This window comes from Streptomyces sp. NPDC016851 (assembly GCF_055562795.1).
The window spans coordinates 168,755-212,523 of the sequence record NZ_JBVHEP010000017.1 but is presented as its reverse complement, the minus strand read 5'-3'; the positions used below and the strand labels follow the sequence as shown (position 1 = coordinate 212,523).

Below are 43,769 nucleotides of genomic sequence, written 5' to 3'. Positions count from 1 at the left end.
CCGCACTTCATCAGCGCCCTGGTGCGCACCTACGGCTGGATCATCCTGCTGGGCGACAAGGGCCTGGTCAACGAAACCCTCACCGGACTGTCGGTCCCCGGAGCGCCGTTCCAGCTGCTCTACAACGAACTGGGTGTGGTCATCGGCACCACCTCCATGATGCTGCCCTACACCGTGCTGCTGCTGTACGGCGTGATGCGCGGTGTGGACCGCCGCCTGCTGGCGGCGGCGTCCAGCATGGGCGCCGGGCGTGTGACGATCTTCCGCCGGATCTACCTGCCCCTGGTCGCCCCCGGACTGGCCAGTGCCGGACTGCTCAGCTTCATCCTCTCGCTGGGCTACTACATCACCCCCGCCCTGATGGGCGGCCCCAACCAGACGATGATCGCCACCCTCATCAACCAGCAGGTCACCAAGGAAAACCAGTGGAACGGGGCAGCCGCCCAGGGCGTCATCCTGCTGCTGCTCACCTTCGCCGGGCTGCTGCTGGTCAAACTCGTCACCTCCCTGGGCGCCAGCGCCAAGAAGAGGAGCGCGTCATGATGGAGCTGCGCAAGACCCTCGCCGGACGGATCGCCCTGACCGCCGTCGCCACCGTCATCCTGCTGTTCCTGGCCCTGCCCATCGTCGTCATCCTGGTCACCTCCTTCAGCAACAACGCCTTCGCCTCCTTCCCCCCGGACGCCTGGACGCTGAACTGGTACAAGGCACTGTTCGCCGACGGCAGCAAATGGCCCGCCGCCCTGACACTCAGCGCCCTGGTCGCCTGCCTGAGCACCGTCTTCTCACTGATCATCGGCGTGACCGCGGCGACCGCACTGACCCGCAGCGAACTCCCCCTGCGCTCCGCGGTCTACGCCCTGGTCCTCGGACCCCTGGTCATCCCCCAGATCGTCACCGCACTCGGTCTGTTCCTGCTCTTCGAACCCGCCGCGATGCTCGGCAGCCCCATCGCCATCGCCCTCGGCCACACCGTGCTGGCCTCACCCATCGCGGTACTCATCCTGATCGCCACCCTGCGCGGCATCGACGAACGCCTCGAGGACGCCGCCGCCAGCATGGGCGCCGGCCGCCTGACCATCGCCCGGCGCATCACCTTCCCCCTCGCCGCCCCCGGCATGATCGCCGCGGCGATCTTCTCCTTCATCACCAGCTTCGACGAGTTCTACATCTCCCAGTTCCTCTCCTCCGTCGACACCGTCACCCTGCCGGTGCAGGTCTACAACTCCCTCACCTTCGACATCGACCCCAGCGTCACCGCCGTCAGCGCCATCCTCATCGCCTTCGCGATCCTCGCCCTCGCCCTGGTGGCCCTCGTGCGCTGGCTCGGCACCGGACGGCAGAACTCCCTGCTGTCGGTCGAGAACACGGCAGGCATCGCCACCCCCGCAGGCGAGGCCGTATGAGGGTCTGAGTCCACCCTTGCGTTCGGCACGGTCGGGTACCCGGGAGCGGCAGGCGGAGAGCTGTCCCGGCGCGGCCGGACGTCGCGCGCGGTCGACGGCTCGGGGAGGTGGTTCACCCGATGGCGCGCACCCCTTTCGACGGCTCCGGGGCCGATGCGGCCGGGCTGGCGGCGGCGTTGAGTGAGGAGGTGGACGCCGAGGTCAGGTTCGACGCGGGCAGCCGGGGCGCCTACTCGACCGACGGCTCCAACTACCGGCAGCTTCCGATCGGCGTGGTGGTGCCCCGTACGGTGGAGGCCGGGGCTCAGGCCGTGCGGATGTGCGCCCGCTTCGGCGCCCCGGTCCTGTCGCGGGGCGGCGGCACCAGCCTCGCGGGCCAGTCGACGAACACGGCCGTGGTGATCGACTGGAGCAAGTACTGCACCGGGCTGGTCTCCGTCGATCCCGGCGCACGGACCTGCGTGGTCGAGCCGGGGATCGTCCTGGACGAGCTCAACCAGCAGCTGGCCGGTCACGGGCTGCAGTTCGGGCCGAAGCCCTCGACGCACAGCCACTGCGCCCTGGGCGGGATGATCGGCAACAACTCGTGCGGCGCGTCCGCGCAGGCCTACGGCAAGACCGTCGACAACGTGCGCCGGCTGGAGGTGCTCACCTACGACGGTGCCCGGATGTGGGTCGGGCCGACCTCGCGGGACGAGCGGACGCGGATCGCCGCGGAGGGCGGCCGGCGCGCCGAGCTGTACGCCGGTCTGGACCGCATCGTCACCGGGCACCTCGGCGACATCCGGCGCCGCTACCCGGAGATCCCGCGCCGTGTCTCCGGCTACAACCTCGACTCGCTCCTGCCCGAGAACGGCTTCGACGTGGCCAAGGCCCTCGTCGGCAGCGAGGGCACCCTGGTGACCGTGCTGCGCGCGGAACTCGACCTGGTGCCGGTGCCCGCGTACCAGTCGCTGCTGGTCCTCGGCTACGACGACATCTGCACGGCCGCCGACGACGTCCCCCGCCTGCTGGAGCACTGCTCCCCCGGCCAGTTGGAGGCCCTGGACGGGCGCATGGCCCAGCTGATGTGCGAGGAGGGCGCCTACCTGGAGTCCCTGGACACCCTGCCGGAGGGTGACAGCTGGCTGATGCTGCAGTTCTTCGGCGACAGCCAGGACGCCGTCGACGAACAGGCGCATGCCCTGCTGGGGGCGATCGGCCGGTCCGAGAAGGACCGCACCGTCGCCTTCTCCGACGACCCGAAGCGCGAGCAGCGGATGCTCAAGGCCCGTGAGGCCGGGCTCGGCGTCACCGCCCGGCCGCCCCACGACCGGGAGACGTGGGAGGGCTGGGAGGACTCGGCCGTCCCGCCCGAGCGGCTCGGCGACTATCTGCGGGACCTGAGGAAGCTGTTCGAGGAGTTCGACTACGACCACCCGTCCCTGTACGGGCACTTCGGGCAGGGCTGTGTCCACACCCGCATCCCGTTCGAACTCAGGACCGCCGAGGGCGTGGCAGGCTTCCGGCGCTTCGTGGAGCGGGCCGCCGACCTCGTCTCCTCCTACGGCGGCTCCCTGTCGGGCGAGCACGGCGACGGCCAGTCCCGGGGCGAGTTGCTCACCCGTATGTTCGGCGAGCGGCTCGTGGCCGCGTTCGGCGAGCTGAAGGCGCTGTTCGACCCGGACAACCGGATGAACCCGGGCAAGGTCGTCGACCCCAACCCGGTCGACGGGCAGCTGCGCCTGGGCGCCTCCTGGCACCCGGCCGCACCCGCGACGCACTTCGCCTTCCCGGAGGACGACCACTCCTTCGACCGGGCCGTGCTGCGCTGTGTCGGCATCGGCAACTGCCGCAGCCACTCCGGCGGCGTCATGTGCCCCTCCTACCGGGCCACGCGGGAGGAGGAGCACTCCACACGAGGCCGCGCCCGGCTGCTGTTCGAGATGCTCGGCGGCCACGCCGACTCCGCCGTCACGGACGGCTGGCGCTCCACCGAGGTGCGCGATGCCCTCGACCTGTGCCTGGCCTGCAAGGGCTGCAAGTCGGACTGCCCGACCGGCGTCGACATGGCCACCCTCAAGGCGGAGTTCCTCTCGCACCACTACGAGGGGCGGATGCGCCCCGCGGCCCATTACTCCATGGGCTGGCTGCCCGTGTGGGCGCGCCTGTCCCGGATCGCCCCCGGACTGGTCAACAGCGCCCTGCACGCGCCCGGTCTGGCCCGGGCGGGCAAGCGGCTGGCCGGCGTGGACGAGGCCCGTCGGGCACCCGTGTTCGCCCGGCAGTCCTTCCTCGAGTGGTGGCAGCGCCGCGGCACCGAGGAGCCCGACCCGGCCGATCCGCGCACCGTGGTGCTGTGGCCGGACACCTTCAGCACCTACTTCCACCCCTCGGTCGCCATCTCGGCCGTGCGTGTTCTGGAGGACGCCGGTTTCCGCGTCGCCGTGCCCGCCGAGCCGGTGTGCTGCGGCCTGACCTGGATCTCCACCGGCCAACTGCCCCGCGCGCGGAAGGTGCTGCGCCGCACCCTCGACACGCTGCGGCCGCATCTGGACGCGGGCACCCCGGTCATCGCCCTCGAACCGTCCTGCACCGCCGTCTTCCGCGGCGACGCCCCCGAGCTGATGCCCGCCGACCCGGACGTGCAGCGGCTGGCCGGGCAGGTCCGCACCTTCGCCGAACAGCTCGTCCGCCACGCGCCCGACGGCTGGCGACCCCCTCGGCTGGCCCGGCGGGCGACGGTGCAGACCCACTGCCACCAGCACGCGGTCATGAAGTTCGACGCCGACCGCGAGCTGATGCGCCGCGCCCGTCTCGACGCCGACGTCCTCGACGAGGGCTGCTGCGGCCTCGCCGGCAACTTCGGTTTCGAACGCGGACATCACGAGGTCTCCATGGCCGTCGCGGAACAGGGCGTCCTGCCCGCCGTCCGCGAGGCGGCCCCCGGCAGCCTGCTGCTCGCCGACGGCTTCAGCTGCCGCACCCAGATCGAACAGGGCGACACCGGGCGGCGTGCCCTGCACCTGGCCGAAGTACTGGCCCTCGGTCTGGAGGGCATCCTCCCGTCCGAGCAGCCGGAACGCCTGGCCGCGCGCCCCGGCCGGCCCTCCCGCACGGCCCGGTGGACGACCACCGCCTGCGCCACCGCCCTCACGGCGACCGCCGCGGCGGCGGCCGGCCGGGCCGCCCTGCGGTCGCTGCGGCGCGTGTAGTCACTCCCTGCCGAAGCCGGGATTCCTCGCAAGGGTCTCGACACTGTCCGTACCGGCACTCTTACGCTTGGTTATGACCCGGGTCGCCCCGGTGCCGAGTCGCGGCAGTCGCTGCACGGATTTACCTTGGCGACACGGCATGAAGCGAAAGCAGGCCACAACGGCACGGGCAGCCGCGTTCCGGCGCGGGTCGAGTGTCTGGGAGGATCATCATGGCCGTCGAGATCCAGCCCCTGTTGAAGCCCTCTCGGCTCAGGCGCCGCGGAGGCTTGTGGGGCGAATGCCTTTCGGAGTTCCTGGGGACCTTCGTCCTCATCTCCTTCGGTTGCGGCGTGGTCGCGATGGCGGTCGCGGCGCTGCCCGGCTCAGGGCGTACCGAGGGACCCACCACGTTCTTCCTCGGTGCCGGGGACTGGTTGCTGATCACCTGGGGATGGGCCATGGCCGTGATCCTCGGTATCTACGTGGCCGGCGGGGTGAGCGGTGCGCACATCAATCCGGCGGTGACGCTGGCCTTCGCCGTGCGCCGCAAGTTCCCGTGGGTCAAGGTCGTCCCCTACTGGGTGGCACAGGTGCTCGGCGCCCTGGCCGGCGCGGCACTGGTCTACGCCGTGTACCACGACGCCATCAACACCTTCGACGACGCCATGAAAGGGCCGAAGACGGGCGGGCACACCCTCGCGTCGTTCTCGATCTTCGCCACCTTCCCGGCGCCGTACTTCAACGGCGGCATCTGGGGTCCGCTGATCGACCAGGTCGTCGGCACGGCCTTCCTGGCCATGCTGGTGGTGGCGATCATCGACCTGCGGAACACGGCCGTGAAGGCGAACCTCGGACCGCTCGTGATCGGGTTCGTGGTGGCGGCCATCGGCATGTCCTTCGGGGCGAACGCGGGCTACGCGATCAACCCGGCCCGCGACTTCGGACCGCGCCTGTTCACCTGGATGGCGGGCTGGGAGGATCTGGCCTTCCCCGGCAGCTTGGCAGGCGCGTTCAGCGGCTACTGGTGGATCCCGATCGTCGGACCGCTCGTCGGCGGCGTGATCGGGGTGCTGGTGTACGACCTGTTCATCGGCGACGTGCTCCACATCCGGGCGCAGCAGGGCGAGCTCCCGGAGCCCGGCCGGACCCGCCCCACCACATCCGACGAGGAGTGAACCGGGGCCCGGGAGGCACGGTCACCCGTCGCCCTCCAGGTCCCCCTCCGTCTCCAGATACGCCTGCCGCAGACCCTCCAGCACGGCCGGGTCGGGCTTCTCCCACATCCCGCGGCTCTCGGCCTCCAGCAGGCGTTCGGCGATGCCGTGCAGGGCCCAGGGGTTGGCCTGCTGGAGGAACTCGCGGTTGACCGGGTCCAGGACGTAGGTCTCGGTGAGCTTGTCGTACATCCAGTCGGCTACGACGCCGGTGGTGGCGTCGTAGCCGAAGAGGTAGTCCACGGTGGCGGCGAGTTCGAAGGCGCCCTTGTAGCCGTGGCGGCGCATGGCCTCGATCCACTTGGGGTTGACCACGCGGGCGCGGAAGACGCGGGAGGTCTCCTCGACGAGGGTGCGGGTGCGGACCGTCTCGGGGCGGGTGGAGTCGCCGATGTACGCCTCGGGGGCGGTGCCGCGCAGGGCCCGGACGGTCGCCACCATGCCGCCGTGGTACTGGAAGTAGTCGTCGGAGTCGGCGATGTCGTGCTCGCGCGTGTCCGTGTTCTTCGCGGCGACCTCGATGCGCTTGTAGGCGGTCTCCATCTCCTCGCGGGCCGGGCGGCCGTCGAGTTCGCGGCCGTAGGCGTAGCCGCCCCAGACGGTGTAGACCTCGGCGAGGTCGGCGTCGGTGCGCCAGTCGCGGGAGTCGATGAGCTGGAGCAGGCCCGCGCCGTACGTGCCGGGGCGGGAGCCGAAGATGCGGGTGGTGGCGCGACGTTCGTCGCCGTGGGACGCCACGTCCGCCTGGACGTGGGCCCGTACGTGGTTGGCCTCGGCCGGCTCGTCCAGGGAGGCGGCCAGGCGTACGGCGTCGTCCAGCAGGCCGATGGTGTGCGGGAAGGCGTCCCGGAAGAAGCCGGAGATGCGGAGGGTGACGTCGATACGGGGGCGGCCCAGCTCCTCGTACGGCACGGGCTCCAGGCCCGTCACCCGGCGGGAGGCGTCGTCCCAGACGGGGCGGATGCCGAGCAGGGCGAGGGCCTCGGCCACGTCGTCGCCCGCCGTGCGCATGGCGCTGGTGCCCCACAGGGAGAGGCCGACGGAGGTGGGCCAGTCGCCGTTGTCGGTGCGGTAGCGCTCCAGGAGGGACTCGGCGAGGGCCTGGCCGGTCTCCCAGGCGAGGCGGGAGGGGACCGCCTTGGGGTCGACGGAGTAGAAGTTGCGGCCCGTCGGGAGGACGTTGACCAGGCCCCGCAGGGGTGATCCCGAGGGGCCGGCCGGGACGAAGCCGCCCGCCAGCGCGTGCACGGTGTGGTCGACCTCGGCGGTGGTCGCGGCGAGGCGCGGCACGACCTCGCGGGCCGCGAACCGAAGGATGGCGGCGATCTGTTCGCCGTGCTCGGCGGGGACCGCGGCCGGGTCCCAGCCCGCGTCCTCCATGGCCTGGACCAGGGCGCGGGCCTGCTCCTCGGCCTCGTCGGCACTCGTGCGGGTCGCGGCGGACTCGTCCAGGCCGAGGGCCTCGCGCAGACCGGGCAGGGCCGTGGCGCCGCCCCAGATCTGGCGGGCGCGGAGGATGGCGAGGACGAGGTTGACGCGGTCCGCGCCCTGCGGCGGGTTGCCGAGGACGTGCAGGCCGTCTCGGATCTGCGCGTCCTTGACCTCGCAGAGCCAGCCGTCGACGTGCAGGAGGAAGTCGTCGAAGCCGTCGTCGTCCGGGCGGTCCTCCAGGCCGAGGTCGTGGTCGAGCCGGGCGGCCTGGATGAGCGTCCAGATCTGGGCGCGGATCGCCGGGAGCTTGGCGGGGTCCATGGAGGAGATCTGGGCGTACTCGTCGAGGAGTTGCTCCAGGCGCGCGATGTCGCCGTAGGAGTCGGCGCGGGCCATGGGCGGGACGAGGTGGTCGACGAGCGTGGCGTGGACGCGGCGCTTGGCCTGGGTGCCCTCTCCGGGGTCGTTGACCAGGAACGGGTAGATCAGCGGGAGGTCGCCGAGGGCGGCGTCGGGGCCGCAGGCGGCGGACAGGCCGGCGTTCTTGCCGGGCAGCCACTCCAGGTTGCCGTGCTTGCCGAGGTGGATCATCGCGTCGGCGCCGAAGCCGCCGTCCTCGGTCCGGGCGGCGATCCAGCGGTAGGCGGCCAGGTAGTGGTGGGAGGGCGGCAGGTCCGGGTCGTGGTAGATCGCGATCGGATTCTCGCCGAAGCCGCGCGGGGGCTGGATGAGGATCAGCAGGTTCCCGAAGCGCAGGGCCGCGAGGACGATGTCGCCCTCCGGGTTGCGGCTGCGGTCGACGAACATCTCGCCGGGGGCCGGGCCCCAGTGCTCCTCCACCGCCGTGCGCAGTTCCTCGGGGAGCGTGGCGAACCAGCGGCGATAGTCGGCCGCCGGGATCCGCACCGGGTTGCGGGTCAGTTGCTCCTCGGTGAGCCAGTCCTGGTCGTGCCCGCCCGCCTCGATCAGCGCGCGGATCAGCTCGTCCCCGTCACCGGACGCCAGTCCGGGCACCTCCGCGTCCGCGCCGAAGTCGTAGCCCTCCTCCCGGAGCCGGCGCAGCAGGGCGATCGCGCTGGCGGGGGTGTCCAGGCCGACCGCGTTGCCGATGCGGGAGTGCTTGGTCGGGTAGGCGGACAGGACCAGAGCGAGGCGCTTGTCGGCGGGCCGGATGTGGCGGAGCCGGGCGTGGCGTACGGCGATTCCGGCGACGCGGGCGGCGCGCTCGGGGTCGGCGACGTAGGCCGGGAGGCCGTCGGCGTCGATCTCCTTGAAGGAGAACGGGACGGTGATGAGGCGGCCGTCGAACTCGGGGACGGCGATCTGGCTGGCCGCGTCGAGCGGGGAGACGCCCTCGTCGTTGTCCGCCCAGTCGGTCCGTGAGCCGGTGAGGCACAGGGCCTGGAGGATCGGTACGTCGAGGGCGGTGAGCGCGCCCGCGTCCCAGGACTCGTCGTCGCCGCCGGCCGATGCCTCGGCGGGCTTGGTGCCGCCGGCGGCGAGGACGGTGGTGACGATGGCGTCGGCGGCGCGCAGTTCCTCGATCAGCTCGGGCTCGGGGGCCCGCAGGGAGGCCACGTACAGGGGCAGCGGGCGACCGCCCGCGTCTTCGATCGCGTCGCACAGGGCGCCGACGAAGGCGGTGTTGCCGCTCATGTGGTGGGCCCGGTAGTAGAGCACGGCGACGGTCGGACCGTCGGTGTCCCGGCCCTCCCGGGGCAGCGGGCCCCAGGTGGGGGCGGCCGCCGGTGCCTCGAAGCCGTGGCCGGTGAGCAGGACGGTGTCGGAGAGGAAGCGGGCGAGCTGCTCCAGGTTGGCCGGGCCGCCGTGCGCGAGGTAGGCGTGGGCCTCGGCGGCGATGCCGATGGGGACCGTGGAGGACGCCATCAGCTGGGCGTCGGGGGCCTGTTCGCCGGTGAGGACGACGACCGGGCGGCCGTCGGCGAGGAGCAGGTCGAGGCCGTCCTGCCAGGCCCGGATGCCGCCGAGGAGGCGCACGACGACCAGGCCGACGCCGTCGAGGAGGGCGGGGAGGTCGTCGAGGGCGAGGCGGGAGGGGTTGGCGAAGCGGTACGGGACCGGGCCGGCGGCCGCGCGGGCGCTGAGCAGGTCGGTGTCGGAGGTCGACAGGAGCAGGATGCGGGGGTTCGGGAGTCGTTCCCCGGCTGAGTGCAGCATGCGGCGGCTGGCCTTCCTCGGGGTGTCCGCGCCCCGGGCGGGTGGTGGGACGGCGGGAGTTCCTGACTCGCCCGGCCCGCGGGGGCCGGGCTCACAGTGGCGGGACCGCGCCGGATTCGCACCGGGCTTCCTCCCCTGTCGCCGTCGTGGCGTCGGCGGACCGGATGATCCACCGAGGAGCATAGTAAGGGTCGGGGGAAAAGGGCGGGGCATACACCGGGTGTGATGGTAGGTATGCTCGCCGCCATGTCCACGCCTGCCCTCCGTTCATCGCCCCAGGCCACAGCGGTCTCCCGGGACCGCGGTGACGCCTGCCCGGGGACGCTGCGGCTGCACGCGGCGGACGACGGCGCGTTGGCCCGAGTCCGGGTCCCCGGCGGGGTCCTGACCGTGCGGCAGGCGGAGGCGCTCGCCGACGTGGCGGAGCGGCTGGGCGACGGGGATCTGCATCTGACCTCGCGCGGCAACGTGCAGTTGCGGGGCCTGGACGACGGCTGCGGCGGGGAGTTGGCCGGGCTGCTGGACGCCGCCGGGCTGCTGCCCTCGCGCGGGCACGAGCGGGTGCGCAACATCGTGGCCTCGCCGCTGTCCGGTCTCGACGGGCGGGGCGCGCTGGACGTACGGCCCTGGCTGACGGCCCTCGACGCGGCGCTGTGCGCGAGCGAGGCGGCCCAGGCCCTGTCGGGGCGTTTCCTGTTCGCGCTCGACGACGGGCGCGGGGACGTGGCCGGTCTCGGTGCCGATGTGACGGTACGGGCGACGGCGGACGACGGTGCGCAACTCGCCCTCGGAGCGGCCGGAGAGGCGCTGGCTGTCCCCGTCGAGGAGGCGGCGCGGGCCGCTCTGCTGGCCGCGGAGACCTTCCTGGAGGCGGCGCGGGCGAGCGGGGCACAGGTCTGGCGCGTGGAGGAACTCGCCCTCCCTCAAGGCGAGTTGATCGCCGCGGTCGGCCGGCGTCTGACCGCCGAGGGCATCCGCCACGAGCGGCGGGGCCGGGAGACCGGCCGCACGGACGGACCGCCCCCGGGAGTCGTCGGTGACGGCCTCTCCGTGCACGTACCGCTGGGGCGGCTCTCGGCGCGCCAATGGCGGGAACTGACGCAGGTCGCCGCCGGTGAGCTGCGTCTGACGCCGTGGCGCGGTGTGGTTCTTCCCACACCGGGGATCCACGCGGACGAGTCCCTCGCCCGCCTCGCCGCCACCGGCCTCGTCACCGACCCCCACTCCCCCTGGCTGCGCGTCGGCGCCTGCATCGGCAGGCCCGGATGCGCCAAGTCGCAGGCCGACGTGCGGACCGACGCGGCCGCATCCCTCGACGCGCTCGGCCCGCACGGCCTGCCCCTGTACTGGTCCGGCTGCGAACGCCGGTGCGGCCACCCCAGGGGCGACCGCGTGGACGTGGTCGCCGAACCCGGAGGTGGCTACCGGCTCTCCACCGCCGTACGCGGCGAGGAACCCCGGACCAGCACGATGAACGACCCCGCCCGACTCGCCGCCGCCCTGGCGGAGATCACCTCATGACCACCCCTACGACGACCGAGAGCAGCGAGAAGACCACCGTGACCACGTACGACTACGAGAAGGACGGCGCGGCCATCTACCGCCAGTCCTTCGCCACCATCCGCGCGGAGGCGGACCTCGCGGCCCTGCCCGCCGACGTCAGCCAGGTCGCGGTCCGGATGATCCACGCCTGCGGGATGGTCGACCTCGTACGGGACCTGGCCTACACGCCCGCCGTGGTCGCCCGGGCCCGTGCGGCCCTGCGCGCGGGCGCGCCCATCTTCACCGACGTGCAGATGGTGGCCAGCGGGGTGACGCGCAAGCGGCTGCCCGCCGGCAACGACGTGCTCTGCACGCTCTCCGACCCGTCCGTGCCGGAGCTGGCCGCGAAGCTGGGCACCACGCGCAGCGCCGCCGCGATGGAGCTGTGGCGGGACCGGCTGGAGGGCTCGGTGGTGGCCGTCGGCAACGCGCCGACCGCGCTGTTCCGGCTGCTGGAGATGATCGAGGAGGGGGCTCCGCGCCCGGCCGCCGTGATCGGTGTGCCGGTCGGCTTCGTCGGGGCCGCCGAGTCCAAGGACGCCCTGGCCGCGCATCCGTCCGGTCTCGAGCACCTGGTCGTGCGCGGCCGTCGCGGGGGCAGCGCCATGGCGGCCGCCGCGCTCAACGCGATCGCGAGTGAGGAAGAGTGAGCGGCGAGCAGTCCACAGCGGGGCGGCTGTACGGGGTCGGGCTCGGCCCCGGTGACCCGTCCCTGATGACCGTACGGGCCGTGGAGGTCATCGCCGAGGCGGACGTGATCGCGTACCACAGCGCCCGGCACGGCCGTTCCATCGCCCGCTCGATCGCAGCGCAGCACATCCGCGCCGACCACATCGAGGAGCGGCTGGTCTACCCGGTCACGACCGAGACCACCGACCATCCCGGCGGCTACCAGGGCGCCATGGAGGAGTTCTACGCCGAGGCGTCGGCCCGGCTCGCCGCGCACCTGGACGCGGGGCGGACGGTCGCGGTCCTCGCCGAGGGCGATCCGCTCTTCTACGGCTCCTACATGCACATGCACAAGCGGCTCGCCGACCGCTACGACACCGAGGTGATCCCCGGCGTCACGTCCGTCTCCGCCGCCGCCGCGCGGCTGGGCACGCCGCTCGCCGAGGGCGAGGAGGTGCTGACGATCCTGCCGGGCACCCTGCCCGAGGAGGAGCTGACCGCACGGCTCGCCTCGACCGACGCGGCCGTGGTGATGAAGCTGGGGCGGACCTTCACCAAGGTGCGCAGCGCGCTGGAGGGTTCGGGACGGCTGGATGATGCCCGGTACGTCGAGCGGGCCACCATGGCCGGGGAGCGGCTCGCCGAACTGGCCGACGTGGACGCGGAGTCGGTGCCGTACTTCTCGGTGGCCGTGCTGCCCAGCCGGGTCGACGCCGAACGGCCGGAGAGCCCGGAGCGGGGCGAGGTCGTCGTGGTCGGGACCGGGCCGGCCGGTCCGCTGTGGCTGACGCCCGAGACCCGGGGTGCGCTGGCCGCCGCCGACGACCTGGTCGGCTACACGACCTACCTCGACCGGGTGCCGCGGCGGCCCGGGCAGGTCCGGCACGGCTCGGACAACCGGGTGGAGTCGGAGCGCGCGGAGTTCGCCCTCGACCTGGCCCGGCGCGGGCGGCGGGTCGCGGTCGTCTCCGGCGGCGACCCGGGCGTCTTCGCCATGGCGACGGCCGTCCTGGAGGCCGCGTCCCAGGAGGAGTACGCCGACGTCCCGGTGCGGGTGCTGCCGGGCGTGACCGCCGCCAACGCGGCGGCGGCCCGCGCGGGCGCCCCGCTCGGCCACGACTACGCCACCATCTCGCTCTCCGACCGGCTCAAGCCCTGGGAGGTCATCGCCGAACGGCTGCACGCGGCGGCCTCGGCGGACCTGGTGCTGGCCCTGTACAACCCCGGCTCGCGCAGCCGCACCTGGCAGGTGGGCAAGGCCCGCGAACTGCTGCTGGAGCACCGGGCACCGGACACCCCGGTCGTGGTGGCACGGGACGTGGGCGGCACCGGCGAACGCGTCCGGATCGTCCGGCTGGCCGACCTGGACCCGGCCGAGGTCGACATGCGCACGATCCTCCTGGTCGGCTCCTCCCAGACCCGGGCCGTCCGGCGCGGGGACGGCGAGGAGATCGTGTGGACGCCGCGCCGGTATCCGGAGGCGTGAGGGGGCGCGGCGGCGGGCTCGCCTCCGGCTCGCTGAACGGGGCCGATCGCGGACACGCCGCGAGGCGAGATCGCGTACCGGGCAACCGTGCCCGGACAGCTCCGGGCACGGGCACGGCGCCAGGCAGGGCCGCGCGGCGGACGGCCGCGGCCGGCCCGGCCCCTTCTCACCCGCCGGTAGGCAACCCGCACCCCTGGAACCACTCCCCGACCCACCGGGCCGCCTCCTCCGGCCCTGGCACGACCGGGACGCCCTCGGGGGCCGGGGGGCGGCGGATCACGAGGACCGGGAGTCCGGCCTCACGCGCTGCCATGAGTTTCGGTGCGGTGGCCGCTCCCCCGCTGTCCTTGGTCACCACGACGTCGATACGGTGCCGGCGCAGCAGTTCACGCTCGCCGTCGAGGGTGAACGGGCCGCGGTCGAGCAGCACCTCCATGCGGGCCGGGTGCGGGGCCTCGGGCGCGTCCACTGAACGGACGAGGAACCACAGGTCGTCCAGCGCGGCGAACGCGCCCAGGCCCATACGCCCGGTCGTGAGGAACACGCGCCGGCCGAGCGCCGGCAGCAGCCGTGCGGCCTCCTCCAGGGAACCGGCGTCGTGCCAGTCGTCGCCCGCGACGGGGACCCAGCCGGGGCGCCGCAGGGCGAGCAGGGGAACATGGGCGGTGGCGGCGGCCCGCGCCGCGTGGAAACTGATCGTCCCGGCGAAAGGGTGGGTGGCGTCGATGAGCACGTCCACCCGGTGCTCGCGCAGCCACGCGGCCAGCCCCTCCGCCCCGCCGAAGCCGCCGATCCGGACCTCGCCCGGCGGCAGGCGGGGGCTGGCCACCCGCCCGGCGAGGGAACTGGTCAGGGTCAGGCCGGCCGTGTCGTGGAGCAGTTCGGCAAGACGGCGGGCTTCCGTGGTGCCGCCGAGAATCAGTACGTGCATGGAAGTCCAGGTCCGTTCATGAGCAACGAAGTGAAGGGCGGCCGCAGGGCCCAGCTGGAGCACACCGGCCTGCGGCCCGGCTGGACCACCGGCGCCTGTGCGACGGCGGCCACGACGGCGGCGTACACCGCCCTGCTGACCGGCGAGTTTCCCGACCCCGTGACCATCACCCTGCCGAAGGGGCAGACGCCGTCGTTCGCGCTGGCCGTCGAGGAGCTGGGCGACGGGCACGCGATGGCGGGGGTCGTGAAGGACGCCGGGGACGACCCGGACGTCACGCACGGCGCGCTGGTCCGGGTCACGGTACGGCGGCTGCCCGCCAGGGCCGGGGTCGTGTTCAAGGCGGGCCCGGGGGTCGGCACCGTCACCCGCCCCGGTCTGCCCCTGCCCGTCGGCGAACCGGCCGTCAACCCGGTCCCCCGGCAGCTGATGCGCGACCACGTCGCCGAGGTCGCCGCCCGGCACGGCGGCTCGGGCGACGTCGAGATCACCGTCTCCGTCGACCACGGCGAGGAGATCGCCCGCTCCACCTGGAACCCCCGGCTCGGCATCCTGGGCGGCCTGTCCATCCTGGGCACGACCGGCATCGTCGTCCCGTACTCCTGCTCGGCGTGGATCGACTCCATCCGGCGGGGCGTGGACGTCGCGCGGGCAGCGGGGCGCAGGCATGTCGCCGGGTGCACCGGGTCGACGTCGGAGAAGACGGTCGTGGCCGAGTACGGGCTGCCAGAGGACGCCCTGCTCGACATGGGCGACTTCGCGGGCGCCGTGCTGAAGTACATCCGCCGCCACCCCGTCGACCGCCTGACGGTCTGCGGCGGCTTCGCCAAGCTCTCCAAGCTCGCCGCCGGGCACCTCGACCTGCACTCGGCCCGCTCCCAGGTCGACAAGGGCTTCCTCGCCGAACTGGCCCGGCGCGGCGGCGCGGACGAGGCGCTGGCCGCCGAGGTGGCGGACGCCAACACCGGGCTCGCCGCGCTCCAGTCGTGCCTGGCCGCCGGGGTGCCGCTCGGTGACCTGGTCGCCACGACCGCCCGCGACGAGGCCCTGGCCGTGCTGCGCGGGGCGCCCATCGTGGTCGACGTGATCTGCATCGACCGGGCGGGGACGGTGGTCGGGCGCAGCGCGCCGGCCTGACGGCGGGGGCCGTGGGCGTTCACCGCTGTCAGCACACGTGGCGTTCCCGCTCCGGCGAGTACAGGTGGCTGTCCCGGAACTGTTCCGCCCCGAGCGTCCGCCCCACCATGATCACGGCCGTGCGCAGCACGCCGGCCTCCTTCGTCTTGCCCGCGATCTCGTCGAGGGTGCCGCGGATGATCAGCTCGTCCGGGCGGGAGGCGTAGGCGACGACCGCGGCGGGGCAGTCGCCGCCGTAGTGCGGGAGGAGTTCCTCCACCACGCGGTCCACGTACTTGGCGGCCAGGTGCAGCACGATCAGCGCGCCGCTGCGGCCGAGAGTGGCCAGGTCCTCTCCCTCGGGCATGGCGGTGGCCCGGCTGGCGACGCGGGTGAGGATCACGGTCTGGCCGACGGTCGGTACGGTCAGCTCCCGCTTCAAGGCAGCGGCCGCGGCGGCGAAGGCGGGAACGCCCGGGACGACCTCGTAGGGCACCCCGGCCGCGTCCAGCCGCCGCATCTGCTCGGCGACCGCGCTGAACACGGCGGGGTCCCCGGAGTGCAGCCGGGCCACGTCGTGCCCCTCCTCGTGGGCGCGCAGCAACTCGGCGGTGATCTGGTCCAGGTCGAGCTGCGCGGTGTCCACCAGCCGGGCGTCCGGCGGGCATTCGGCGAGCAGTTCGCGCGGGACGAGGCTGCCCGCGTACAGACAGACCCGGCAGGCGGCGAGCGTGCGGGCGCCGCGCACCGTGATCAGGTCGGCGGCGCCGGGTCCGGCACCGATGAAGTACACGGTCATCTGTCTGCTCCTGAAGAGGTGTCGGGCGTTTTCCGTACGGCCCACTGGGTCACCGGCATCGCCTGCCGCCACCCGGTGAACCCTCCCACCGGCACGGCGTGTGCCACGGCGAGCCGCACCAGTTCGCCGCCGTGACGCCGGTGGGCGTCGGCGAGCAGCGCCTCGGACTCCAGCGTCACGGTGTTGGCGACCAGCCGCCCGCCGCCGGGCAACGCCTCCCAGCAGGCGTCGAGGAGGCCGGGCGCGGTGAGACCGCCGCCGACGAACACGGCGTCGGGGGGCGGGAGTTCCGCGAGGACGGCGGGCGCGGCGCCAGTGACGACCCGTAGTCCGGGCACGCCGAGCCGGTCGGCGTTGCGGCTGATCCGTTCGGCGCGCGCCGGGTCGCGCTCCACGGTGACCGCGCGGCACGAGGGGTGGGTGCGCATCCACTCGACGGCGATCGAGCCGGAGCCGCCGCCGATGTCCCACAGCAGTTCGCCGGGTGCGGGGGCGAGCACGCCGAGCGTGGCGGCGCGGACGTGCCGCTTGGTGAGCTGCCCGTCGTGCTCGTAGGCCTCGTCCGGGAGGCCGGGCACGGCGCCGAGCCGCAGCGCGTCCGGGGCGCGGCGGCACTCCACGGCAACGATGTTGAGCGGATCACCGGGCGCCCGCTCAGCGGGCCAGTCGTCGGCGGTGGCCTCGTCGGTCGTGCGTTCCCGGTCGCCGCCGAGCTGTTCGAGGACGCGCATCCGGCTGGGCCCGAAGCCCCGGTCGCGCAGCAGGGCGGCGACCTCGCCGGGGGTGGTGGCGTCCGCGCTGAGGACGAGAAGCCGCCGGTTGTCGTGGAGGGCGGCGGCCAGGCGGGCGGCGGGTCGGCCGACGAGCGTGACGACCTCCACGTCCTCCAGCGGCCAGCCGAGCCGGGCGGCGGCGTAGGAGACGGACGAGGGGTGCGGCAGGACGCGCAGGGCGCCGGTCTCCTCGGCGAGGGCGCGGCCGATGCCGTAGAACATGGGGTCCCCGCTGGCCAGTACGGCGATCCGGCGCCCGGCGTGCGCGGCGAGCAGGCCGGGGACGGCGGGGCGCAGCGGCGAGGGCCAGGCGACGCGCTGCCCGGTGCACTCCGGCGGCAGCAGATCCAGCTGACGGGGCCCGCCGATGACGACCTCGGCGTCGCGCAGTGCGGTGCGGGAGGCGTCGGGCAGTCCGGCCCAGCCGTCGGCCCCGAGCCCGACGACGGTCACGGCGGCGGTCGGTGCGGGGGGTTCGGGGGTCACTGCGCGGTACCTCGGGGCTCGGGGGCAACAGAGGCGCACTCTACTGGGCGCTGACCAGCACACCTCTGCTCGGGGGCAGCTGCCCTCGCCCGGCGCGGTGACGGTCCCGGCCCCGTCCCGCGCGAGGCGGCTCCCGGGTCATGGGGAGTCGGGGCGCCGTCGCGCGCGGGGACTGAAGACGTACAGGTCGAGGATGTCGGGCCGCGGGGCCACGCCCGGGCCGCCCGCGCGGACCCAGGAGACGACGTCCTCCGTCGCGGCCGGGTCGTTGACCAGCCCGAGCCACACCGGGCGGGCGCCGGCGGCCCGGCCCTCGGCGGACGGCTGGACGACGATGACGTTGGCCTGGTCGCAGACGTCGAGACACGCGGAGATCCGCACCGGCCCCGCCGCGCGCAGCCGCTCGGTCTGGGCCGCGTGATCGACCCCGGTCACCTTGCCGCTGCCGCAGCAGCAGTCCCGGCACACGACGATGCGGCAGGGTGCCCGACCGGTCGCCGTTCCGTCCAGGGGATCGTCGCTCACACCGGGCTTCCTCGTCGTTCCGTCCTCACGCTGCCGCTGATCATCATTCCATGAGGGCGTCAGGTGCCAGGGGCTCGGTCCCGACAGGTTCGGATACCGTTCGGGCGGATCCGGCGAGGCGTGGGGAGGCACGATGCGGTCGGGCGGACGGTAAGGGCCGGGGAACGTGATGTGGCTGCTGATGGGTGTCGCGACGCTCGTCACCGGAGTGGCCATGACGCTTCAGGTCCGCGGGGCGCTGGACCGGGAGCGGGAGTTCCGTGCCGCGCCGGCCTGCGTCTCCGTCCCGGTGAAGGCGTCGGGGTGCCGGTGGGAGCAGGAGTTCAGCGTCCGGAAGACCGACCTGAACAGCGGGAGGCGGAACGGCTCACCGGAAGCGGAGCTGCTGCTGCCCTCCGGCAAGCCCTGGCACGTGACCTTCCGGACGACCGATCCGGTCCTGTCGGAGCTCGAGCCGGGCGAGAAGGTCGTCGGCCTGATCTGGCACGGGCAGGTCGTCGAGGTGCGGGACGCCGACGGGCGCAGGCAGCAGACGTCCCGCGGGCCCGTGGGCTGGCCCGAGGACCGCCTCGGCGGCGCGCTCGCCTGTTTCGCGTTCGGTCTGCCCGCCCTCGTCGGCGGGGCGTGGCCGCTGTTCGCGCGGGGTGACCGGCGGCACGCGACAGCGGGAAGCGTGGTGCGGTGGCACGGCGTCTGCATGGGCCTCGCGGCCCTCTTCACCCTGTGGGCGCAGAGCGCCAACGGCTGGCCGTTCTGGGCGATTCCGGCGATCTGGGGACCGCTCGCGCTGCTCGGCCTGGCCTCCATGACGGCCTTCGTCATGGCCGCCCTGCGCGGCGACATGGACGACGAGGCCCCGTCCGTCCCGGAGCCGGACGCGACGGCACCGGCGTCAAGTCACTCCTGACCCCGGAGGCCGTCGGGGAGCCCCGCACCGTCGCACGGTGCCGCGCCGCCGCAGACGGCGGCCCGGGGCCGGAGGGGGACGCCGTTTCTGCGCAGCACCTCGCGGACGTCGAGGATCAGCGGGAAGACCTCGTGGTTGCGGTCCTCGCCCTGCTCGTCCCAGGCCCGCTGCTCGGCTTCCACGGCCATGCGGTCCTCGGCGAACACCCGCTCGGTGAAACGCCTGATGAACGGCCAGGCCACCTGCAGGAGGCCGGGGATCCCGGGCTTCTCGATCATGAGCAGTCCGAAGGCGTGACACGTGCGCTGCTCGGCGTCCTCGGGCACGTAGGCGGCCCAGAGGCGGAAGGCGGGGCGGTCGGCGTTCTCCGGGACGAGGTCGAGCGTCTGGTACGGGTACTCGGTGCGGATCGTCATGACATCGGCGGTGCCGCCCCCGAGGCCCTCGGCGGCCAGCAGCCCGGCGCTGCGGTTGCGCTTCCCCCCGGTGTGGGTGAACAGGTACCTGGCCTCCACGGACCGCTCGTCGGCCTCGTATCCCAGGAGTTCGGGGTGGAGCCTGCCGACGACGCCCCGGTGGAGGAACTGGTGGTTCATGTCGAGGAGGTTCTCGTGCATGAACGAGTAGTGGCAGCGCACGGTCCGGGAGAACGTCATGGTCCGGTACCGCGGGGAACCGAAGGCGGGCAGGTGCGGCAGCGGTGTGGCCGCCGCGCGCTGCGGGTCGCCCGGGAAGACGAAGACCAGGCCGTACGCCTCGCGCACGGGGTAGCCGCGCACACCGCGGGGCGGCCGACGATCGCCCTTGGCCAGGTACGGGATCTGCGAGATGCGGCCGTCGCCGCGATAGGCCCAGGCGTGGTAGCGGCAGCGGAGCGTCTCGCCCTCCACGACGCCCATGCTCAACGGCACCTGCCGGTGGGCACACCGGTCCTCCAGCGCGTGCACGTCGCCGCTCTCCGAGCGGAACAGGGCGATGCGCTCCCCCGCGAACGTGGCCGCCAGCACCTTCCCGGTGCGCACGCGCCGGGACAGGGCGACCGGATACCAGTGGTCCGGGTGCGCGCCCACCCTCCGCAGATCGGCCTTGGCGGGATCCGGGTCGGTGTGCTCCGAGGGCTCGGCGGCGAGGGCGGTGGCCCTGTCGGTCTCGGTCATACCTCTCCTCGCTGGGGGACACGGCACGGACAGCCACCCTCACCCTGACCGCGGCCCCGCGCCGGTGCCCCGCCGGAGGGTCCGGACGGGTGACCTGCTCGTTCAGGCGCCGCGCAGCGGGTTGGGCAACGGCAGGTAGCGCGCGTCCGCGCCGTTCGCGCCGGTCCAGCGGAGCAGCAGGTTCGTCTTGCCCGGGAGGGTGAGTGACGCGAGCAGGGCGGGGATCTCGGGGACGTCGTGGCGGGCGAGTTCGCGGCGGGCCGCGGGCCAGGGGTCGAAGCCGGGGCGGCGCTCCACCAGGGCGCCGGCGATCTCGCTGAGGTGGTTGACGACGAGGCAGTACACGAGTCGCTGCCAGCCGGCTTCGCGCGGGACGTCCGGCAGCAGTTTCACGCCCTCGGCGTCCCGGTACAGCGCCTGCACGGGCATGCCGTCTGCGTCCACGGCGACCAGGGTGTTCTGCAGGTGTGCCTCGATGACGACGCCGTGCCGGGCGAAGGCCGTCAGGGCCGGGGGCACCACCCGCGCCAGGTACGCCGCCCACCAGGCCCCGGGGTCGGCGGCCCGGTCGAGCGGGCTGCCGTCGAAGCCCTCGACGAGACCGGCGGCGAGCAGCGGGGTCGCGCCGGGCAGGAGACGGCCGCCGAAACCGTCCCGGACGAGGACGGCCAGGGCCTCGAAGGCGAAGTCGGCGGTGCGGTACCCGCGGTCGCTCAGCCAGGCCGGGGGGCCTTCGAACGTGGCGAGGGCGGCGCGCACGGCCGTGTCGGTGCGGCGCAGGGCGAGCAGGTCGTGACGCCACAGCCGGCGGATGTCGTTGGTGATGCGCACGTCCAGGCTGAACTTCAGGAAGAGGTCGTGCCCGGGCGTGTAGAGCGTGCGGATCGCGGCCGTCGGCCAGGTGTCGGGGGCGGTCGTCCCGAGCCGGACGAGTCTGCCGTCCGCGAAGGCGTCGGCGAGTTCCGCACCGGCCAGGTCGAGCTGCCAGGGGTGCGCGGGCAGCAGCCGGTAGCCGGGCGGGGCCGTGCCGAGGGCGTCGAGGGCCGAGGTGTCGCCCTCCTCGACGACGGTGTCCTCGCGCAGCCCGAGCAGGGTCAGCGGGAAGCGGGCGTACGCCTCGGGCGCGTAGGGCAGCCACCCGGCGGCGGGGCCGCCGCCGCGCGCCTTGGGGGCCGGGTGGTGGGTGTGGCCGGTGAGGAGGCACTGCTCGGAACGCCGGTAGGGGTCGTCGGGCGGGGTGGCCCGGGCGCGGGCGGCCAGCAGCGCGGCCACGGCGTCCCGGCTGTCGATCATCTCGGCGGGCAGTTCGTGGTTGGACAGCCCGGTGTGCCGGCGCAGTTCCTCGGCGACGAGTTTGACCAGTTCGGTGTGGCCGATACGGTGCCAGCCGCCGGCCGTGCGGACCTCGGGCCCGGCGGGCCGCCGCGTGCCGCGCACACGCAGCAGGCGGTCCGCGCCGGGCAGGTGGTGGACCCGGTGCTCGCCGGTCCCGCTCACCGGCTGCGCCACCTCCCGCAGCAGGCAGTTCAGCAGCGGCACGGCGGCGTACGCGTCGGCCTGTTCGGCCAGGCCGCCGGTGACCGGGTCGTCCTGGGCGGAGACACCGTGTGCGGAGTCACCATGGGCACAGTCACCGTGGGCGGAGTCGTCGCCGTCGGGCGGGGGCATGAGGTCCACGCTTCCACTCGTTCCCTGCGGTCCTTGAAGGATTTCCGGCCTTCCGGGCGGAGATGATCAGTATGCGTGCCGTCGTCATCCCGCCGTGACGCCCTATTCGTACCCGAGGAGCCCGCCCGTGCACCGTTCCCCCACCGCCGAGGCCGAGGTCGCCGACGAACTGGCCGTCGTGCGGCCCGGTCTCCTGCCGCGGTACGAGGCCGAACTGCCCGGTGCCCGGGCGGCCGTGCTGTCCCGGCTGTGGCGCGGTCTCGCCCACGATCCGCTGCCCTGGGTCACCCGCCGCGAGCAGGGCGGGGACGGGCTGACCCTGTACCTGTCGGACGGCCGCCGGCTGCACGGCCCGCGGCCGGATCCGTACGCGACCGGCGCGTACGTCACCGTCGTACGGCTCGACGAGGCGGAGTACGACGATCCGGCCCGGCTGGTGACGGACCTCGCCGTACCGCACTCCGCGTCCTTCGCCGCCGAACTCGCGCACAGTGTCGCCTCGTTGGCGCTGTCGAGGGCCGGGCAGGAGGGGCACGCGACGGAAGGTCGGCCGGAGTGCGACTGGGAGTGGGAGCAGCGGATCGTCGACGGGCATCCGTTCCACCCCACGTGCCGGTCCCGGCCCGGTTTCTCGGTGGCGGAGCAACTCGCCTACGGGCCCGAGCACCGGCCGCTGGTGGAGCTGGGGCTGGTGCCGGTGCGGGCGGAGGAGTGCCTGGTGACGGGGGCGTGGCCGCGGGAACTGCGGGACGGGGAGAGGGTGGTGCTGCCGGTGCATCCGTGGCAGGCGGCGCATGTGCTGAAGCGGGTGTGCGAGGAGCGGCGCCCCGGGCACCCCCTGATGGCGCTGCGGACGCTCGCGCTGCCCGGTGGGCCGCACGTCAAGACCTCGCTCAGCGCCCGGCTGACGTCCTCGGTGCGGGACATCTCGCTGGCCTCGGTCGCCGCGTCCGCGGTGCTGTCGGACTTCGCCGGGGCGCCGGCGGCGCACACCGACGGGCTGCTGCACATGACGCGCACCCTGGGCGCGGCGGCGGCCGGCTCCCCCGACTTCGCGGCCGTCCTGCGGGAGCCGCCGGAGACGTACGCGACGCCCGGCGAACGGGTCCTGCCGGTGGCGGCACTCGCCACGACCGAGTTCCCCCGCTCCCCCGCCTGGCTGGCCGGCTTCGTGCGGCTCGCCCTCACCGCCGGTCTGCGGCTGCTGGAGCTGGGCGTGGCCCTGGAGGCGCACGGCCAGAACCTCCTGGTGATCCTCTCGCCGGCGGGCGATCCACTGCGGCTGGTCTACCGCGACCTGGCCGACATCCGCGTCAGCCCGGCCCGTCTGGCCCGGCACGGCATCGCGGTGCCCGACCTGCCCGCCCGTATGGTCACGGACGACGAACGAGTGCTGCGGCGCAAGCTGTTCGGCTCGCTGGTGGCGGGCGCGCTGGCCGGCACGGCGGGGTCGGGTGCGGCGCTCACGCAGGCGCTGGAGACGGCCGTACGGGATGTGCCCCGCACCCCGGACCTCGCGGCGCTGCGCGCGGAGCCCCTGCCCACGAAGGCGCTGACGCTGATGCGGCTCTCGCCGCAGACGTCCGGCGACCAGTGGGCGGACCTGCCCAATCCCCTTGCCTGAGCCCCGTTTTGGAGCACGGCACCCCTGCTCCATAAGATCCGCCGATGATCACAAGAAAACGGCTGGCGGCGGGCGTCTGTGCCCTGCTCGCCGCGCTGACGGCCGGGCTCGCCTTCCCGGCCGGAGCGGCAGCCGGTGAACCCACCGGCCAGGACGCCCCCAAGGTCGACCTCGTCCTCGATGTCAGCGGCTCGATGAGGGCCCGTGACATCGACGGACAGTCGCGGATGGCCGCCGCGAAGCAGGCGTTCAACGAGGTGCTCGACGCGACGCCGGAGGAGGTCGAGCTCGGCATCCGCACCCTCGGCGCGAACTACCCGGGCGACGACCGGAAGACGGGCTGCAAGGACACCGCGCAGCTCTACCCGGTCGGCCCGCTGGACCGCACCGAGGCCAAGACGGCCGTCGCCACGCTCACCCCGACCGGCTGGACGCCGATCGGCCCGGCCCTGCTGAAGGCGGCCGACGACCTGGACGGCGGCGACGGCTCCAAGCGCATCGTGCTGATCAGCGACGGCGAGGACACCTGCGCGCCGCTCGACCCGTGCGAGGTGGCCCGCGAGATCGCCGCCAAGGGCATCGGCCTGACCATCGACACGCTGGGCCTGGTGCCGACGGCCAAGCTGAGCAGGCAGCTGAGCTGCATCGCCGAAGCCACCGGCGGCACGTACACCTCGGTGGAGCACCAGGACGAACTCACCGACCGGGTCAACCAGTTGGTGGACCGGGCGGCCGATCCGGTGGTGACGCCGGTGCCGGTGGAGGGCGCCGCCGCGTGCACCGGGGCACCGGCGCTGAAGTCGGGGCTGTTCACGGACCGGGAGGAGTTCGGGCAGCAGCGCTGGTACCGGGTGGACGTGCTGCCGGGCCAGGAGCTGCGGGCCTCGGTGAGCGTGGCGGCCGACCGTGCCGTGAACCCCGGCTACGGGGTGCTGCTGCGGGCGGTCACGACGCACGGCCGGGAGATCGTGCGCGGTGAGGCGGCGGGCAACGGCCGTACGGATGTGATCTCGACGGGGCTGAGGTACCCCGAGCCCGAGCGTGACGACTCCGACGGCGACAAGCCGGCCGCGGAGACCGTGTGCCTGGCGGTCACCCACTCCTTCTCGCCGGCCTCCGGGGTGAAGAGCACGCCCGGGCTGCCGCTGGAGCTGACGGTCGACGTCGTGGACGGCCCGAGCCAGGCGGGTGACGTGGCCTCCTTCGGCCTCGGCCGCGGCTGGTGGCTGCTCGGCGCGCTGATTCTCACCGGCTTCCTCGCCGGTCTCGTCTGGGGCTGGCTGTCGCGCTGGCGGGTCGCGGTCTGGAGGACCAACTGATGCGAACGGTACGTGCGTTGAGCGCCGCGCTGCTGACCCTCGGACTGGCGGCCGCGCCGGCCGCGGCCGACCCGTGGCCGAGCGCGTCGCGGGACGGCGCGTCGGCGGCCAAGCGGGCGGGCACCTCGTTCCGTACGGCCGCGGAGATCGGGCAGGGGCAGCGGGCCACGGCGAGCGGCTCCACGGGCGACTACCTGTACTGGTCGTTCCCCGCCGACACCGGGCAGCGCCCCACGGTCAGGGCGACGGTGAAGCTGCCGGACACCCACGCCGCGCAGACCTGGCAGATCGACGTGTACGACGGCCTGCGCCGCCGCCAGGCCTGCCAGTACGGGGCACAGACCCGCACCGCGGCGGCGGACGCGCCCTCAGTGGAGCTGGCCTGTGTACTGCGCACGGTCCGCGCCTGGTCGGAGCCGTGGGCGAACGACCCGCTGCCCGGCACGTATTACATCCGGCTGACGGCGACCGGCGTCCCCGCCTCCGACCTGGGCCTCCCGGTCGACACCGAGGTCCGGGCCGACTCCAAGGACATCGGCGGCGCGGCGGCGGTGGACGGCTCGCTGTCCGAGCCCCTGGTGCCGGGCATCGCGACGCGGTCCGAGGAGAAGAAGGAGAACGCAGCGGTGCTGGCCGGCCTCGAACCGGAGGACGGCTGGGCGTCCGGCTGGTGGTCGGACCGGTGGGTGTGGACGGCGGTGGGCGGCGTGCTGGCCGCGCTGGCGGGTGTCGGCGGGTACGCGCTGACACGCGGCGCGGGACGGCCCGTGCGGGTGCCACCGAGCGCCTGACCTCTCACAGAAGGCCCGTGTCACACGGGCCTTCTTTCATGCCTCGCGGAGCGCCCTGGCGAGGTCATGCCTCGCGCAGTGCCTTCGCGAGCGTGCCCTCGCCGCTCACCTCGACCCGGCCCTCGCGCACGGCCCGGGCCAGGCTCAACTCCCCCCGGCTGAGCGCCGTGCACGTGCCGGTGTCCAGGACCAGCCGGGCGTCCGGCTCGCCGGGGGCGGGCCCGTCGCCGTACACGGGGCCCTCCTCGGCACCGGCGCGCAGGTGGAACTGCCCCTCCTCCAGGAGGACTTCGACGAGCCCCTCTCCGTCCAGGAGACGCAGCAGGGGCAGGGCGAACCAGTGCGCCCGTACCGCGTCCGTCGGCCGCCGCTCGCCGAGCTCTGCCTGCCCCCACTGCCCCAGCGCCTGGAGCACGGGCAGCAACTCGCGGCCCTGCGCGGTGAGTTCGTAGACGAAGGCGGCGCCGGGCGGGGGCAGCCGGCGGCGGGTCGCGAGGCCGTCGCGCTCCATGTCCTTCAGCCGCGAGGCGAGTACGTCCGTGCTGACGCCGGGCAGGTCCGCGTGCAGGTCGGTGTAGCGGCGGGGACCGGCGAGGAGCTCCCGGACGATCAGGAGGGTCCAGCGGTCGCCGACGACGTCGAGGGCGCGGGCGGCGGAACAGTACTGGTCGTAGCTGCGGCGAGGTGGCATGCGACGCAGTCTAGACAAGTTGTTGGACTTTCCAAGCGGCTACTTGGTAAAACCAAGCAACACAAGTCGGCGAGGGGAAGCGGCGCATGGAGTTCCGGCAGTCGAGCAAGCTGAGCGAGGTCTGTTACGAGATCCGCGGCCCGGTGATAGAGCACGCCAACGCGCTGGAGGAGGCAGGTCACAGCGTGCTGCGCCTGAACACCGGCAACCCCGCCCTCTTCGGATTCGAGGCGCCGGACGAGATCCTCCAGGACATGATCCGGATGCTGCCGCAGGCGCACGGCTACACCGACTCGCGCGGCATCCTCTCCGCCCGCCGCGCGGTCGCCCAGCGCTACCAGACGCTGGGCCTGGAGGTCGGCGTCGACGACGTCTTCCTCGGCAACGGCGTCTCCGAACTGGTGTCGATGGCGGTCCAGGCGCTGTTGGAGGACGGCGACGAGATCCTCATCCCCGCCCCGGACTTCCCCCTCTGGACGGCCGTGACGACCCTCGCGGGCGGCAAGGCGGTCCACTACCTCTGCGACGAGCAGGCCGACTGGTACCCGGACCTGGACGACATGGCGTCGAAGATCACGGACCGTACGAAGGCCGTGGTCATCATCAACCCCAACAACCCCACCGGCGCGGTCTACCCGAAGGAGATCGTCGAGGGCATCCTCGACCTCGCCCGGCGGCACGGCCTGATGGTGTTCGCCGACGAGATCTACGACCAGATCCTCTACGACGACGCCGTGCACCACTCGGCCGCCGCGCTCGCCCCCGACCTGGTGGTGCTCACCTTCTGCGGCCTGTCGAAGACGTACCGCGTGGCGGGCTTCCGCTCGGGCTGGATGGTGGTCACCGGCCCGAGGCAGCACGCGAAGGACTACCTGGAGGGCCTCACCATGCTGGCCTCCATGCGGCTGTGCGCCAACGCGCCCGCCCAGTACGCCATCCAGGCCGCGCTCGGCGGGCGGCAGTCCATCCGCGACCTCACCCTGCCGGGCGGCCGGCTGCGCGAACAGCGCGACGTGGCCTGGGAGAAGCTGAACGAGATCCCCGGCGTGACGTGCGTGAAGCCGAAGGGGGCGCTGTACGCGTTCCCCCGACTCGACCCCAAGGTGCACAAGATCCACGACGACGAGAAGTTCGTCCTGGACCTGCTGCTGCGGGAGAAGATCCAGGTGGTCCAGGGCACCGGCTTCAACTGGCCGACCCCCGACCACTTCCGGATCCTGACCCTCCCCTACGCCGACGACCTGGAGGCGGCGATCGGGCGGATCGGGCGGTTCCTCGGCGGGTACCGGCAGTAGGCGCGATGTCAGTGGCGGGTCGTAGCCTTCCAGCAGGTGGGGCGAGTGCCCCGGGGCCTGTCCCGTGCGCGAGGGCCTGTCCCGTGCCGGAGAGGAGCGCGCCGTGACCCGACCGCCGACCGCCGCGCAGCGGCGGGTCATCGACGCCGCCGACCCGGTGACCGGCCGGCTGCGGGGTACGGAGGCGCAGCTCGCCGCGCTGGTGAAGCGAGGGCTCGCCTTCCGGCACCCGCGGCCGCCGCACGATCACTTCCTGACGCCGGAGGGCCACCGGGTGCGGCAGGGCGTCATGCAGGTGCACGAGCCCGCCACCGAGGCCCCCGCCACCGCCGGTGTGTTCGCCGCGCGCGTCGGCGGGGAGGAGGCGGCACCGCAGAGCGGGCCCGCGCGGCGCCGCGAGGTGCACAGCGCCTGGCAGGGGCTGCTGGAGCTGCGCCGGATGACCAACCCGGACGGCGCGGTGGAGCGGCCGTGCGGCTGGGAGCGCACGCATCTCGTGCAGGCCGCCGCCCTCGCGCTGGAGGCGGCCGGACACCACCCGGCCGGGCAGGGCGACGGGGGCTACCGGGTGCGGGAGACCCCGCAGCCGGAGGCCGTCGCCGTGTACGAGCCGGACGGCGAGGCGCTGCGGACCTGCGCGGCCACCCTGGAAGGGGCAGGCTGGCAGGTGAGCGAGCACCGCGAGCCGCGCACCGGGACCCGCTATCTCCTGGCCTCGCCGCGCCGGGCGTGATGAGCATGCCAAGATCGGTGGATCGTTGCGTACGCCACGAGTGTCCGGTGCGAGAAGGGAAGCCCATGAGCGAGCCGTTTTCCGTCCCGGTGACCGTCCGCGGTTACGAGACCGACGTACAGGGTCACCTCAACCAGAGCGTGTACCTGAACTACGCGGAGCACGCCCGCTGGTCGTTACTGCGGGCCGCGGGGATCAGCCAGTCCGCCCTGATAGGCAGCGGCGTGGGCCCGGTCTCCCTGGAGACGACCATCCGCTACAAACGGGAGCTGCTCGCGGGCGACGAGGTCGAGGTGACCTGCGCCTTCGCCTGGGGGGAGGGCAAGACCTTCCGCATCGAGCAGACGGTCCGCAAGACCGACGGCACGGTGGCGGCCGAGATCACGGCGGTCGGCGGCCTGCTGGACCTGAAGGCCCGCAAGCTGGTCCCGGGCCCCCAGGAGTACTTCAGGAAGCTGGCGTCGGACCCGGGACTGTTCGGACTCTAGGCCGCCTTCTTCCAGACGGTCATGTCCACCATGAGGGAGGCGAGCTCCGGCAGCGCGGTCGACTTCGTCTGGACCACGAGCAGGGCGATGTCACCGGAGGGGTGCTTGGCGCAGATCTGGCTGCCGGCCGCCACCGAGGCCAGCGTCCAGCGGTGACGGTCGGCAGCGCCGAGCAGGAGCCGGCACTCGTCGAGGGAAACCGCCTCGTCGGTGAACATCTGGACGAACACGCTGGTGTCGCTCTCCAGCTCGCAGCTCGGGTTCTCACAGTTGAGGCGGATGTCTCCCTTGCGGTCCTCGCGCCAGAGCGGCTTCTCGAAGCTGAGCGAGGTCTTCGCGTTCAGCAGCACTGGCGCCTGCGTGATGACCTGCGGAGACTTGGACGCGGACGGGGTCGGAGCGGACGCTTCCGGGGTTCCGCCGCCCGCCTCCGCCTTCGCTCCCGCTCCCGACGCGGGCCCGGAGCCCGAGCGCGCCCCCGTCGACGACTCCGGCGCGGCCGACCGTCCGGACTTCTCCGGGCCGGGCGTCGACGGTGCGCCCGCCACCCAGTCGCCGAATCTGTTCCCCGCGTCCGCGACCATCCACGCCAGGCCGGTCAGCACCAACGCCCCCGCCGTCACGGCCGCGGTCGTGATCAGGGCGGAGCGCCGTCTGCGCGCCCGTCTCTCCTCCGGTCCCTGCGGCCGCGTCTGCGGCTGCGTGACGACCAGGGGCTGCATGTGCACCCTGGTCGGGTCGAGGGGCGCCGGGGAGGCCCAGGTGGCGTCGAGGTCCGCCGGGGAGGGGACCGTCACCTCGGGCCCCATGACGTCCCGCCAGACGGCCGGGCCCGCTCCGGCCTCGGCGTCCGCGCCCAGCCCCTGCCGGCACCACTCGACGATCTCCGCCAGACCGGCCCGGTCCTCCGGGGCGGCGGCCAGGCAGCGGGCGATCAGCGGACGGAGCTGCTCGGGCAGCACGGACAGGTCGGGTTCGTCGTGCACGATCCGGTACAGCACCCCGACCGCGGAGCCGTCCCCGTACAGCGGCCGGCCCAGCGCCGCGAACGCCGCCGTCTGGCCCAGCGCGAAGACGTCGGTCGCCGCGGTGACCTCGCCGCCGGACGCCTGCTCGGGAGCCATGAAGTGAGGAGTGCCGACGGTTGCGCCCGTGGCGGTGTGCGAGGTGAAGTCGGAGGCCAGCGAGATGCCGAAGTCGATCACCCGCGGCCCGTCGGCGGCCAGCAGCACGTTCGACGGCTTGAGGTCCCGGTGCACGATGCCCGCGCCGTGGATGGCCTGGAGCGCCTCGGCCACCCCCGCCATCAGCCACAGCACCGCGGGCGCCGGCAGCGGTCCGCGCCGGGCGACGGCCTCCGTCAGGGACGGGCCGGGCACGTACAGCGTGGCCGCCCAGGGCGGTGTGCCGTCCGCGTCGGCGTCGATCAGCTCGGCCGTGTACGCGCCCCGGACCCGCCGGGCGGCCTCGACCTCCCGGCGGAACCGCCGCCGGAAGGCCGGGTCGTCGGCCAGCTCCGGCCGGACCACCTTGATCGCCACCGGCCGGCCGCCCTGCGTGTGCGACAGGTAGACCCGGCCCATGCCGCCCGCGCCGAGCCGGGCGGCCAGGCGGTATCCGGCCACCACGGGCGGATCGTCCGCCTGCAACGGCCGGAACACCTCGGTCGCGTGGTTCATCGGTCCGTCTCCCCCTCGTCCCCTGCCCCCCGGTCAACGGTGAGTTGACCGAGGCAGAAGCCTAAGCGGAGTTCGGAGCTGTTTTCGCCGATCTCACGGTGCTGCCGGGGTCCGGGGGACGCCCGTGATCTCCTCGCCCGCCTCCATCGGGTGGGTCACGTCGTGGGCGTCCCGGTCGCGCGGGCCCAGGTGGTTGAAGACCAGGTTCAGCAGGACCGCCGCGACGCAGCCCGTCGAGATGCCCGAGTCCAGGACGATCCGCGCCGTCTCCGGGAAGGCGTGGTAGAACTCCGGCGCCGTGATCGGGATGATGCCGACGGCCAGGGAGACGGCCACGATCAGCACGTTGTTGTCCTTCTCCAGACCGGCCCGGACCAGGGTCTGGATGCCGCTGGCCGCGACCGAGCCGAACAGGACCACACCCGCCCCGCCGAGCACCGGTCGCGGTACGACGGCGATCAGCGAGGCGGCCATCGGGCACAGGCCCATCAGCACCAGGAAACCGCCGCCGGCGGCGACGACGTACCGGCTGCGGATCTTCGTCATCGCGACCAGGCCGATGTTCTGTGCGAAGGCGCTGCACATGAAGCCGTTGAAGAGCGGGCTGATCGCCGAGCCGAGGGTGTCGGCGCGCAGGCCGGCCGCGATGGTCTTCTCGTCGGCCGGGCGGTCGACGATCTCGCCCAGCGCCAGCATGTCGGCGGTCGACTCGGTCATCGACACCACCATCACCACGCACAGGGAGAGGATCGCGGCGAGCTGGAACTGCGGGGCGCCGAAGTGGAAGGGCGTCGGGAAGCCGATGACCGCCGCGTCCGCGACCGGGCCGAAGTCCGTGGCGCCGAACGGAATCGCGAGGAGCGTGCCCGCGACCAGGCCGAGCAGTACGGCGATCTGCTTGACGAAGCCCCGGGTGAAACGCCGCAGCAGCAGGACGACGACGAGGGTGCCGGCGGCCAGCCCGAGGTTGGTCACCGAACCGTAGTCGTGCGCCGCCGGGTCGGGGCCCTGGGCCCAGCCGAAGGCGACCGGGAGCAGGGAGACGCCGATCAGGGTGATGACCGTGCCCGTCACCACCGGCGGGAAGAAGCGGACCGCCTTGCAGAAGACGGGGGCGGCTATGAAGCCGAGGAGTCCGGCGACGATGACCGCGCCGAAGATGATCGGCAGGGCGTCGGACTTGTCCTCGGTGGAGGCGACGATCGCGGTCATCGGGGCGACACCGGCGAAGGTGACGCCGTTGACGAACGGCAGCCGGGCGCCGATCTTCCAGACGCCGATGGTCTGCAGGAACGTGGCGAGGCCCGCGGTGAACAGACAGGCGCCGGTGAGGAAGGTCAGGTCGGTGGCGGTCAGGCCGATGGCCGCGCCGACGATCAGGGGTGGGGCGACGACTCCCGCGTACATTGCGGCCACGTGCTGGAGGCCGGTCGTCGCCATCTTGAGCGCGGGGAGTTTTTCGTCAACGGGGTGGTCGGCCACGGCGGCTTCCCTCCGGTCGGTTACACGGCTGCGCCGGATGACGGCCGTGGGTGTCAAGGAGGTGGTGCGAGTGGTCGTGCGGGACCGGACATGCGGGACGGGGGTGGCCGTTCCGGGGCGCACGCGTGTACGCACGCCCCGGAGACGACCGCCGTGGACCCCGCTCGGGTCCGCGGCCACCGGCCGGGAGCCGTCCCTCCCGGCCGGAGTCATCCGGGTGGTCAGCCCTGGGCGGCGATCCTCGCCAGCCGCCGGGCCTCGTCCCGCGTGGCGCGGGCGATGGCGTCCTCGTCGGCCGTGAGCAGCCGCCCGTCCTCGACGATCTGCCGGCCGTCCACGAAGGAGGCGGTGACCGGGGCCGCCGCGCCGAAGACCAGGGCGGTCACCGGGTCGGCGATGGAGGCGTGGGCGAGCGTGTCCAGCTTCCACAGCACGAGGTCGGCGAGCTTGCCGGGCTCCAGGGAGCCGGTCTCCGCCGCCCGGCCCAGCACCTCGGCGCCGCCGTACGTGCCGAGGCGCAGCGCCTGGCGGGCGTTCAGGGCGGCCTCCTTGTGCGCGCCGAGGCGGTTGATGAGGAGGGCGTTGCGCAGCTCGGTGTGGAGTTCGCCGGACTCGTTGGAGGCGGTGCCGTCGACGCCGAGGCCGACCGGGATGCCGGCCGCGAGCATGTCGGGGACGCGGGCGATACCGGCGGCGAGGCGGGCGTTGGACGACGGGCAGTGCGCGACGCCGGTCCTGGTGCGGGCGAAGGCGGCGATGTCGGAGTCGTTCATGTGGACGCAGTGCGCCATCCACACGTCCTCGCCGAGCCAGCCGGTGGACTCGAAGTAGTCGGTCGGGCCCATGCCGAACAGTTCGTGGCAGAACTTCTCCTCTTCCACGGTCTCCGAGCCGTGGGTGTGGAGCCGTACGCCGAGGCGGCGGGCCAGCTGGGCGCCGTCCCGCATCAGTTCGGTGGAGACGGAGAAGGGCGAGCAGGGCGCGACCGCGACCTGGGTCATCGCGTCGAAGGAGGAGTCGTGGTGCTGCCGGACGGTCTCCTCGGTGGCGGCCAGCGCGCCGTCGAGGGTCTCGACGGCGAAGTCCGGGGGCAGGCCGCCGTCCTTCTCGCTGCGGTCCATGGAGCCGCGGGCGAGGGTGAAGCGGACGCCCATGTCGCGGGCGGCGCCGATGATCGCGCCGGACAGGTCGCCGGAGCCGTGCGGGAAGACGTAGTGGTGGTCCATGGCGGTGGTGACGCCGCCGCGGGCCATCATCGCGAGCGAGCCCTGGGCCGCCGCGCGGACCATCGGCTCGTCGATGCGGGCCCACACCGGGTACAGCGCGACCAGCCAGTTGAACAGGTTGTGGTCCGTGGCCAGACCACGGGTGATCCACTGGTAGAAGTGGTGGTGGGTGTTGATCAGTCCGGGGGTGACGAGGTGACCGGAGGCGTCGATACGACGTACGACGTTCTCCAGGCCCTCGGGGGCCTTGCCCGCGCCGACCGACTCGATGCGGTTGCCGGCGAGGACGACGTGCCCGGAGGCGTACTCGGTGTCGTCGGCGTCGACGGTCGCGATCGCACAGTTCTCGATGACGATGCGCCGGGCTGCTGCCATGGTTCGTCCTTTGCGCTGAGGTGGAGGGGGCACGGCAGGACCCTGGGAGTTTGAGTGCCGTGGCCGAGGAGAAGGGTTCCCCGGCCACGGGTGCCGAAAAAGGGAACGTCAGGAGGGGCGTCAGAGGTTGGTGAGGTCCACGGGGATCTTCGCCTCGCAGCCGTCCCGCAGGATCGTCGCCTCGATCAGGCCGTAGGGCCGGTCGGCGGCGAAGTACACCTCGTTGTCGTTCTTCAGCCCGAACGGCTCGAGGTCCACCAGGAAGTGGTGCTTGTTCGGGAGGGAGAAACGGACCTCGTCGATCTCGCTGCGGTTGTTGATGATCCGCGCGCCCATCTGGTACAGCGTCTGCTGGAGCGAGAGCGAGTACGTCTCGGCGAAGGCCTGGAGCATGTGCTTCTTCGTCTGCTCGTAGGACTTCTCCCAGTGGGGCATGCGCTGGTCGTCGTCGGTCCAGTTGAACCGCCAGCGGGCGGAGACCTGGGTGGCCAGGATGCGGTCGTAGGCTTCCTTCAGCGTCGTGTACTTGTCCTTGACGTAGCCCCAGAACTCGGAGTTGGTCGAGTTCATCACGACGAGGTCCTTCAGGCCCGAGATGACCTCCCACGAGGAGCCGTCGTAGGTGATCTGGGTCAGCCGGGTCTCCTGGCCCTTGCGCACGAAGGAGTGCTTGACCTCGTCGGCGCCGATGAACTGCGAGTTGGCGTCGGAGGCCTCGATCCGCTCCCAGGCGTACTCCTCGATGCGGATCCGGGCCCGGTGGATCGGCTCCTGGCTGGTGACGAAGTGCCGGGCGAGGTGGATGCCGAACTGCTCGGCGGACTCGATGCCGTGCTCCTTGGCGAACGCGTACACCGTGTTCTTGGTGGTGTCGGTGGGCAGGACGTTGGCGTTCGAGCCGGAGTAGTGGACCTCTTCCATGTCGCCGCTCAGCGACACGGAGACGTTGAGGTCCTTGATGTGGTGAGTGGCGCCGTCCCGCGTGATCTTGACGACTCGGTTCTCGGCCTTGCCGTACTGGTTCTGTCCCAGAATGGTGGGCATGAGTAGCTAGCTCCCTCGGTATACGGAGTAGCCGAACGGGTTGAGCAGCAGCGGTACGTGGTAGTGCTCCCCGGGCGTCACGGCGAAGGTGATCGCCACCTCGGGGAAGAACACGGCACCGCTGTCCCGATTCGCGGGGGCGTCCTGCTGCGCATCGGCTTGCTTCTTCTCGAAGTACGGCTCCACGGCGAAGTCGAGCCGTACGTGGGTGGTGCCTTCCGGCAGCGCCGGCAGGTCCTTGCACCGCCCGTCCGCGTCGGTCGCGGAGCCGCCGAGCGCCTGCCAGCCGGCCTCGCGCCCCGAGCGGGCGAGGAGGTGGACGGCGACGCCCTCGGCGGGGCGGCCGGCGGACGTGTCCAGGATGTGCGTGGACACCGATGCGGTGGCGGAGGTGCTCATGCTGCGGTCAGTCCTCTTCGACGAGTCGGGCCAGACGGATGCGGTTGATCTTCCCCAGTTCCGTGCGGACGGTCTCGCGCTCCCGCTCCGGCGTGTTGCCGAGCCGTTCCCTGACCGCGTCGCGCATCTGCTCGCCGGTCCGGCCGGTGGCGCAGATCAGGAACACGTGGCCGAACTTCTCCTGGTAGGCGAGGTTCAGCTCCAGCATCTCCGCCTTGAGCGCGTCGGAGGCGCCGGCCATGCCGCGCTGCTCCCGGGCCGAGGTGGGGTCGCCGGGTTTCGGTCGGCCGATGGGCGGATGGCCGGCCATCGCCTCCGCGAGGTCGTCGGCCGTCAGCTCCGCCATGGCGGCGTCGCTCGCGGCGTACAGGGCCTCGCGGGTAGCGTAGGGGCGGGCGGCGAGCAGGCGCTTCGCCCACGCCGTGGAAGCGCACACCTCGTGGAGCGCGGTGAAGGCCGCGTGCTCCTCGAGGGCGTTGAACCGGGCCAGGCCCGGCGGCATGGAAGTGGACGTCACGGGAGCCTCCGTGGCCGGGTACGGCCTTCGTGCTGAACGGGCGTGCCGATAGCTAACGCCCTCCCGCGACAGCACGTCAACAGTTTGTTGAAAATTCCGCGTGACGAAACCCGGCGGGTCGGCGGAACCCGACCAAGGGGCGAAATCGGGCGGCCCAGTCAGGCCCCCTTCTCGCGGTTGAGGTAGTTGTAGACGGTGAAGCGGCTGACGCCCAGGGCGCCCGCCACGGTCTCCACCCCGTGCCGTACGGAGAAGGCGCCGCGCGCCTCGAGTATCCGCACGACCTCCTGCTTGGCCTTGCGGTCCAGGTCGGCCAGGGGCATGCCCTTGCGGCGCTCCATGGCGGCCAGGATGTGGTCGAGGGAGTCGGCGAGCTGCGGCAGCCGCACGGCGACGGCGTCGCGGCCCTCCCAGGACAGGACGACGTCGTCGGGGCCGGCCTCGTCGGGCGGGATCATCTCGCCGCCCATGGCGTCGACCAGGGGCTTCACGGCCGCGATGAACGGCTCGTCCCCCGCGCCGCTCACGCCTCGCCCTCCTCGAGCACGTTGACCTGGAGGGAGACCCGGGTGGCGCCGGCCTCCAGGGTCTTGCGGAGCAGCGCGTCCACGGCGGTGAGCACCGCGTCGGCACCGCCCTCGGCGGTGTTGCCGAACGGGCCGACGTCCACGGCGTCCAGTTCGGCGGCCTCGACGACCTCGCGGGCGACCAGCGCGTGCGCGGGTGCCTCGTCGAGGTCGAAGGGCTCGGTCGTGAACTCCACTCTCAGTCGCATGCTGCCCCCAGAACCGTCGTGACCTGTGCGACCCTAGCCGACGCCGGGGCGGACCGGACCGCCCTGGATACGGGCACCTTTTCCGCTCTTGCGCGGGCACACCCCCGTCCTTGCGCAGGCACGCCCCTGGTTCTCCATTGTCCTCAACCGCCGGGGAGCAGGCCGCCGGGAGCAGGCCACCGGGAAGCGGGCCGCCGCACGCGGCACGGTCTCGCCGCTCGGTCAGCCGACGGCCCGGTACGCGAGGACGCCCCGCCGTGCGAGCGGCTCCCGGCCGGAACCACACTCACCGTCCGCTCCACCGTCGCATGCGCCGAAGCGCAGCCGGCGAGCGCACGCAGGCCCTCTGCTTTCCGGCCTGCCCCTGCCGGGAGCCCACGCAAGGTCCGCCTCCGCCCCCTTGACAAGCCACGACACCCGACGGCAGTCTTCCGGTAAGCAGAAAGCAACTTCCACAATGCGGAACACCGCGGAAGGGAGCGCGGCCCGATGGGATTCGCAGACCAGCGCTTCAACGTCAACCTGTCGATCCTCTTCACGGAACTCCCGCTCCTGGAGCGCCCCGCGGCCGCCGCCGCGGCCGGCTTCACGGCGGTCGAGCTGTGGTGGCCCTGGGTCGACTCGCCCACCCCCGCGCAGTCGGAGCTCGACGCCCTGAAGAAGGCCGTCGAGGACGCGGGCGTGCAGCTCACGGGCCTCAACTTCTACGCCGGCCGGCTGCCCGGCCCCGACCGCGGCGCCCTGTCGATCCCGGGCGAGGAGTCGGAGAGGTTCCGCGCCAACGTCGACGTGGCGGCCGGCTTCGCCGCCTCCCTGGGCTGCAAGGCGCTCAACGCCCTGTACGGCAACCGCGTCGAGGGCGCGGACCCGGCCGAGCAGGACGCGCTCGCGCTGGAGAACCTGGTGCTCGCGGCCCGGGCCGCCGACCGGATCGGCGCGATCCTGCTGATCGAGGCGCTCAACCGGCCCGAGTCGCCGGCGTATCCGCTGGTGTCCGCACCGGCCGCGGTCGGTGTCGTCGACAAGGTCAACGACACGACGGGGCTGGACAACGCCCGCTTCCTCATGGACCTCTACCACCTGTCCATGAACGGCGAGGACCTGCCGCAGGTGATCGACCGGTACGCCGCGAGGACCGGCCACGTCCAGATCGCCGACAACCCGGGCCGCGGCGCCCCCGGGACGGGCTCGCTGCCCCTCGAAGACCTCCTCGACCAGCTGAACAAGGCGGGTTACGACGGCTGGGTCGGCCTCGAGTACAAGCCGGGTGACCGCCCGAGCGCCGAGGCCTTCGACTGGCTGCCCCGCTGACCCCCGCACCGAAAGGCATCCCCATCATGACCACCACCGCCCTGCCCAAGATCGCCTGGATCGGCCTCGGCATCATGGGCTCCCCCATGTCCGAGAACCTCATCAAGGCGGGCTACGACGTCACCGGTTACACGCTGGAGCGGGAGAAGCTGGACCGCCTCGCCGCGGCCGGCGGCACGGCCGCCGGTTCGATCGCCGAGGCCGTGCGGGACGCCGACGTCGTCATCACGATGGTGCCGGCCTCCCCGCAGGTCGAGGCCATCGCCTACGGCCCGGACGGCATCCTGGAGAACGCGAGGTCCGGCGCGCTGCTGATCGACATGTCCTCGATCACCCCGCAGACCTCTGTCGACCTGGCGAAGACGGCGAAGGACAGGGGCATCCGCGCCCTGGACGCCCCCGTCTCCGGCGGTGAGGCGGGCGCGATCGAGGCCGTGCTGTCCATCATGGTCGGCGGTGAGCAGGCCGACTTCGACCAGGCCAGGCCGATCTTCGAGGCGCTCGGCAAGACCATCGTGCTGTGCGGCCCGCACGGCTCCGGCCAGACCGTGAAGGCCGCCAACCAGCTGATCGTCGCCGTGAACATCCAGGCGTGCGCGGAGGCCGTGGTCTTCCTGGAGAAGTCCGGCGTGGACCTGAAGGCGGCCCTGGACGTCCTGAACGGCGGTCTCGCCGGCTCGACCGTGCTGACCCGCAAGAAGGACAACTTCCTCGGCCGGGACTTCAAGCCGGGCTTCCGGATCGATCTGCACCACAAGGACATGGGCATCGTCACGGACGCCGCCCGCAACGTCGGCGCGGCCCTGCCCGTCGGTGCCGTGGTCGCCCAGCTGGTCGCGTCCCTGCGTGCGCAGGGCGACGGCGGCCTGGACCACTCGGCGCTGCTGCGGGCCGTGGAGCGGCTCTCCGGCGCCCAGGTCTGACACCCTCCCGACCTTCGGAACCCGAGGGTCCCCCCTACCCCGGGCGGCGTCGCCGCTGACACCTGTCCTGTCGCGCCCAGAGCGACGGCGCCGCCCGGACCCACCCATACCCACCGCTTCAACAAACTGTTGACGCTCCGATCACCCGACCCTAGGCTCCACGAAGCGGAAACATTTTTCCGCTGCCCTCTCGTACGGAAGGTCACGATGTCGCAGCGCGTGCTCACCACCGAGTCCGGCGCCCCCGTCGCCGACAACCAGAACTCCGCCACCGCCGGCGTCGGCGGCCCGCTTCTGCTCCAGGACCAGCATCTGCTGGAGAAGCTCGCCCGCTTCAACCGCGAGCGCATCCCGGAGCGCGTGGTGCACGCCCGGGGGTCCGGCGCCTACGGCCACTTCGAGGTGACCGACGACGTCACCGCCTTCACCCAGGCCGACTTCCTCGGCGAGACCGGCAAGCGGACCGAGGTGTTCCTGCGCTTCTCGACCGTGGCCGACAGCCTCGGCGGCGCGGACGCGGTGCGCGACCCGCGCGGCTTCGCGGTCAAGTTCTATACGGCCGAGGGCAATTACGACCTCGTCGGCAACAACACCCCGGTCTTCTTCATCAAGGACCCGATCAAGTTCCCGGACTTCATCCACTCGCAGAAGCGCGACCCGTTCACGGGCCGTCAGGAGCCGGACAACGTCTGGGACTTCTGGGCGCACTCCCCCGAGGCCACGCACCAGGTGACCTGGCTGATGGGCGACCGCGGCATCCCGGCCTCGTACCGGCACATGAACGGCTACGGCTCGCACACCTACCAGTGGACCAACGCCCGGGGTGAGGCCTTCTTCGTCAAGTACCACTTCAAGACCAACCAGGGCATCCGCTGCCTGAGCAGCGAGCAGGCCGCCGAGCTCGCGGGCAAGGACCCGAACTCGCACCAGACCGACCTGCTCCAGGCGATCGAGCGGGGCGTGCACCCGTCCTGGACGCTCTACGTCCAGATCATGCCGGCGGCCGAGGCGGACGGTTACCGCTTCAACCCGTTCGACCTGACGAAGGTGTGGCCGCACGCCGACTACCCGCTCAAGCGCGTCGGCCGGCTGGTGCTGGACCGCAACCCGGACAACGTCTTCGCCGAGGTCGAGCAGGCCGCGTTCTCCCCGAACAACTTCGTGCCGGGCATCGGCCCCTCGCCCGACAAGATGCTCCAGGGCCGCCTGTTCGCCTACGCCGACGCCCACCGCTACCGCCTGGGCGTCAACCACACCCAGCTGGCCGTCAACGCGCCCCGGGCCACGACCGCGCGGAACTACGGCCGGGACGGCCTGATGGCGTCCAACCCCCAGGGCCGGTACGCCAAGAACTACGAGCCGAACTCCTACGACGGCCCGGTGGAGACCGGCCGCCCGCTGTCGGCCCCGCTCGCGGTGACCGGCCACACGGGCACCCACGCGGCGCCCCCGCACACCAAGGACGACGACTTCTTCCAGGCGGGCGAGCTGTACCGGCTGATGTCCGCCGAGGAGAAGTCCCGCCTGGTCGCGAACATCGCCGGCGGCCTCTCGCAGGTCTCCCGCGACGACGTGATCGAGAAGAACCTCGCGCACTTCCACGCCGCCGACCCCGAGTACGGGCGGCGCGTGGAGGAGGCGGTCCGCGCCCTGCGCGAGGACTGAGCTCCCTGCCCGCGTCCGACCGCGCGGGGCGACCCGGATGAGGGGTGGTCGCCCCGGGCACGGACGCGGGCAGGGCGCGGACCGCGGCGGAGTGTGAGCCAGTGCGGTGGTGAAGGACCCGGCCGGGCTTCTCGACCTGAGGGAAGCCCGTCCCGGACTCCGTCGCACCCGCCGCGGTCCCAGTACCGGAACCCCCTCCAGACCCCGTCCGGCGGCGCGAACATCCTGTCGCGCCCAGCCTCGCGCCGCCGGACGGCCAGCACTGACGCGCTCCCTACACCGGGCCATCTCCGGCGAGGGAGCGCTCGGCGTTGTCCAGCAGTTCCTTGTATGTCAGGACCTCGACCCTGGTGAGGTGCGAATTGAACGTCCGCAGCGCCTCGTTGATCTCCTCCTCCGGCACCTCAGGATGCAGTGCCGGATGTCCGACCAGGACGAGGGCGCTGGCACGCCGAGTCTCGATACCGAGGTCGGCACGGAGCCGCTCCCGGCTCTCATCCAGACCAGTGAGGTAGTTGACAGCCTGGCCGACGGCCTCGTGCACCTGCGCCGCCGGCACCCATGCATTGCGATGCCGCTTGACGAGGGGACCCTTGAGGCTCATGGCTCGCTTCAGTTCGACGATATGGAGCGCTCCGTCACCGCGTATCAGCGGGATGTCCACCTCGTCGCCCGGCACGAGGCGCCGCTGCGCCGCCTCTCCCACGAACCGCCCACCGAAGATCCAGTATTGCCCGTCAAGCGCCCGCTGCACGTCGGCCTCTGTGGCCTTGCAATCCTCGACGACGGTGCGCAGTTCCTTGAGTCGGGCCGCGCGTCGGCGCAGTTCAGCGGCCTGAAGGAGGATTCGTCCTTGGTCATCGGCAGCCAGCAGGGCCATGGCTTCGGGCGATGTGACGATCTTCCGGGCTTCTGCGGCCGGGTCGGCGACATCGATCCGGCCGCTGCGGATGATCCGCTCCAACCACAGAGTGATCTCGGCACGGCCCCTCGGAATCACATAACGCCCAGGGCGATCGTCGGGGGCCTGAAGGAACAGCGCGTCCTCACCCTGCGCACGGAAATGCTCCAGGAACTCTTTGATCCCGGCATCGGGGTGGCCCGACAGGAACTCCCGCCCGCTGTCGATGAGCCACTCGTGCATCGCCTTCATGGTGCTGCCGAGGAAGCCCGTGTGCGACTCCCTCCTTTGTCCATCCCCGAACAGCCTGTAGCGATCCTCGAAGTCGTACCGCAGGATCCGCCCCTCTGCGTACTCGATCGCGTCCTGCACGAGCCGTACTACCTGCCACTCGCCGACCCCTGCCGCAGTCCCTCGGACTTCCCCCAAGAGCCGTATCAGCTCTCTGCCGCCCCGCCTCTTGCCGCTCCGTCCGCTGTGCATGTGCGTGAAGACCGACTGCACGGCGTTCTTCACGGTCTGGTCGACGGCCTCCTTGGCCACCACCTCACGTAGATGCCACTCCAACGTCATGTCGCTTCTCGGTGTCATACGGCGCATTGTGTTCGCAGGGTCTGACAACACCCCGACGTGCGTTTCCAGAGCTGCCGCAGGACGCTGGAGGCATGACACATCCACCAACGGAGCATCCGCGTGTCGTGGTGCACCCTCCTGCCCTGGACGGCTCCCGGCGCGTCACCGAGGGCGACGCGACACTGGGTATCGCCACACATGTGGACGACGTCGCCGAGATCCTGCGGCTGGCCGGCCTCTACGTCACCGACGTCGAGGACAGCGACCTCGTCGAATGGCAGGGCGGCGGCCCGGACGACTGGCCGGGGCTGTCGGAGCACCACGGCACATGAGCGCGTACGGCACCGGTCGTACCCGCCGTACGGAACCCTCAAATGAACCTCTGAACCCGGCCCCGGGGGCTTCAACCGCCCCCGGGGCCGGGCACATTCTCGGCACAAGGGACCCGCCGGCACGGGGGCGGCGGGCCCCGGCACGGGGGTGAAGCCATGGATGACGGTACGGCGGTCCGCCTAGAGCCGCACGAGATCGCACTGCTGGGGGACGGCCCCCGGGCCGCCGTCACCGTCGCCGTGGTGGATCTGTACCTGCGGGGCCTGGTGGAGGCGGGCCGGCCGGGGACGGTGCGGGCGGGCATCGCGGACGCCGTGAGCGCGGAGCGGCCGCCCTCTCCCCTGGCCCAGGAGGTGCACGCCTGTCTCCACGAGCCCGCCGGTCTGCGGACGTTGGTCAAGGACCCGGGCGTACGGCTCGCGGTGGCCCTCATGCGCATCCCGCTCGCGGAGGCGGGCCTGCTGCGCTACCCGCTGCTCGGCCCGACGCGCGGCGCCCGGCGCCATGTGCGGGAGCTGCGGCAGCGCCATCCGCTGCCCGCCGGCAGACGCGGCCTGACCGACCACGACCGGCTGCTGGCCGTCGCCCTGCACGGCGAGGCGGCCCTGCGGCTGCTGGTGCCGCGCTTCGCCCTCCGGGCGGGCCTGATCCGCCGGGCAGAGGTGGGCGGCAAGAGCCTCCTCAAGCACTCGCGCGGTCCGTACGGAGGCGGCAGCGCGGGCCACGCCTACTGCGGCGGGGGCGGGGGCGGAGGCGGATGCGGGGGTGGAGGCACGTAGTGAACGCGGGAACGCTACAGGGGCGGTCCGTCCCCGGACGGGCCGCCCCTGTCGTGCGTGGGTGTCAGACCTTCAGCGGCTTGATCGAGGTCGGTGCGTGGCCGGGCTCGGTGGCCAGTTCCTCGAACTCCACGACGTTGCCGATGTCGTTGGTCGTCGACATGGAGATGTTGGTGACGCGCTCCAGGATCGCCTCGACGACGACCGGGACGCGGTACTCCGCGGCGAGCTTCTTGGCCTGCTCGAACGCGGCGCCGAGTTCGGCCGGGTCGGTGACGCGGATCGCCTTGCAGCCGAGGCCCTCGGCGACCTTGACGTGGTCGACGCCGTAGACGCCGAGCTCGGGCGCGTTGATGTTCTCGAACTCCAGGTTGACCTGGAAGTCGATGTCGAACGCCCGCTGCGCCTGGCGGATCAGGCCGAGGTAGGAGTTGTTGACGAGGACGTGGACGTAGGGGATCTTGTGCTGCGCGCCGACGGCCAGTTCCTCGATCATGAACTGGAAGTCGTAGTCGCCGGAGAGCGCGACGACGGAGGCCTCCGGGTCGGCCTTGGCGACGCCGAGCGCGGCCGGGATGGTCCAGCCGAGCGGGCCGGCCTGGCCGCAGTTGATCCAGTGCCGGGGCCGGTAGACGTGCAGCATCTGTGCGCCGGCGATCTGCGAGAGGCCGATGGTGGAGACGTACCGGGTCTCCGGGCCGAAGGCCTTGTTCATCTCCTCGTAGACGCGCTGCGGCTTGATCGGGATGTCGTCGAAGTGCGTACGGCGCTGGAGGGTCGCCTTGCGCTCCTGTGCCGAGGCCGCCCACGCGGAGCGGTCGGGCAGCGTGCCGGCCGCCTTCAGCTCGCGCGCCACCTCGACGAACAGCTCCAGCGCGGCCTTGGCGTCGGAGGCGATGCCGTAGTCGGGGGCGAAGATCCTGCCGATCTGGGTGGGCTCGATGTCGACGTGGACGAACTTCCGCCCGGCGGTGTAGACGTCGAGTTTGCCGGTGTGGCGGTTGGCCCAGCGGTTGCCGATGCCGAGGACGAAGTCGGACTCCAGGAAGGTCGCGTTGCCGTAGCGGTGCGAGGTCTGGAGGCCGACCATGCCGGCGTTCAGCTCGTGGTCGTCGGGGAGGATGCCCCAGCCCATGAGGGTGGGGACGACCGGGGTGCCGGTCAACTCGGCGAATTCCACGAGCAGTTCGGCGGCGTCCGCGTTGATGACACCGCCGCCCGCGACGATCAGCGGCCGCTCGGAGGCGTTCAGCATCCCGATCGCCTTCTCGATCTGGGCGCGGGTCGCGGCGGGTTTGTAGACCGGGAGCGGCTCGTACGTCTCCGGGTCGAACTCGATCTCCGTGAGCTGGACGTCGATCGGCAGGTCGATCAGGACCGGG

At 72.6% G+C, this 43,769-nt stretch carries 38 protein-coding genes and 1 riboswitch (1 of these 39 cut by a window edge); of the genes, 20 read left to right on the top strand and 18 right to left on the bottom strand.

The genetic code is table 11. The features are described from left to right. The 4 genes from ACZ3I3_RS26325 to ACZ3I3_RS26310 all read left to right on the top strand — a co-directional run. Positions 1 to 543: ABC transporter permease (locus tag ACZ3I3_RS26325; RefSeq protein ID WP_467368996.1), on the top strand; the 543-nt coding region annotated here is incomplete at its 5' end. Beyond that, on the top strand, positions 540 to 1,406 hold the full coding sequence (locus ACZ3I3_RS26320; protein WP_467368994.1) for an ABC transporter permease: 867 nt from the start codon (positions 540 to 542) through the stop codon (positions 1,404 to 1,406). The genes ACZ3I3_RS26325 and ACZ3I3_RS26320, both read left to right, overlap by 4 nt. Positions 1,407 to 1,525: 119 nt before the next feature. Further along, a complete protein-coding gene (locus tag ACZ3I3_RS26315; RefSeq protein ID WP_467368992.1) occupies positions 1,526 to 4,600 on the top strand; it encodes an FAD-binding and (Fe-S)-binding domain-containing protein in 3,075 nt (1,024 codons plus the stop codon). 212 nt (positions 4,601 to 4,812) lie between these two features. Then, positions 4,813 to 5,757: an MIP/aquaporin family protein gene (locus tag ACZ3I3_RS26310; protein WP_467368990.1), complete on the top strand. Its 945-nt coding sequence runs from the start codon at positions 4,813 to 4,815 to the stop codon at positions 5,755 to 5,757. Between the two features lie 21 nt (positions 5,758 to 5,778). Here ACZ3I3_RS26310 and cobN read toward each other — a convergent pair whose 3' ends face one another. Then, the gene (cobN, locus tag ACZ3I3_RS26305; RefSeq protein WP_467368988.1) at positions 5,779 to 9,405 is read right to left on the bottom strand and encodes a cobaltochelatase subunit CobN; all 3,627 of its coding nucleotides are present in this window, start codon (positions 9,403 to 9,405) and stop codon (positions 5,779 to 5,781) included. Positions 9,406 to 9,461: 56 nt separating this feature from the next. Then, a riboswitch (cobalamin riboswitch) is annotated at positions 9,462 to 9,538 on the bottom strand. 101 nt (positions 9,539 to 9,639) lie between these two features. On the opposite strand from cobN, the gene cobG reads away from it, so the two are divergent. Genes cobG through ACZ3I3_RS26290 form a run of 3 tightly spaced genes read left to right on the top strand, consistent with a single transcriptional unit; the run spans position 9,640 to position 13,102 of the window. After that, the gene (gene cobG / locus ACZ3I3_RS26300; protein WP_467369013.1) at positions 9,640 to 10,926 is read left to right on the top strand and encodes a precorrin-3B synthase; all 1,287 of its coding nucleotides are present in this window, start codon (positions 9,640 to 9,642) and stop codon (positions 10,924 to 10,926) included. Then, positions 10,923 to 11,597, top strand: a complete 675-nt coding sequence (locus tag ACZ3I3_RS26295) for a precorrin-8X methylmutase (RefSeq protein WP_399412629.1) — start codon at positions 10,923 to 10,925, stop codon at positions 11,595 to 11,597. Before cobG ends, ACZ3I3_RS26295 begins: the two co-directional genes overlap by 4 nt. Continuing rightward, the gene (locus ACZ3I3_RS26290) at positions 11,594 to 13,102 is read left to right on the top strand and encodes a precorrin-2 C(20)-methyltransferase (protein WP_467368985.1); all 1,509 of its coding nucleotides are present in this window, start codon (positions 11,594 to 11,596) and stop codon (positions 13,100 to 13,102) included. The genes ACZ3I3_RS26295 and ACZ3I3_RS26290 overlap by 4 nt, the downstream gene beginning before the upstream one ends. Positions 13,103 to 13,268: 166 nt before the next feature. Here ACZ3I3_RS26290 and ACZ3I3_RS26285 read toward each other — a convergent pair whose 3' ends face one another. Further along, positions 13,269 to 14,033 (bottom strand): cobalt-precorrin-6A reductase, encoded by a 765-nt coding sequence (locus tag ACZ3I3_RS26285; RefSeq protein ID WP_467368983.1) that lies wholly within the window; start codon positions 14,031 to 14,033, stop codon positions 13,269 to 13,271. An 18-nt stretch (positions 14,034 to 14,051) separates the two neighbouring features. On the opposite strand from ACZ3I3_RS26285, the gene ACZ3I3_RS26280 reads away from it, so the two are divergent. Beyond that, on the top strand, positions 14,052 to 15,170 hold the full coding sequence (locus tag ACZ3I3_RS26280) for a cobalt-precorrin-5B (C(1))-methyltransferase (RefSeq protein WP_467368981.1): 1,119 nt from the start codon (positions 14,052 to 14,054) through the stop codon (positions 15,168 to 15,170). Between the two features lie 28 nt (positions 15,171 to 15,198). On the opposite strand, the gene cobM is transcribed toward ACZ3I3_RS26280, so the two are convergent. The 3 genes from cobM to ACZ3I3_RS26265 all read right to left on the bottom strand — a co-directional run bounded on the left by cobM (position 15,199) and on the right by ACZ3I3_RS26265 (position 17,732). Further along, entirely contained in the window at positions 15,199 to 15,948 is a 750-nt protein-coding gene (cobM, locus tag ACZ3I3_RS26275) for a precorrin-4 C(11)-methyltransferase (protein ID WP_467368979.1), read from the bottom strand. Beyond that, positions 15,945 to 17,207 carry a precorrin-6y C5,15-methyltransferase (decarboxylating) subunit CbiE gene (gene cbiE / locus ACZ3I3_RS26270; protein WP_467368977.1) on the bottom strand — a complete coding sequence of 421 codons (1,263 nt, stop codon included), beginning with the start codon at positions 17,205 to 17,207 and terminating at the stop codon, positions 15,945 to 15,947. Before cbiE ends, cobM begins: the two co-directional genes overlap by 4 nt. A gap of 138 nt (positions 17,208 to 17,345) precedes the next feature. Continuing rightward, a complete protein-coding gene (locus tag ACZ3I3_RS26265; protein ID WP_467368975.1) occupies positions 17,346 to 17,732 on the bottom strand; it encodes a (2Fe-2S) ferredoxin domain-containing protein in 387 nt (128 codons plus the stop codon). Between the two features lie 169 nt (positions 17,733 to 17,901). Here ACZ3I3_RS26265 and ACZ3I3_RS26260 point away from each other — a divergent pair, with 169 nt between their 5' ends. After that, positions 17,902 to 18,639, top strand: a complete 738-nt coding sequence (locus ACZ3I3_RS26260) for a hypothetical protein (RefSeq protein WP_467369011.1) — start codon at positions 17,902 to 17,904, stop codon at positions 18,637 to 18,639. On the opposite strand, the gene ACZ3I3_RS26255 is transcribed toward ACZ3I3_RS26260, so the two are convergent. Together ACZ3I3_RS26255 and ACZ3I3_RS26250 are read right to left on the bottom strand one after the other, a co-directional pair. Then, a complete protein-coding gene (locus ACZ3I3_RS26255) occupies positions 18,630 to 19,796 on the bottom strand; it encodes a Rieske 2Fe-2S domain-containing protein (protein ID WP_467368973.1) in 1,167 nt (388 codons plus the stop codon). The two genes, ACZ3I3_RS26260 and ACZ3I3_RS26255, sit on opposite strands and share 10 nt — an antisense overlap. A 102-nt stretch (positions 19,797 to 19,898) precedes the next feature. Then, positions 19,899 to 21,464 (bottom strand): IucA/IucC family protein, encoded by a 1,566-nt coding sequence (locus ACZ3I3_RS26250; RefSeq protein ID WP_467369009.1) that lies wholly within the window; start codon positions 21,462 to 21,464, stop codon positions 19,899 to 19,901. Between the two features lie 127 nt (positions 21,465 to 21,591). On the opposite strand from ACZ3I3_RS26250, the gene ACZ3I3_RS26245 reads away from it, so the two are divergent. From ACZ3I3_RS26245 to ACZ3I3_RS26235, 3 genes are read left to right on the top strand one after another with little or no spacing between them, the layout of a single operon-like run. Next, positions 21,592 to 23,088 carry an IucA/IucC family protein gene (locus ACZ3I3_RS26245; RefSeq protein ID WP_467368971.1) on the top strand — a complete coding sequence of 499 codons (1,497 nt, stop codon included), beginning with the start codon at positions 21,592 to 21,594 and terminating at the stop codon, positions 23,086 to 23,088. A gap of 44 nt (positions 23,089 to 23,132) precedes the next feature. Next, positions 23,133 to 24,407: a VWA domain-containing protein gene (locus ACZ3I3_RS26240; RefSeq protein WP_467368969.1), complete on the top strand. Its 1,275-nt coding sequence runs from the start codon at positions 23,133 to 23,135 to the stop codon at positions 24,405 to 24,407. After that, positions 24,407 to 25,198 carry a hypothetical protein gene (locus ACZ3I3_RS26235; protein ID WP_467368967.1) on the top strand — a complete coding sequence of 264 codons (792 nt, stop codon included), beginning with the start codon at positions 24,407 to 24,409 and terminating at the stop codon, positions 25,196 to 25,198. Before ACZ3I3_RS26240 ends, ACZ3I3_RS26235 begins: the two co-directional genes overlap by 1 nt. Before the next feature lie 64 nt (positions 25,199 to 25,262). Here the strand turns inward: ACZ3I3_RS26235 and ACZ3I3_RS26230 are convergent, their stop codons facing one another. Then, positions 25,263 to 25,889, bottom strand: coding sequence for a winged helix-turn-helix transcriptional regulator (locus tag ACZ3I3_RS26230; RefSeq protein WP_467368965.1), 627 nt, complete (start codon positions 25,887 to 25,889; stop codon positions 25,263 to 25,265). Positions 25,890 to 25,975: 86 nt separating this feature from the next. Between ACZ3I3_RS26230 and ACZ3I3_RS26225 the strand changes: the two genes are divergently transcribed. The 3 genes from ACZ3I3_RS26225 to ACZ3I3_RS26215 all read left to right on the top strand — a co-directional run bounded on the left by ACZ3I3_RS26225 (position 25,976) and on the right by ACZ3I3_RS26215 (position 28,405). After that, complete coding sequence (locus ACZ3I3_RS26225) at positions 25,976 to 27,184, top strand: pyridoxal phosphate-dependent aminotransferase (protein ID WP_467368963.1); 1,209 nt, start codon at positions 25,976 to 25,978, stop codon at positions 27,182 to 27,184. A gap of 103 nt (positions 27,185 to 27,287) precedes the next feature. Further along, positions 27,288 to 27,917: a hypothetical protein gene (locus tag ACZ3I3_RS26220; RefSeq protein WP_467368961.1), complete on the top strand. Its 630-nt coding sequence runs from the start codon at positions 27,288 to 27,290 to the stop codon at positions 27,915 to 27,917. 65 nt (positions 27,918 to 27,982) lie between these two features. Next, positions 27,983 to 28,405 (top strand): acyl-CoA thioesterase, encoded by a 423-nt coding sequence (locus tag ACZ3I3_RS26215; RefSeq protein WP_279544917.1) that lies wholly within the window; start codon positions 27,983 to 27,985, stop codon positions 28,403 to 28,405. Here ACZ3I3_RS26215 and ACZ3I3_RS26210 read toward each other — a convergent pair. The 8 genes from ACZ3I3_RS26210 to ACZ3I3_RS26175 all read right to left on the bottom strand — a co-directional run bounded on the left by ACZ3I3_RS26210 (position 28,402) and on the right by ACZ3I3_RS26175 (position 35,902). Further along, complete coding sequence (locus ACZ3I3_RS26210) at positions 28,402 to 30,084, bottom strand: serine/threonine-protein kinase (RefSeq protein ID WP_467368960.1); 1,683 nt, start codon at positions 30,082 to 30,084, stop codon at positions 28,402 to 28,404. The genes ACZ3I3_RS26215 and ACZ3I3_RS26210 overlap by 4 nt on opposite strands. Positions 30,085 to 30,177: 93 nt before the next feature. Beyond that, positions 30,178 to 31,566, bottom strand: a complete 1,389-nt coding sequence (locus ACZ3I3_RS26205) for a nucleobase:cation symporter-2 family protein (protein ID WP_467368958.1) — start codon at positions 31,564 to 31,566, stop codon at positions 30,178 to 30,180. A gap of 221 nt (positions 31,567 to 31,787) precedes the next feature. After that, entirely contained in the window at positions 31,788 to 33,167 is a 1,380-nt protein-coding gene (locus ACZ3I3_RS26200) for an 8-oxoguanine deaminase (RefSeq protein ID WP_467368956.1), read from the bottom strand. A 120-nt stretch (positions 33,168 to 33,287) separates the two neighbouring features. Continuing rightward, positions 33,288 to 34,211 carry a factor-independent urate hydroxylase gene (pucL, locus tag ACZ3I3_RS26195; protein WP_467368954.1) on the bottom strand — a complete coding sequence of 308 codons (924 nt, stop codon included), beginning with the start codon at positions 34,209 to 34,211 and terminating at the stop codon, positions 33,288 to 33,290. Between the two features lie 6 nt (positions 34,212 to 34,217). Next, the gene (uraH, locus tag ACZ3I3_RS26190; RefSeq protein WP_467368952.1) at positions 34,218 to 34,610 is read right to left on the bottom strand and encodes a hydroxyisourate hydrolase; all 393 of its coding nucleotides are present in this window, start codon (positions 34,608 to 34,610) and stop codon (positions 34,218 to 34,220) included. 7 nt (positions 34,611 to 34,617) lie between these two features. Continuing rightward, positions 34,618 to 35,127: a 2-oxo-4-hydroxy-4-carboxy-5-ureidoimidazoline decarboxylase gene (gene uraD, locus ACZ3I3_RS26185; protein WP_467368950.1), complete on the bottom strand. Its 510-nt coding sequence runs from the start codon at positions 35,125 to 35,127 to the stop codon at positions 34,618 to 34,620. A gap of 158 nt (positions 35,128 to 35,285) precedes the next feature. Next, a complete protein-coding gene (locus ACZ3I3_RS26180; RefSeq protein WP_467368948.1) occupies positions 35,286 to 35,654 on the bottom strand; it encodes a helix-turn-helix domain-containing protein in 369 nt (122 codons plus the stop codon). Next, positions 35,651 to 35,902 carry a hypothetical protein gene (locus ACZ3I3_RS26175; protein WP_397616314.1) on the bottom strand — a complete coding sequence of 84 codons (252 nt, stop codon included), beginning with the start codon at positions 35,900 to 35,902 and terminating at the stop codon, positions 35,651 to 35,653. The genes ACZ3I3_RS26180 and ACZ3I3_RS26175 overlap by 4 nt, the downstream gene beginning before the upstream one ends. Before the next feature lie 489 nt (positions 35,903 to 36,391). On the opposite strand from ACZ3I3_RS26175, the gene ACZ3I3_RS26170 reads away from it, so the two are divergent. The 3 genes from ACZ3I3_RS26170 to ACZ3I3_RS26160 all read left to right on the top strand — a co-directional run bounded on the left by ACZ3I3_RS26170 (position 36,392) and on the right by ACZ3I3_RS26160 (position 39,801). Further along, positions 36,392 to 37,213 (top strand): TIM barrel protein, encoded by an 822-nt coding sequence (locus ACZ3I3_RS26170; protein ID WP_467368945.1) that lies wholly within the window; start codon positions 36,392 to 36,394, stop codon positions 37,211 to 37,213. 26 nt (positions 37,214 to 37,239) lie between these two features. Beyond that, entirely contained in the window at positions 37,240 to 38,136 is an 897-nt protein-coding gene (locus ACZ3I3_RS26165) for a 2-hydroxy-3-oxopropionate reductase (RefSeq protein ID WP_467368943.1), read from the top strand. Positions 38,137 to 38,343: 207 nt separating this feature from the next. Next, on the top strand, positions 38,344 to 39,801 hold the full coding sequence (locus ACZ3I3_RS26160) for a catalase (RefSeq protein ID WP_467368941.1): 1,458 nt from the start codon (positions 38,344 to 38,346) through the stop codon (positions 39,799 to 39,801). Between the two features lie 274 nt (positions 39,802 to 40,075). Here the strand turns inward: ACZ3I3_RS26160 and ACZ3I3_RS26155 are convergent, their stop codons facing one another. After that, positions 40,076 to 41,293 carry a Shedu anti-phage system protein SduA domain-containing protein gene (locus tag ACZ3I3_RS26155; RefSeq protein ID WP_467368939.1) on the bottom strand — a complete coding sequence of 406 codons (1,218 nt, stop codon included), beginning with the start codon at positions 41,291 to 41,293 and terminating at the stop codon, positions 40,076 to 40,078. Between the two features lie 74 nt (positions 41,294 to 41,367). On the opposite strand from ACZ3I3_RS26155, the gene ACZ3I3_RS26150 reads away from it, so the two are divergent. Further along, entirely contained in the window at positions 41,368 to 41,607 is a 240-nt protein-coding gene (locus ACZ3I3_RS26150; protein WP_467368937.1) for a hypothetical protein, read from the top strand. 156 nt (positions 41,608 to 41,763) lie between these two features. Next, positions 41,764 to 42,387: a DUF2207 domain-containing protein gene (locus ACZ3I3_RS26145; RefSeq protein ID WP_467368936.1), complete on the top strand. Its 624-nt coding sequence runs from the start codon at positions 41,764 to 41,766 to the stop codon at positions 42,385 to 42,387. Between the two features lie 64 nt (positions 42,388 to 42,451). Here ACZ3I3_RS26145 and gcl read toward each other — a convergent pair whose 3' ends face one another. After that, a protein-coding gene (gcl, locus tag ACZ3I3_RS26140) for a glyoxylate carboligase (protein WP_467368934.1) crosses the window boundary here: on the bottom strand, positions 42,452 to 43,769 show its 3' portion. The gene runs 467 nt beyond the window's last position; the window shows 1,318 of its 1,785 coding nt (coding positions 468–1,785); its start codon lies beyond the right edge, outside the window; its stop codon occupies positions 42,452 to 42,454.

What these genes read in the sequence shown, in the direction of transcription:
- uraH (WP_467368952.1), bottom strand. Translation starts at nt 34,610, where the DNA reads ATGAGCACCTCCGCCACCGCATCGGTGTCCACGCACATCCTGGACACG.
- ACZ3I3_RS26315 (WP_467368992.1), top strand. Translation starts at nt 1,526, where the DNA reads ATGGCGCGCACCCCTTTCGACGGCTCCGGGGCCGATGCGGCCGGGCTG.
- ACZ3I3_RS26310 (WP_467368990.1), top strand. Translation starts at nt 4,813, where the DNA reads ATGGCCGTCGAGATCCAGCCCCTGTTGAAGCCCTCTCGGCTCAGGCGC.
- ACZ3I3_RS26170 (WP_467368945.1), top strand. Translation starts at nt 36,392, where the DNA reads ATGGGATTCGCAGACCAGCGCTTCAACGTCAACCTGTCGATCCTCTTC.
- ACZ3I3_RS26255 (WP_467368973.1), bottom strand. Translation starts at nt 19,796, where the DNA reads ATGACCGAGACCGACAGGGCCACCGCCCTCGCCGCCGAGCCCTCGGAG.
- ACZ3I3_RS26155 (WP_467368939.1), bottom strand. Translation starts at nt 41,293, where the DNA reads ATGACACCGAGAAGCGACATGACGTTGGAGTGGCATCTACGTGAGGTG.
- ACZ3I3_RS26225 (WP_467368963.1), top strand. Translation starts at nt 25,976, where the DNA reads ATGGAGTTCCGGCAGTCGAGCAAGCTGAGCGAGGTCTGTTACGAGATC.
- ACZ3I3_RS26285 (WP_467368983.1), bottom strand. Translation starts at nt 14,033, where the DNA reads ATGCACGTACTGATTCTCGGCGGCACCACGGAAGCCCGCCGTCTTGCC.
- ACZ3I3_RS26210 (WP_467368960.1), bottom strand. Translation starts at nt 30,084, where the DNA reads ATGAACCACGCGACCGAGGTGTTCCGGCCGTTGCAGGCGGACGATCCG.
- ACZ3I3_RS26320 (WP_467368994.1), top strand. Translation starts at nt 540, where the DNA reads ATGATGGAGCTGCGCAAGACCCTCGCCGGACGGATCGCCCTGACCGCC.
- ACZ3I3_RS26260 (WP_467369011.1), top strand. Translation starts at nt 17,902, where the DNA reads ATGTGGCTGCTGATGGGTGTCGCGACGCTCGTCACCGGAGTGGCCATG.
- ACZ3I3_RS26165 (WP_467368943.1), top strand. Translation starts at nt 37,240, where the DNA reads ATGACCACCACCGCCCTGCCCAAGATCGCCTGGATCGGCCTCGGCATC.
- ACZ3I3_RS26160 (WP_467368941.1), top strand. Translation starts at nt 38,344, where the DNA reads ATGTCGCAGCGCGTGCTCACCACCGAGTCCGGCGCCCCCGTCGCCGAC.
- ACZ3I3_RS26280 (WP_467368981.1), top strand. Translation starts at nt 14,052, where the DNA reads ATGAGCAACGAAGTGAAGGGCGGCCGCAGGGCCCAGCTGGAGCACACC.
- ACZ3I3_RS26150 (WP_467368937.1), top strand. Translation starts at nt 41,368, where the DNA reads ATGACACATCCACCAACGGAGCATCCGCGTGTCGTGGTGCACCCTCCT.
- cobN (WP_467368988.1), bottom strand. Translation starts at nt 9,405, where the DNA reads ATGCTGCACTCAGCCGGGGAACGACTCCCGAACCCCCGCATCCTGCTC.
- ACZ3I3_RS26145 (WP_467368936.1), top strand. Translation starts at nt 41,764, where the DNA reads ATGGATGACGGTACGGCGGTCCGCCTAGAGCCGCACGAGATCGCACTG.
- ACZ3I3_RS26235 (WP_467368967.1), top strand. Translation starts at nt 24,407, where the DNA reads ATGCGAACGGTACGTGCGTTGAGCGCCGCGCTGCTGACCCTCGGACTG.
- cobG (WP_467369013.1), top strand. Translation starts at nt 9,640, where the DNA reads ATGCTCGCCGCCATGTCCACGCCTGCCCTCCGTTCATCGCCCCAGGCC.
- ACZ3I3_RS26250 (WP_467369009.1), bottom strand. Translation starts at nt 21,464, where the DNA reads ATGCCCCCGCCCGACGGCGACGACTCCGCCCACGGTGACTGTGCCCAT.
- ACZ3I3_RS26200 (WP_467368956.1), bottom strand. Translation starts at nt 33,167, where the DNA reads ATGGCAGCAGCCCGGCGCATCGTCATCGAGAACTGTGCGATCGCGACC.
- ACZ3I3_RS26230 (WP_467368965.1), bottom strand. Translation starts at nt 25,889, where the DNA reads ATGCCACCTCGCCGCAGCTACGACCAGTACTGTTCCGCCGCCCGCGCC.
- ACZ3I3_RS26175 (WP_397616314.1), bottom strand. Translation starts at nt 35,902, where the DNA reads ATGCGACTGAGAGTGGAGTTCACGACCGAGCCCTTCGACCTCGACGAG.
- pucL (WP_467368954.1), bottom strand. Translation starts at nt 34,211, where the DNA reads ATGCCCACCATTCTGGGACAGAACCAGTACGGCAAGGCCGAGAACCGA.
- ACZ3I3_RS26295 (WP_399412629.1), top strand. Translation starts at nt 10,923, where the DNA reads ATGACCACCCCTACGACGACCGAGAGCAGCGAGAAGACCACCGTGACC.
- ACZ3I3_RS26215 (WP_279544917.1), top strand. Translation starts at nt 27,983, where the DNA reads ATGAGCGAGCCGTTTTCCGTCCCGGTGACCGTCCGCGGTTACGAGACC.
- ACZ3I3_RS26240 (WP_467368969.1), top strand. Translation starts at nt 23,133, where the DNA reads ATGATCACAAGAAAACGGCTGGCGGCGGGCGTCTGTGCCCTGCTCGCC.
- cobM (WP_467368979.1), bottom strand. Translation starts at nt 15,948, where the DNA reads ATGACCGTGTACTTCATCGGTGCCGGACCCGGCGCCGCCGACCTGATC.